Here is a 56,211-nt window from a genome sequence, read left to right as displayed (position 1 = left end):
GAGCTGGCGGCCATCCTGAATGCCAACGACCTAAAGCAGACGCTATCTCAAGGGAGGTTCCCCGGAGGGTTCGCCTGACTGAAGTCGGAACAAAGTCAGTGAACAACCGCCCTTGTCAGCGGCCGCTTTAGAGATCGGGTTGCAGAGGAGGGTACACAGGCTTTTCCCCTTATCCTTTTTTCTCCCGGCGGCGCCACTGTCTATTATCGGCGGCGAGGCCGCTATCGCCTTCTGAGCGGGCTAGCGATGGAGTGCCTTCGACGGTGAAGACGATTCCGGCATCCTCAAACGCTTTGCGGATGGCGGCGAGGTTGTGGGGACGCGGTTTCCTGAATTCGTTCTCAAGATCGCTGATCACCATTTCGCTAAGATTGGCCTTTGCGGCAAGTCGCACACGCGACCAGTTCAGTAGGGCTCGTGCTGCTCTGGATTGATCTGCGGAGGGTACGGTTCGGCTGTCCATAGACAGTCGAACATTCAGTATCGCTAAAATGTTCCTCCTGACCTTCTGCGATTTCTCTAACGGCGTGAGGCCGGCTTCTCGGATAACGCGGCGGGGTTTTCCAATAACTTTGCGGAACGCTGATCTGCACGCCGCAATGTCTTCTTTTTCGGCTTGGTCTTCTCAACCAGATCTGGCCTTTTCGCTATCAGGTAGTCAGCCTTGTTCGTTCGATAGTCTTCTTTGTGGATGGACATTGCTACGATCTCCATTGTAGAAATCAACGCGGCTGGAAGCCGACACGTTCCCATAAATCGCTTGTTCAAGGCCGAGCCGAACGGCACACGGATGCCAAAAACACGAAAAGGGCGCGGTTTGTGACCGCGCCCTTATTTGACTAGGTTCAACTGTCCTGCCTACGAGTCTTGTCGACCATACCAGTCGTCGACGTCTCGCCGCACGCGATCCTTCTCAATGCCGTAGCGCTCCTGGATCGTACCTTCGAGCTGATCGCGGTTGCCGGCTATGCGGTCGAGATCATCATCAGTGAGCTTGCCCCACTGCTCCTTGACCTTGCCTTTGAATTGCTTCCAATTTCCTTCGACGCGGTTCCAGTCCATGATGGCGATCTCCTTTCGTTGTCCTTTCGAACAACGGTCGTAGTGGCCATCAGGTTCCGCTGCAGGTAAGCGCGCTTGCTGGTGATCTAGCAATGGAAACTTCGCCTCTGTCCGGGAGCAGTTAGAGCAGAACAATGCAGCAGGGGCGTCTGCGCAGGTCATCGCCCTTAACGCCTTCTGACTGACTGCTTGAGAAGCGCGAGCAATCAAGGCGCTACCACCGTGCCACCGACCGTCTGTATTTTCTTTAGATCTCGGATAGGTTTTGCCGGTATTTGTCGGGAAAAGGAGCCGAAGTGATGACCGACATCTGGCATTCACTCCTCGCCAACCTTGCCTTGGTCTCCATTCTCGTGGTCGCCTGGGACCTTGTGGCGGATTTCACCGGGCGCTTCTCGCAGCGGATGCAGTCGCTGCTTCTCGGCTTGGTCATGTGCGTTGGCGCGGTCATCTCCATGGCGACGGCCCTGTCCGTCTCCGGCTTCGTCGTCGATCTGCGCGCCGCCTTCATTGCTGCGGCCGCGTTCTTCGGCGGATGGCCGGCAATGCTCATCGCCACGGCCGGCTCCATTGCCTATCGCGCCCATCTGGGCGGGCAGGGTGCAGGTGCTGGTGTCATGGGTATCCTCATTACCGCAATTGTCGGCATCGCGTGGCACCACTTCGTCGCGGCCCGATCGCGCACCATGTACGACATATTCGGTCTTAGCGTAACGGTCGCTCTCGCCGGGCTTATCACGCTCCTGGTCATCCCAGCGCAAGCCCTTACCGGTCTTGTGCAGCAGAGCACGTTCCCGTCCCTCGTATTCCGCTTCCTAAGCACAATCATCATCGGCGTCCTGCTCGACCGGCAGCAGCGCCGGCGGGAGCTCTTGATGTCCAACATGACCTACCGGGCCATGGTTCGAGAACTGCCGGATTGCCTGAACATAAAGGATGTCGACGGCCGTTTCATCGCCGCCAACCCCGCCACCGCCGAAATGGTTCGCGCCGCTTCGGTCGACGATCTGATCGGCAAGACGGATTTCGATTTCTACCCCAGGGATGTAGCCGAGCGCTTCCGGCAAGATGAGATGGGCGCACTGGAGGCCGGGCAGACGTTGCGGATCGACCAGCCGGCGCTTTTCCCGGACGGCCGGCAAGGTTGGCTTTACACGCTCAAGGCCCCCTTCCGCGACGAGTCGGGCAACATCGTTGGCGTCATCACCTACAATCGCGACATCACCGAGCAGAAGCGCACCGCCCAGCTCAAGAACGATTTCATTTCCACGGTCAGCCACGAATTGCGCACCCCGTTGACCTCCATCCGCGGCTCGCTTGGCCTGATCGCGGCCGGTGTTGCCGGCGAACTGCCGCCGAAGGCCGCCAATCTCGTCAACATCGCCCACACCAATAGCGAAAGGCTGGTTCTCCTCATCAACGACATTCTGGATATCGAGAAGATCGAATCGGGCGTGATCACCTTCAAGATCAAGCAGATGCCTGTCCGTCAGGTGCTAGAGCAGGCCATTGCCGCCAGCTCCAACTACATGGCTGACAGCCGGATCAAGATCGTTCTGATCGACGATGCCCCGCGCGCTGAGGCCAACATCGATCCGGATCGCCTGCATCAGGTGATGGCGAACCTTCTGTCGAACGCGATCAAGTTCTCGCATGCTGATGGCACCGTCACGGTGAAATTCCAGCGTCGTGACGGCGACATGCTGCGTATTTCCGTCATGGACCAGGGCACTGGCATCCCGGAGGCTTTCCGCGGCCGTATATTCGGAAAATTCGAGCAGGCGGACGCTTCCAGCACGCGTAAGATAGGCGGCACCGGCCTGGGGTTGAGCATCGTCAAGGCCATTACCGAAAAACTTGGCGGAGCCATTTCCTTCGAAACCGAGGAAGGCAAGGGAACCTCGTTCCACCTCGACCTTGCAGAAGCACGCAGGCACCACCCAAGGCCGTATCCGCCACCGCACCTGACGCGGAAGCCCGATGGCCGCCTACGGGTTCTGATCTGTGAAGACGAATCCGACGTCGCCGCCGTGATTGCGGCACTCTTGGATGCGGAGGGCTTTTCCAGCGACATCGCACCCGATATCGCCACGGCAACGGCGCTTCTGAGGTCCCGCGAATACGTGGCCTTGACCCTCGACATCAAGCTGGCGGGGGAATCCGGTGTCAAGCTCTTCCACGACATTAGGGCATCGCCGGTCAATTCCGACATTGCGGTCATCGTCATCTCCGCCGTTGCCGATGAGGCCAGGGGGTCGCTGAACGGCAGCGCCGTCGGTATTGTCGACTGGCTGGAGAAGCCGGTGGATTCAAAGCGGCTTCACGCCGCCCTTGCCAAGATCCTTGCTGGCAGGACCGAGCAGAGGCCGAAGATTCTGCATCTCGAGGACGACGAGGGCGTGCTTGCGGTGATGTCGGAGGGGTTGGGTTCGGGGGTCTCGATCACTTCTGCGAAGACCCTCAAGGACGCCCGGGAGGCGATCGGCCGGCATCGCTTCGATCTGGTGATCCTGGATATTGCACTCCCCGACGGATCGGGGTTGGACCTGCTGGCCGATCTGCCGCTCGAGACTGGGGTCATCGTGTTTTCGGCGGCGGAGCTAGACCAGAAACTAGGTGATCGCGTGCAGGCCATCCTGACCAAGACCAGGGCGTCGGAAATCGATGTGGCAAAGCTGGTCAGGAGCATGTTGGTTTCGTCCCGCACCCAACCTGCCGCGCACGCCAAGGAGTGACGCTCATGCCCGCAAGGATTCTCTATGTGGATGACGAGGACGATATCCGCGAAATCGCCCAGATGTCGCTGGAACTCGAGCCGGAGTTCGAGGTGCTGTCCTGCCCGTCCGGCTTGCAGGCGCTCGCCGATGCCGCCGAATGGCGACCCGACCTTATTCTGCTCGACGTAATGATGCCGGACATGGACGGACCAGAGACGCTGCGGCGCCTGGCCGGGTCTGGGGCGACGGCTTCGATACCCGTGGTGTTCATCACCGCGCGCACCCAGACCCATGAGGTCGAACGCTATCTGGCGATGGGGGCGGTAGGGGTCATCGCGAAGCCGTTCGACCCGCTTGCGCTTGCCGGTGAAGTCAAAAGATTGCTTCGACGGCGCGCCTGAGTCGACGTTTGGCTTGAGCACCGAGCGCAGTCTGGCTGCAGACTGAGCGACGTCGTTCACGGCTCCTATACCATGTCTCCTTATTCATCTACTGATTGTGCCGAGATGCAGGCGTAGCGAATCAGGTGGTCTATAATTGCCTAGGATCGGCGGATGTCGATGAGAGTTGAGAACAATGTTTCTCTGCATGAGCCGCGTTGGCGGATGTGGTTCATGGATTGATCACTCCGGGGGGCGACGGAACCGGAGCAAGGCTGTTGAACGGAGCGAAGGCAAGAGTTCTGATTTGCGATGACGATCCCCTTTTGATCGAACTGATGGAATTCAGGCTCATGGCAAAGGGATACGAGGTCATCAAAGCAGTAGACGGGGCGGAAGCGCTCTTGAAGGCGGAGCATGAGGCGCCCGATATCATCGTGCTCGACGCGATGATGCCCAAGGCCGACGGCCTAGAGGTTCTTGCCCGCATAAAGAGCGAACCGGCTTTGTCGGAAATCCCGGTGGTCATGCTGACCGCCCGCAAGGGCGAAAAAGACATCGTCTCCGCTCTTGAGAAGGGGGCCGACGACTACCTTGTGAAACCCTTCATTCCCGAGGAACTCCTGGCCCGGCTTGCGCGTCTCTTGGCGCGGAAGAGCGGGAAGCGCTGATGAGGCGCGGCCGGTGCGCCACGGTTGCAGCATGCGTCTTCCTGGCGGTTGCGGCAGTGCCCGCCGCGACGCTGGCCCAGACGGTCGAGGAACTGTACGCCTCCGGCGTGAAGGCCAGGCAGGCCCAGCATTTCGACGAGGCGGCGCAGCTGCTTAGGCGTGCGCTGGCGCTCAAGCCGGACAATGCCGACGCCGTGGTGCAACTTGGCTTCACCGAACTTGGCCGCAACAATCTGCCGGCGGCGCGTGAAGCGTTTTCCAAGGCGCTTGCGATTGCGCCGGAATATCTGGATGCCAGCTTCGGCATGGCTCAGGTCGAGTTCCGGTCGGGCAATCTGGACACTGCCCTGCCGCTGGCCGAAAAAGTCTCGCGTGCCCAGCCCGACAATGCCGATGCGAGTACGCTTGTCGCCAGCATCCACAAGGCCCAGCAAGCCGGCAGCAGCAAAGCGAAGCCTGCGACCGTGAGAAAGAGGCTGCGTCCGCCGCGGCCGGATCCCGTCGCCGGCCTGATGGAGAAGGGCCAGAGATTGCGGGCGGCGGGACAATTGCCCGAGGCGCAGAACGCCTACCGCCGAGCGCTGCGGCTGGCGCCGAAAAACACCGACATCCTGGTCGCCATGGGTCTCGTGGCTGGATCCCAACAGAAATTTGACGAAGCCGGGAATTTTTTCGACCGGGCGCTGGCCATCAGGCCCGGACTTCTCGACGCCCGTTTAGGCAAGGTCCGTCTGGCGATCTGGCAGAACGACGTGCCGCGAGCCCGCACAATGATCGGTGATGTGCTTGGCGCTGAACGTGACAATACCGAACTGATCGCTCTCGATGCGCGGATTTCCATGCTGGAGCAGGATGACACGCGGGCCGAGCAATCGTTTCTGCGGGTGTTGGCGGTCGATCCGCGCAACGCTGAGGCGCTTGCGGGGATCGGCGATCTGCGCCGAGCGCGTGGCGACGATGCTGGCGCGCGAGCCGCCTACCGCCAGGCGCTTGCCCTCGAACCCGGCTCGCGCGATGTCGAGCAGAGGCTCGCCGCGCCGCCGCCACGCAAATGGCGGCTCGATCTGGGCAGCGAAGTGAGCGATCTCACCGAGGGGCTTGGTGGCTGGACCGACAGTTCGGCTGGCCTAGCATATCGGCTCAGCGCGCAAACGACAATTTCGGGCCGCACCCGGGTGGCGACCCGCTTCGGCCACACCGACTTCCAGATCGAGGGCCGCATCGACCAGGCTTTCTCGCCCACTGTTTCAGCGCATGCGCTGGTGGCTGCGACGCCGGATGCCGATTTCCTCGCGCGCTACTCGATCGGAGCCGGCGCTTCATGGCAGATCCTCGCGCCCGCCAAAGCGTTTGGCCCGTTCTCGCTTAACGTCGATACCCGTTATGACCATTTTGCCAACACCGAGATCACCACCATCTCGCCCTGGGTGCAGGCCTATGTCCTGGATGGCCGGCTCGGGCTTTCGGCACGTTGGGTCCACGCAGCCGACGACATTGGCACGCGCGCCGATGGTTATGTCCTGCGAGTCGATCTTGCAGTTACCCCTAGCGTCAATGTTTTTGGTGGTTTTGGGGATGCCCCCGAGATCTCCGACGGCACGCTGGTGCCTACGCGTACCGTCTTTGGGGGCATCTCCTGGGACGTTTCCGACCCGCTGACGCTGCGCAGTAGCCTCGCCCATGAGCAGCGCCCGACATTCGACCTAACCACATTCGGGCTCGGCCTGACTGCGCGGTTCTGATCATGTTGTACGTCTGGTACCTGTCCATCCTGCTCAGTGCCCTTTCCCTGGTGATCATGCTTCTGCTGATCGGGCGCCGGGTGCTGCACGAGCGCCGGGGGACGGAGGGCGCCGATCAGCGGCGCCTTCTTCTAACGGCGCTGATCGCCTTCACCGAAAATCGCGATCGCGAGGCATTGAAGACAGCGCTGCTTGCGGTGCCGGCAAGGGTGGCGATCGATGCCGGCTTCGAGTTTATCTCGCTGCTGCGCGGCGAGGAGCACGACGAGCTGCTTTCAGCCTTCAACGAATGTGGCCTGCCGACCCTTGTGGGCACCCAGCTTGAAAAAGGCAACGGCGCCGAACGCATCCACGCGGCCGAGATGCTGGCCGCGCTGCGTTCGGAGGACGCGGTGGCAAACCTGCTTTCGGCGCTCGATCGCGACCGGTCGCGCGAGGTCAGGATCGCCGTCGCGATTGCGCTGTGCGATATCGGCGCCCTGCCGCCGCTGGTCATAACGCTACGCAAGATCGGCGTGGCGGGGCAGCGCTCACGGCGCGTGATCGAGCTTTTCAGGCGCTTTCCGTCAAAGCGGTTCGACGAGCTTGAGGATTACGGCAGCCGTGAGGACGCGGTGCCTTTTATCAGGGCGGCGGCAATCGATGCGCTTGCTCGCAACGGCGGCTTCCGGTTTGGTGAGTTCTTTGCTCGCGCGGCTGGCGATCCGTCACCGGAGGTCGCCGCAGCCGCATTGCGGGCACTCGGCCTGACGGGACATGCCAATGCGCCGGCCATCCTGGCCAAGGCGATGGAAAATGGCGGCTGGGATGTGCGTGCCGACGCTGCCGATGCAGCGGGCCGCCTCGGCCTGTTTGAACTCGCCGCGCCGCTCGCTCAGCTGATGGACGACGAGGCATGGACCGTGCGTTATGCCGCCGCTAACGCATTGCGCTCGCTCGGCCAGCAGGGAGAACAGGTGCTGCGCGAGATCGCCGCCAGCGAGGTCTCGCGCCGCCAGCGCACGGCCTCACTGATCCTTGCCGAGGGGCCGGCCGCGTGATGTTCGACTGGAGCCAAGAGATCATCCTGGGTGCCTCCATCCTGTCTTGGTTCATCATTGGGGCAGGGCTGGCGCAGACGGCGGTATACCTCCTGCAACTCATCATTGCCGCCTACGCGCTGTCCAAGCGCCCGCCAGTCGCGCGATCGGCGCTGCTGTGGCACCGTTATGGCGACGTCGCGCCGCCGATCGCGCTGCTGGTGCCCGCCTACAATGAGGAAGTTAACGTAGTCGAGAGCGTGCACTCGATGCTGGCGCTCGAATATCCGAATTTCGAGGTGCTCGTCATCAATGACGGCTCGAAGGATCAGACTCTGCAGCGCCTTATCGAAGGCTTCAAGCTGGTGAAATTCCACCGGCCTTATGAGGACGCCCTGGCGCACAAGCCGATTCGCGGGCTCTATTCCTCGTTGATTACCGAACGGCTGTTCGTGGTCGACAAGGAAAATGGCGGCAAGGCAGATGCCCAGAATGCCGGTATCAACGTCTGCCGCGCGCCGCTGTTTTGCGTGATCGACGGCGATTCCATCCTCGAGCCCGATGCGCTGATGCGTGCCGCGCAGCCCTTCATCGACGATCCAGAGCGCACCATTGCCGTGGGCGGCACGATTCGGATTGCCAACGGCTCCAGGATCGAAGGTGGCAGGGTGCGCGAGGTCCGGCTGCCGCGCCGGCTATTGCCGCTGCTGCAGGTGGTCGAATATTTGCGGGCCTTTCTCATGGCGCGGCTTGCATGGAGCCGCATCAACTCGCTGATGCTGGTGTCCGGCGCCTTTGGTCTGTTTCGCCGCACGGAAGTTGTGGCAGTTGGCGGCTTCACCAGTGGGTCGATGGGTGAAGATTTGGACCTCGTGATCAAGCTGCATCGCCACATGATGGACACCAAGCGAAGATACAGCATCCAGTTCATTCCTGAGCCGGTGTGCTGGACCGAAGCGCCGGAGTCACTTCGCGTTCTGGCAAGGCAGCGTACGCGCTGGCAGCGCGGTGCGCTCGAATGCTTCTTCCGTTACCGCTCCATGCTCTTCAACCCCCGCTATGGGCGCGTTGGCTTCCTCGGGTTTGGCCACATACTGATTGTCGATGTGCTAGGGCCGATATCGGAGGTGCTGGGCTATGTGCTGATCCCGACCTTCTGGCTGCTCGGCATCCTTTCGACCGAATATCTCTTGGCATTCACGTCGCTGGTTTTCACCTACGGGGTTTGCGTGAGCGTGTGTTCGCTGGTCCTCGAAGAGGCCGAGCTTCAACGTTTTCCGCGCGCGCGGGATCTCGCCTTGCTCACGGCCGTGGCTGTGATCGAGAATTTCGGTTACCGCCAGCTCAACAATCTCTGGCGCGTGAAGGGATGGTGGCAATATCTGCGCGCCGACCAAAGCTGGGGCGAGATGACCAGGACCGGCCTGACTGGCCCCAAGAAGTGAGTCCAGCCAGTTGAATCACCGCAGCGTCCGCTCGATTTCAGTTATAAGCGCATCGATCGCGGCATGCACGGCTCCGTCATCCGCCTGCTCGATCAGCGATGTTTCCAGTGCCGATGCCTGCAGGCTGACCTCCGCAAACCCGAAGGTTCCCGCGGCTCCAGCGAGCGAGTGCGCCGTCCCAATCAGCGGGTCGTTGGAGCCCTTCAAAAGGACTGTGTGACGCGCCGCCTTCAACTCCGCTAGTTGAGCGGCGCACCGGGCCAGGAAACGTTGCCGTAGGGGGGCGAAGGGATCTTCCAAAATGGGAGGCGCTCCACGGCCAGGCTTCAGAGGTATTCAAGCAGAAAATTCGGTGGAGTGAAACGAGCTGCTTGGCACGTCAGAGCGGACTAGAGTGGGCCGTGCCCCAACAAACGGCAGCTTCGCGCCGCGTGCCGGACATTCCGAACCGACGTTCGATTTCCTAAAAAGCGGACGTTGCCATGAGATCTCTGGCGTCGATCACCGAATGTCCCCTTGCGACGAGAGCCTGGAATTCGCCCCACATACGGATATGACGGCCTGGGTCCCTGCGAAGTGCCTTCGGTACCTCATTCCCATGACGGAATGCTGCCCGGGTGGCGCCGCCATCTGCATTGCGCCACTCAAGATGAGGGTCAGGAATGAACTCAAACCTGTTCGGCGCAGGCACTAACTGAGGCGTCAGACAGATCCATTGATTTTCAATAATGGCGACCGAGTGGAGGATCAGGTCTTCACCATGAGGCAACCATCCAGTGACCTGCCTGCTTTTGCCATCCGGGTCATTGGCAGCTTGCTCACCGCAATTTCGGTGACAGTCATAAGGCACGAAGCCAGTCGCCAAAAGCTCTTCCGCGGGCGGCCGAGAAACAACTACGCGCGGCAGCGCGCTCACCTCCTCATAGGTGGCCGCCTCTATTTTCGATGGCGGGAAGGCCATAGACTCCACGTTTCGTCGGATCAGATTCGCAAGTTCGATGCTCTCGGCGGTTCCCGCTGCCACAGTAGTTGCTTCCTGTTTCATAAAGGGGACCCAATTCGGCTTCGGGCGACAGACTTGATCGTTCGACGCCCCTACCTGCTGCTGCTAATTCAAGAATGGTACCAGATGTTGATGACCGGAGTTAAAAGCAGTCGTCACACAGTCGCAAAAAAGGCACCTCAGGTTGCTGTTAGTCCGCTTTTGAGCGCAGAACTCAGGATGCGGACTTAGGAATCGATCTTGAAGCCTCTCCAATCCGGCTAACAATCATAGCAGAAAGCCGTAATTGCCGAGCAGAAGCCGAATGTATTCGGGGGCTATTTCATAAACCTGCCTTGAAATGAGCGCGCCGTCAGGATGCGCTTGGATGTGCTCACCGCTTTCGACGTCGTAATAGTTGAGAGCGATTTCTGCGGGCCATGGGAATTCTGGCTCAAACGGTACCTCTGCAAACGGATTGAAATAGACCTGAAACCCATCGAGATGGGTTTCACGATGAAACGATGAGTGCTGAATAAGCACATCTGAACCGCCGATCTGATGCTGGCTCTCTCGTCGTTGCGTGAGGAGGTAGTTCAGCGCGGCGAGCTGAGACCGGTGCGTCCCGACTTGCCAGAGCTCCGAACCGGGCGCAAGCCTGTCCTTGTCGATCACCCTGTAACGGGTCGACCGGATGAGCCTATCAATCTTACTTTCAACGACCGCCTTTCCAAAGGTACCGACCGTAGAAAAGAAAACGGCGCTGATCTCTTTGAACGAATCGTTCGTGAAAATTCCCATCTCAACTCGCGCACCCGAAGGCTTCAGGAGAGAGGTTATCTTGTCTTGCTTTCCTAGGTCTGGCCCTTCGAGCAAAGGCGGCGCCAAGCCAAAAAGGACCATGTTGATGAGTTCGTTGTTTTGGGTGAGTGAGAGGTCGCTATCGAAGGGGGCGATTGCAATGACAAAAGGCCGACTGCGCACGTGGCTCATCGAGGAATACGGGTGCTTCTTTCCATTGCTTCCGCGGTAAAGATCCAGCTTGTCCCTGATCTTCCCAGCAAGTTTCAGTGCACCACGGGTTTTGAAATCTTGCTCGTTGAAGGTCTTCTTCTGCTTCTCGGTCGGAGGCTGGTCAGAGACGACAGCCTCTATGTTGAACTCGTGGTTTCCGGGTCCTCGGACGAAGAAATCCGGCGCTGACTTTGAAAAGTCGACACCGCACCCCAAATCGGTCAGCGCTCTGTTCAGATAGAGTTCCCACATCGAGGAATTGAATGTCGTTTGAAATTCGTTGATGAATTTCTGGCTCTCTCCCCTTCGATCCAGCAGGCCTGTCGCCCAGTTTTGAATGATAGGCTGGACCTTTGCGTAGTGAGGGTCGGCCGAGATGCGACGAAAGTAATTGTGGAGCTTTTCTTCCCGGAATCGCGGTGTAAACAAGTCCAACATTCCTGTCCCGTTCGTGTGTTTCGGTCGCGTATCGCGCTGGTCATGCGCCACTATGGGAGCCTTGCTCTGACGATGTTCCTTCTGCAGCTGGAAAGGCAAGAAACCCCCTCTTGGAATCGCTTAGTGCCTATAGAAGCAAAGGTACACTAAACTGCAATGGTAGGCCCGAAGGACTGCCATTGGATCGGGATGGGGAAGGGCATCCTGCATCTTTGTTCTAAATAGCTCCCCATGTCCGCTAAGGGTCGGCTGAAGAACGGCAGCTTCTCGCAACGTACTACCGAAACCGGACGGTTTGGAAACGGCCCAAAATCTGCCGGTCAGCAATGCGCCCCATTTCCGGATGTCGTGGTTGCGCCAGAGGGCGAACATACAGCCAAAGGCCGCCCGTAGAAACAGCCGCAGATGCACGCTCGCATCGGCACCGACGGATTCCCAGCCACAGTAAACGGGGCGCTCATCCTAGGATGAACTGAACGAGTTGCATGCCGAAGATGAGCAGTGCCATCAGCCCCAGGTGAAGCGAAGGGCCCGGCCCGGGATGCTACTCCGTTTCGGTTTCTTTTCGGCTCAATTCAGCGCTTTGGCCTGTTTTTCAATTTTGGCCATTCGCACTCTTTGCGCCTCTACCTCAGCTTGAACTACCTCGGACTCCTTGATCGCGGTATCACAAGCTGTGCGAACTAGCTTTGCCGTCTTAAGGACGGAGGCCTTCGTGGTTTTTTGCATCTCAAGGACTCTAACGACATTTCCCAAATTCAGGTGTAGGCGGGCGTTTTTGGCATCTTTGACCTTCTTTTGCGCCGCATTCACCAGGCCGACGATTTTATCCAATTGGCTTCGAGCCCGTTCATTTCGGCGAAAGGTCGCCAGAGCCAAGGCCCGCTCAATATTTTGAAGCTTCAGCAGGTCGGGCTCGTAATCGTCGATTGAGAATTGATAGCGGTAGTACCATCGCAGGAGTTCGGGTTTCGCAATGGTGGCGTAGAGCGCTGCTGCATTCGCCTCGTCCACATCGCGTTTGTCGCTCGTCTCGATGATCTTACCGACTTGCTCGTGGCGCAAGACAAGACAGTTGTCGGCAGTTCCGCAGAGGTTGGCGAGTGAAACCCAAAGCAGCCCTGATGTGCCGCCACGGTTGGACATCTGGGTCGTCAACCCCTCAATTGCCGGCTGGAAACCGATCTTGGTCTTGCATTGCACCAGGCTTAGATCATGCAAATAGTCGGCTGTGGCGATGGCGATCTGCCTAGCCTTCCTGTCGTACGTGATACCGGCCCGCATCGTGTTCCACTCCTCCTCCAATTTCTCGAAGGTCTTGGGCTGATCTGTCGAGCCAAAGGGGTTCAAGGATGAGAGGAACGAGTCGACCGAGTCTTTGGTGGTTTCGCGCAGACCCTCGGCTTGACACCGCGCTTCATCTATGGTGTTCCGCAGGGCGGTCTCAACGCCTTCCGTAGCCTTGGCGATGCTGTCGTCGATCAGCGGCTTCGCTTGTTTGATCAATTCCAGAATTTGAATTCTGATTGCCTCGGGCATCGTTGCGATGAGCTCGCGAGTGGGTCCGTCAAGCCCGGCCACTGCCCGAGCCTCAAAGGAAAGCCCCGCCCTAGGTTCAAAGGGAAGAATTGCCGATGTAGCGTGGCAGACTGAACTAAGAAAAGCGACTGACAAGCCAATATTGATCCAAAAAAGCTTGCGCATGATGACGTCCCCCCGACGAGCTTTATCTAATACGAATACACCAAGAGCCCCAAGTTGGACAGGGAAGCGGACGTGATCGAAATCTCTTTCGAGAACAGTATCCGTGAGTGGTCTGCCGATCTGACTCGAGTTCAGTAGCGCAACCGACGATTTGCGACTACTTTTGCCCCGACCAACAATGCGCCGGGATCAAGGGGCAGCACTGCCGGCTGCTGCCTAAGCGGCTTTGCATTGAACGGCTTGATGTACCGACCGGAAGACTAACGAGCAGGTCGCCAGCGTCGGACGGGTTGAAAGGCTTGTCGTGCTCACCCCGGCTGTCTGTTCCTCCAATGGGGTTGCTTCGAATGGCAGTTTGCCGGTTTAAGCAGCACGAACGGACTGTCGCTCCCTGCCAAAGCTGCCGGACCGGAATGCGCCTCATATACGCCACTGAAAACGGTATTGGCTTTTCCGTAAAGCAGACATTTCCCGCGACCAAACCTGGGTCGCGACTTGTGCCGTGATTCGCTTGGTCGCAGCGACTAATCGTGGTGACCGACACTCAGCAGCCGTTGGCTCGCAGTCGGCTCATCAACGTACCGCTCGCCGCACGAAACGATTGTACCGTGCACTATCATTCTCGTCGGGGTGCTGGCCTCCGCCTTTCCATTCATCCGACACAAGCCACTCTTCGAAATAGAAGAGCCACGTCGCTGCCCAGGGCACGAACGTCTGATCGATTCGCATCGTACCGGCCCACTCCTGTGTTCCTGGCAGGATCAGGCAAATGCGCAAGGGGCTATGATAGACATGCGGCAGAGGCCGGCCGTCGGCGAGTTTTAAAAGATCGGGCTCAATGACGAACACGTCGGGGACCTCGCCGCGATCGAAGGTGATGCGCACCAGAAATTCCCGGCTGAGCGGCGTCGGCCTCACCTGATATTCCCAGATCAATCCTGTAGCGCGCAGCCGCCCGGTCCCAGCACAAACGGGGTTTGCACGAAGGAATATGAACTGCTGCGCCGGTGTCAGATCAGGGCGGTGGCCGGGTCGCACGCCTAGTCTCCGAAAAACGTGTTCGGCCGCACCTGCGTTGCGTTCGCTGGCGTCGACAGCGTCAGCCCAACCGTCGGCGCCACATAGAGTTTGCTGCCAGCCCGTGCCTGAGACACCGCCTGCGTCCTTGCGTCCATCACCTTTCCGACAACGGAATCGCCCAGGCTTTTGCCGAGGCTCCTTGCAATGAGATCGACGCCTTCCAGATCCCGCAGCCCCTCGAAGTCGGCCAGCGCCTTCCCGTGCCAGGCATAAAATGCCGTCACCCGTGCCGGCTCCGTATTCCAGCGTTCCGCGAAGTTCTCGCCGATCGTGGTCTCGTTGGCGACAACATAAAGCCGGCGGCCATTCACAAACGGCCGCTCAATGAAGTGCGGCATCATCCGGACGGTTTCGATCAGCACATCCAGTTCGGACTCGAACGGGAAGTTCGTGACACAATATTCGTACGCCTGCGCCGCCAGGGTCGTAATGACAATCGAGATCGGCGCGACTTCCTCGGTCACCTCAAGAAAATGGATGTCGCGGTGACGCTTCAAAAGCTGGACAATACGGCGCAGGATACCTTTGGCGATGCCATGGACGGGGAAAGGCTCGACGCCAGCTGCCCGGTCCTGGGCTGCGAGCGCCTTATTCACGCGCAGCACCGGGCGCAGGCTTGCCCGCCGCTCGAAAAGCGCCTTGTAGCCCTTCGGATTGGTCGGCTTGAATTCACGGAGCTTCTTGTCCGGCACGAGTTCACCGCCGTTTATGCACCCGGCATTGATGATGGTCGGCGAGATATCCAGGTGATATTCGCGAGCGTAATTGAGGCGCCAGCAGCGCTTCTTCTCCTCGAGCATCGAGGCGTTCCGGGCATTCTCCTTGAGCCGGTCGCCGACAATGCGCTTGAGTTCGGCCGGTGGGCGATCGGCGGTGAACCGCAACACCTTGCAGATCAGATCGACATCGAAATCCTCGCGAGCGATCGGGCGGACCGTCGTACCAAGACCGGTCGACCCGTGCGCATACACTTCGATCAGCTGGAGAAGCGGATTGTCCGATGCTGACAGCCATTCGGCAACAGCCTCATAGCTGGTCCGTGCCGCCTCGAACTGGGCGGCCGTCAATTCGAGCGTCTGACAAATTTCGTCAAGGAGCGAATAAATCTCCGCCTTGCGCAGCGGATAATATGCTGTAGACGACGCGAGGTGCATCTGGTTCATGGCGCGGTACCTTTCAGCTTGTAGAGGGGTTCGAAGGGTTCTGCCGGCTCCAAGAAAAACACGGGTTCAAGCCGCGAACGTTCCTTGCGTGCCGATGAGGCGCCCAGCCCCTTCAGCTGTGTGATCTTCCGGGTGTCGTCGAGCTTGAAGAAGCCCTTCGGCACATCCGGGCAGCAGCGAAAAATGGCCTCTCGCTCGTACTGATGCCCGGTAATCAGCTTGGCCATGCCAAGCGCGCCGTGCGACTGCCCGTCCATGAACAGCCGCGTGACGTCGAACGCGAGCCCACTCAAACCCGGCGCCTCGCCGAGCATGTAGACCTCGTTCACACAGCCGAGGCTCAATACGCGCAGGCTGCTCGCCGACCAGCCAAGCAATGTCGTCGCCTCCACCACCGCGAGCGCGATCGGGTTATTCGCCCAAACGCCACCATCGAGCAGACCGACATCATCAGCTGTGCGATGGCGCCGGTAATAGGTAGGCGCGGCGGCCGTCGCCATGGCTGCATCCACGGCCTGCCGCTTGAAATCTGTCTTGAGACGCGGGTGGTGCGCAGTCTTATAGATGTAGACGCCGCGATGATCGGCATCCCACGCCGGAACAAGCAGCCGTCTCTTGGCATCGCCGATCCGCCGGTCGCCGAGAACGGTGACCAATTCCTTCCGCAGCAGTTCGGCCTTGTGCTTAGGCGCGACGACATGCTTCAGTCGCCGCCACAGACCGCCCGCAAGGTTCTCCAGCATCCCGCCGGACTGACCGAAAATATGCGGACCGCGCCGGGCGTAGAGGTCGAGCAGCTCCCGTGCAGGGATGCCCATCGCAAGTCCTATGGCGAGGATGCCGCCCGTCGACGTGCCGGCAATCAGGTCGAAATATTCGCCGATCGGGTGATCGAGGTCTTCCTCCAGTGCCGCAAGAAACGACGCCGGCTGCGTCCCCATGATTCCGCCGCCGTCAATCGAGAGAATCCGACGGATCGGCGGGATTTCGGCGGGAGTGCCAGCCAGCGTCATGCGCTCACCCTTCCGGCGGGGACGGGTCGTTCCCGTACGAGTTCTTATCCCGAATCCGTCCGTCCGGGCGATGGATGACAACCTCGCTGCGCTGGTTGATCGCGATCTCGCGCGCCGCGCGCTCGGCATCGGCCTGCGTCTGATGGATCGAGGTCACCTTTCCGTTTCCTGCGCCGCGCACGGCCCAATCGTCGCCGTGCGGAACGACATGCTGGTTTTTACCTGTCATGATCTGCTCCTGATTCTTGACCATTCGTGCGTATCGTCATACAGTCGTTGACGTTCTGTCATAGGCAGGCGCCAAAAAAAGGCCCCTCGGGGGCTGACGATTTAACAAAGGATACTATACGCTTTCGTCATGACCCAGTCAAGCATGCCCACCAGCTTCGCCGACCGTCTCCGCGAGGTTCGAGACAACCGGAAAATGAGCCAATCCGAACTGGCACGGGAAGCTGGAATGCAACCCAGTGCCATTGCCCACTTCGAGGCCGGGCGACGCAAACCATCTTTCGATAATGTGCGCGCACTCGCCAAAGCGCTCCATATATCGGCTGACTACCTGCTCGGTACAACGACTGCGACCACCGCTTTCCGCGACGAACAAAAGCTCAGCACAAGGGATCGAGACTTTATCCAGAATCTAATCGACACCATGATCAAGGACAAAAAGTAGGGCGCCTATGGCCGGCTTTCAGCTCAGGATGGCTACCCAGCGTGGCGAGAAGATCGCGGAGGAATCCGGGTATACGCAGTTTCCGGTCAAGCCCCACGACATCGCCAAGGCAAGAGACATCGCCCTGGTCGCCAAGCCGTCCGATGTCAAAGGTGTCTCGGGCGCGATTATCTTTGCCGGCGGTAACGCCACGATCATCTACTCGACTGAATACGATAACGAGGGTTTCGAGAACTTCTCCATCTGCCATGAGCTGGGGCACTGGTTTTTACCGGGTCACCCTGAGGAAATCATGGGTGCCGGCGGCACGCACTTCTCGCGCGCCAACTTCACGCAGAATGCGTCGATTGAACTTGAGGCGGATCATTTTGCAAGCGGGCTGCTTTTGCCCTCGAAGCTGACGCGGCGCTTCTTGTCGGATAACCAGATCGGTCTCGACGGCATCCTCAGGCTCGCCGAAGAAGCCCACTGCTCGGTTACCGCCGCCGCAATCCGCGCTGCGGAATGCGGCGCCTATCCCATGGCTATCATCGTCAGCAAAGGCGACCAGATCGCCTATGCCTTCACATCCGATACCTTCAAGAATCTCGGCAAGCTTGCTTTTTTGCGCAAGGGTGCTCCGCTCCCGATAAGCGCGACACGCCGCTTCAATTCTGATCCCAACAACGTCCTCCGCGCCGAGCGTACGGTCGACGAAACTGACCTCGCCACCTGGTTCGATGAGTCCGGCAGTGTTGTCCTTGACGAAGAGATCATCGGTCTTGGCAGCTATGGCTACACGCTGACGGTGCTGACCGGCGAGCATCTTCTAGAAGATCCGCTTGAAGAAGAAGACGAGGAAGCCGAGCTGGAAAAAAGCTGGACGCCCCGTTTCGCGTACAACCGCTGAATCGCGAATCTGACCTTAACTCGCGATTTTCGTCGAAACGAAGGCTCTTGCGCGGGACGGGTGAAAGTTGGAGGGATAGCTCGTGAGGCGAGGGTCGGCGTCTGCCAATTTTCTCGCCAGTCAAACGTGCGTCAGAAGACATTCGCGACTGAAGCCGCAAAGCTGCGGGTCATGTGAGAGTGATATACCGTTGCCACAGCCAGAAAAGCGCCCTGGACCCAACGAGCCTTGTTGGTGTGGGAGTCGTCGCAAGTATAAGCAATGCCACCGGCCCATCGACGATGTCCCGCCAGAGCGGAAGTACGCAGAATCGCAGCGAGTGTACGCGTCAAACTGGCGGGTCACTTCTGAGTTACAGTATAAGCGTGGAGACTACCGCTGGATGGCTCAGCAATTAAAGTCATACAACGTTCATCGCGTTCTGGACGTTGGATGCGGTAGCGGCCACGGAGTTCTCTCGATGATCGAGGAACTCGGCTCAGATCTGCGTGTCGTGGCGATCGACGAGAACCCGTATTGTCTTACGACCGCGCGCGAAACGCTCCGAGCCGCAAAGGTCGGAGATGCCGAAGTGATGCGACGGGTAAATACCGTCGCGAACCACAACGGGTTCCATTCGGCTGCTGAGCCGTTCAAAGAGCCGCTGCCTAAGCCAATCGCGCTCGTTGAGGCCGACATCTGCTCAGATTCGTACCTACGCTCCGCCCTGAACCAAGACGGTCCATTCGACGCGGTTACCGTATGGCTGAGCGGAGTTCATATGTATCGCCAGTTCAACGAGATCGTTGTTGGCGCTGGTGTGAACAGCGACACAATGCATCGACTCTTTGTCCAAAATTCAGTCTACGAGTTGGCCGATCAGGTTCTCAGGCTGGGCGGGGTGCTGCAAGTCGTTGATCGCGGCGAGACTCCTGCAACCGCTCTGCTGCAGTCGGACATTCTCAGATCACATCGCGAACAGGCCGGCCCGACCACCCTCGACGTGCGCACCTTGGCACACGCTCCGTGGACGCCACCCGAAACTAGGCGAGTTCCAATGGTGTTAACGCCGGGCACCACCGGACGTCTTCCCGGGAAGGATACGGCCATGTTTTCGGTCATCTCGGTCAAGACTTGAGGTTTGCCGTCGATTTTGAGAAGCGAAAGGCATATCCGACTCAGAAGCCGCTGCTCAGAAATTTGCGCTGGAAAATCGCTCTTCGTCGAGCGACGGCTAACGTGCGTTACAGGTGCTCAGCTTGGATAGCCCTCCTTGGATTGAGGCATGCGTGGGTCAATTATGGAAAAGTCGACATCAAAAATAGGGCTCTGGACGGCCTGCATCGATGGTAGTTTCAAAGATGGGTAGCTTCGACGACCTACCCGGGCGCGGCAGCAATCACGCGATCGAGGAGAAGGCGGAAGCCGCCTTTAAGGCGCTGCTATCGAAAAGCGAGCACTTCATCCTGCAGCAAGCCGACCGCAAGGACTATGGTACCGATTGCCAGATCGAGGTTCTGAACCGGGGCAACCCGTCCAATGTCCGTCTTTATGTCCAACTCAAGGGCAGTGAACGCGCGCTTAACGCCGATGGGTCGCTCAGCATCTCGGTCCAGCGCACCAATCTCAACTATCTGATTGCCCAAGGCTACAGTCTGTTCGTCGCTTATCACGTTCCGACGGACACCTTGCGGGTGGCTTCGGTGGAGGGTGTGCTTAGTCAATATGACCATCAGCGAATCAACTGGACCGAGCAAGAAACGCTGACAGTCAGGTTCAGCGAGGCGCTGACGCTCGACCGGCTCAAAGCGCTGGCCGGTCTTGCAAGCTCCGACGCGCGTGCATCGCGTGACCGCCGCATCGCACAAGTGACGGCCGCAGCCGGAGATCTGCCCGCCTTGTTGAGGAGGGGCGAGCCCGCGATTCATGTGCCTGATGATCAGGCGCTAGCCTTAGGCAAACTGGAACAACTGTATCACAGCGGAGCAGACTCGGCGATTAGCGAGGCCTTCGATCAGTTCGCCGCGATCCTTGACGTGGATAGTGACGCGATGGGGTTCTGCTACATGGCAGAGATCAACGTCGGCATGGCTGGGCGTAGTCGTTACCCCGAGCGGATCAAAGCGGGCATCGCGCACTTTGAACAACAGATCGGAAGCGGGCGCTTCCAAGCAGGTAGCCTTCATTATACGATCGGCAATGCGCATTCCGCCCTTGGCGACGAAGTTGAGGCAAAGGGGTCCTATCAGGCGGCGGTGGCCGACACTGCCTACATGGCGGACTCTATGTTGGCCGCGCAGTGCCTCAAGAATCTAGGCACAAGTTTCGAGCGGCTCGGCGACGAGGATATAGGTGCCGAACTCTATCGAGGCGCCCTGGCAATGAATCCGCAACTGCGAATCTCGCGTTGGGTCGATACTTTCATCGAAAGGGTCTCTTCGAAGAGGCGCTGACCCACTATGACGCGGTCGTCTTTACTGAGCGCGAACTCGGCAAAAACGCGACGGTCACTGGCTGGCGGTTGAACGCTTTGTTCAACCTTGGCGAGATCAGAGCGGCGTTTCGCGCAATCAATCAGCTTTTGGCTGACGCCGATCGCGAGACTTGGATCTGGCCTTGGTGCGCTCGGCAGGTCGCCGCCTTTGGCCGGACTTCGGTTGAGGCGGCGCGCGGCGCGCTTGGCTTTTGGCAGCGATACGTACAGGCGCATCGCGAGGTTGAGTCTGCGCGAGTCAACCTACTCCTAACGCAATTCTACCTGCGGCAGGAAGGCGCGGATATCGGCAAAGACTACGCCGCCTTCCGGGTGGAGTTCGACGATAATGTTGCCTACGTTGAGCCAGAACAGGCGGCCTTGGTCTGGGACAGGCTCGGTCACTGGGCGCAAGACGAGGACAATTGGACAGAGGCCGAACGATGCTTCCGAATAGCCTATGAGACCGACGGCGGCCACTATGGCTATTGCCTCGGCGCCGCCCTCAATTTCCTCGGACGATATGAGGAGGCCTTGCCCTTAGTATTGGCGCAGGCCCAGGGCATCCAGCCCGACGCGATGAGCTGGTTTCAGGTGGCGGTGGCCAATGAACATCTCGGCCGAACGAAAGCGGCTGTTGACGCGTATCGCTTGGCACTCGTCCTTAACCCAGACTATTCCCTGGCGATGTTCAACATGGCTGGGACTTTGTGGAACAGTGGTGACCGTGAACACGCCGCAATTGTCTTCCTAACGGCGGCTCGCCAGTTTCCCGACCACGACCTGACGGCACAGCTTCGTGGCGACTTCCCCGAACTGTTCTAGAGATTGCATAAGAAAACCGGTGCGTCAGCGTGGCGGGTATATCGCTTGTGTATCGGAAACATGCCGGCCCACTAGCCGCCCAATTTCGGGCCAAACACGACTTCAGGATTGACCCGCAAAGGGCGCTCTTGGCGTTTATCGGACCCTGCTGATGGCGATCATGGCGCGCGTTCAATTAGCCATAATGTTAGCATAGCACGCCCACCAGATTCTGAGGGGACTCCTTCTGCCTGGCCGGCAGCAATGCGCCTGACTCCGGCCGTTCGTGGCGAAACTGCGATCTCCTGAAAGCTGACGGTCCGATAAAGTAGTGGATCGTTTGACGGTAGAGTTCTCTGTTCATGAGATTGCTGGCATACGAGTATCCCTCAAGATTTCATAGGATCCGACATATTGACCGCAAAAGCTCACTACGCATCACTGATCGAATCTATCTTCGGCCCGGGCACTGCAAACTTCGATACGTCGGACCCCGCCTCGAACAACGTCATAGGCGCGCTGGCCCATCAGCAGTTCCAGAACTTTCGGGACAATTTCGCGGCAAGGCTGCATCGACTCCATGCGGCAGTGCAGACCAATCCCAGCCTGAGTGTCGAAATCCTGTCTGCGGTAAACCGGATCGCGACGAGTGAATGGGACGGCGCCTATGCCGAGTTGAGTGCGCTCGACTACTTTCTGGCGGCACAAGCTACCGGATTAGGAAATGTCGAACTCGACCGCACCATCCCCGCGGCGGAGACGCTGGCATCGGATATGGGGATGCAGAACGCAAACCACGATCTAGCTTTCAACAAGCTCGGAGTGTCGATGGACACCAAGCTGCTGTCCGACAAGATAGGGGACATCCTTGAGGGGATTTTCAAAGAATTCAAATCGAGTAAGGGGATCGCCCGCCTAGTGATCATCCCGTCGTATGAGATGGGCAGCGATTTCACCGAGTACGCCATCAATCGCAAGAAACTGCTCGCCGAATTGACCGCTGGCGTGGACATCACCGTTCGACCAAAAGTCTTCTACAGCAAGGTCATTCCTGGGCTGAGCTATACGTTCGCGTGGAACGCCGGAGTCCATTTTGGGGAGAGCACATATTCGCCCATCAACCACGCCAAGTCGCATCATCCACTGTTGTTTGGCCATGCCAAGAAATTTTCACGGGTGGAGCCGACCATCATCACGTTCGTGGTTTTCCCTTGGTCGGGCGAGAAAGCACTTAGCTTACCCGGCCGCGAGCCAGAGTTTTTCTTCAGGAGATTTGCCGACCATTTTTTCAACGACTATGTCGGCTCACCCGATCTCGCATCGAAGTACAATCCGAAATTCAAGACCTCAATTTCGGCCGGCGACGCAACCACGCACCTGTCTGGCATTATCTTTCTCCGGGACAATCTGATCTTGTCCACTGTCCCCGCGCAGATCAATATCGAAGCCACTTTCGCGTGGAATCCCAACGCTCTTCACCCCTTGGCGGGACATCCTTTCGATACCGCGTTGAGAGCACAGGGAGCCCGCGATCTCAATCAAGAACCTGTACAATCGCCGAACTCTGGCGCTGCAGATCGAGGCCGTTCCTGACGAGCCTAAATTCCCCCTGGCGCGGGGTGAGGTAGCAATGGCCGGGATGATTATTCTTCCATGCGCGCCGAATAACCCGTTAATCTTCGTCGTCTGGAAAGCTGTTCCACGACAGAAAGAATTCTTGCTCACTAACGGATACCAGGGGGCCAGTGACCTCGAGCTGATGTTCTGCCAATAGGGGGGCCGGGATTTCATTGGCAAGGATGCGGACCTGTATGGAATACACTCCTGGTCCTGACGGCAAGATGGCGATGTCATCCTCGGCTCTCACCGTCTGGCCCGGGCGTATCGTGCCGAGCGCGACGTGAGCCACCGGCATTTTCCCCCTGTCGTCGATCGTCACCGTTTGACCCGCGTGCTCCAGGTGAGCATTGGCTAATGGGAAATACGTGCTGCTTGGTACGTCCGGCATCTCGTCAGCTCGACGCATGGACGCCGTCTCTCCCTCCGGGCACCGGACGACGACCTCGAGATGCGCATCACCAAGCGAAAATTCCGACTGGTTCGTCAGCAGCAACCTGGCCTGGAAAACCCTGTTCCAACTCGAGTGGTATACGGCCCCCTCCCTGTAGTAGTCCGCGTTGACCAGGAAAGTGGTGGTCAAAAACACGTTTCGGTCGCGTTCCAGGCTTGGGAGACGTGCAGGAAAATTAATGAACCGGCGCTCGAACGCGTTGGGAAGCGGGTCGTTGTCTGGAGTTTGAAAGTCCAGCACGGTCTTCACCACGCCTCTGGTGGTGCCCATCCTCGCAATTTCGTCTGGGGAAGCGATGCCGGTGGAACTGCCCCTGCGCACATACACCGTGTCTCTGGTAAGCTTCCCGTAGTCTGTGGTCAGGTAGAACGGCCTACGCTGCTTTGGGATTGAAATGACAGCTATATGCCGGTCACCAAGCAAGCCTTCTTCGTAGCGGAACTCGAGCTTTGCGTTCAATTTCGAATTGACGAACTGCTGCACGCGGGAGTCATCGATCGCTCCACCGGGAGTCAAACCGGTGACTTCGGCAGGATGCGGCGCGTTTTCCTTGAACCCCAGAAGGATGTAAGCCGGGCCCTCCCTATAGGCATTGGCAAAGGCCAGTATGTCCTTGAGCATCGCCGACTTGTCGTCATCGCTTGCCTGGGTAAACCGGTACCGCTCGGACTTGTAGTCCAGGTCGGAGCCTTCTCCCTTGAAACGTAGTCCTCAAGCAATGCTTCCGGTAGCATCGGCTTCCCTTTTTAGCCCTTAGGATCGCCTTAGCATAACAGCCGCGTTGTCATGGCCTATTGATTTCAGGCACTGCGAAGCCCTGGCAGAAGCGCGCGGAAAGAGGGGCGCAAAAGTTTTTTAGCATGCAAATGATTGAAATCTAGGAGGTATTGGAGTGGTAGAGCTGAGCCGCACGTGCACCTTAATACTCACTAGGTCAAGAAATTAGTTCCAGCGGGAACTTTGGTGCCAACTGCACTACAAACGTCTTCCGGGCGACAGCTTTCTGCCGGGAGCTTCCAAAACCTGCCGGTCCGCCACCGGGCAAACGGTGCCCGTCGGCTACGCGTCCTCATTCCGGCCGCTCAGGCAGCCGCGACAAGTTCCCAAAAGCTGCCGATCGAATTGGCTATGCCGAACGGCCAAAACGGGGTGGTTTGGGGATGGGCAGCTTTCGACAAGCAACACGGCTTAGCAGATGCCCACCGCGTTCATGTCTGCGCTGCGTTTGGCCATCGGCTGATCAGTGTGGCCATTGGCCCAGACTGCAACGCGGTCGATCAGACCTACTTCGGTTTGACTTTGAGGGTGAAGTTGATCGCCGTACAGTCGCAACGCAAGGCATCCGGTGCGGTTCTCGGCGTCACGTAGAGCCACGTCCCGCAGTCCGAACATCGCAGGGTTCCGAGCAGGTCTTTGAACGCCGAAACGACGGGGAGGAAGTCCTTCTTCCCGAAGTTCGCCCACGCATTGAAATGCACGGCAGGGTTCACCGCCCATTGCTCGACGTTGCTTGCCTGACTCGCCTGAGCAAGAGCTGCCTTTCGTTCTCCGACAGAAGCTTTGGCGGCCTCGTTCGCCCATGACTGGGCAGCATCGGCAGCCTTGCCGTACAGCTCCTTGCTGCGCGTCAGCACGGCTGGCATCAGTTCGCCCAACTCAAACTTTCCGTCCGCGTGGAACACGGTACGTGCACCCAGGTCGTCGGCCAGCACCCATGCCACATACTCCAGGTAACGTCTCAACGCTGCCGCAGCAACGTCCGCCCTGCCTTTCGCGAGCGCGGCCTCGATTTCCTCCCAGACATCCGTGCTGCTCTCGGCGAGCGGTCCCGTGTCGACGCTCCAGCCATACAGGACGAGCGAAGTCTTGGCGCTGACCAAGCCATCCGATCGCATCTGCTGCGCCCACAGCCGGTCGTGCGTCGTGATGACGAACTGGGTGTCGGGGAAGTGGGTCTTGAGCAATTTGCAGAACTGGCGACGGTGATCCGAGTCGACCGACATGACCACGTCGTCCAACAAGGCGACGGTGAAGTCCTTGCCGAACAGCCGCTTCATCAACGCGAGGTACATGCACACACCCATGCCGTCCTGGTGGCCCTCACTGTGGTAGGCGCCCGGCGGATAGAGCCCGCGATCGTAGAAATTTACGTTCAGATCGACGCGGCTCTCGCTTGGCTTAAGCTCGGCGGTAAAATTAGCCTCATCGCCTTCGTTCAGCATTCGGTAGAAGCTGCTGAAGTCGGCCTGGATGTCGGCGTACAGCGCGTTTAGCTCGTCCTCCATCGCGGTGCAGTATTCTTCGTAGGCGATCTTGGCCACCACGCTGGCACGCTTGGCGGCGGCCTCAGCGCGCATGCTCGCCCGGTAGTCCTCCAGACGCAATTGGGCAGTCGTCAGGAAGGTCTGAGCCTCGACTGCAGCGGTCTGGTCAGGCTTGGCCTCGATCGTCCGGCGCAGTGACGCGAGACGATCGACGACATTGGATGGAACACTATGCCACTCTTCGGTCAAACTTGCCTTCAGTCCGATCAAGCCGTCAAAGTTACCTAGGTCGGATTTCAGGCTGCCGAGTTCCTTGCCCCAGTTGTTGATCGCTTCCAGGGCTGCAATGTCGTCCTCGCCCTTGGCAAGGCGATGGGCCTGTCGCAGAAGTGCCAAGAGTGCCTCTACTTGGCTCCCAACGGCAGCGCCGTGGCGCAAAAGGGTGTGCTGCAGCGCGCCAGCATCGTCCGACTTCGTGAACTTGGCCCGCAGATGCCCTAGGAGGTGTTCTTCATCGGGCCACGGATGGTCGCAGAGCGGGCACTCAGGGCCATCAACCAACGACAGGCCCTTCTCAATGAGGACTCGCCGCTGGAGCGACGACAATAGAGATGGATCTCGCTCGAGGCGCTCGATACCCGAGAGAATGGCGGTGCTATCGCCAACTACCAGATCCGAGACGCCGATGCTTGCCTCCTGCAGCGCGTCTAGGTCGCGCAATGCGGAGGACTTGTTGAAGGCCATGACCTTGTCGGGGTCGGCGATGCCATCGTCCACCTTGGTCTCGGGCGTGAGGTCGACAATAGAAGGGAGCCCCAGCACGGTACGGCGTTGGTTGACCGACTGGAGCAGTTCCGCGATAGCATTGTTCTCGCTGCCGAGGTGACGCTGCAGGATCGACCGACTGGACGCGACCTGACCACTTGCCGACTTGAGAGCATTCGCAAGCTTGTTCTGAGCGCTGTTGAGCGCGGCCCGCGTCTGCCCGATTTCCTCGAGCTTCAAGATCGTCTGGATCTCCTCTGAGCGCTTGCTCGGCTCGACGAGGATGAAGCGAAGGATGTCGCGCCTGGCCAACGTGATCTCAGGGTGTTCGGCGAGCTCGTCGAACACGGCCCTGATCTCGGGCTCGTCGGGAACGATCTTGGGTTTGTGTGGAGCGGACACCTTCCTGGTGACGGTGGCGCGCTTGTTCAACGAGGGGATGAAGACCTTGAGCTCGACGAAGGCTGCGTCCGGGAAGCGCACCATGTCGACGTGGGGTCCATGCTCGGAAATGCTCAAGCCCCTCGTTCCCCTTCCCGCCAGTCGCCCTATCTCGCCCGTTAGTCCGAACTCTATTGCATCGATAACCCCGCTCTTCCCGGACCCGTTCGGGCCGGAGATCGCATAGGTGGATCGGTCCAGATTCACGTCAAGGCGACGGATGCCTCGAACTTCTTCGATATGAGCGGCCTCGACCTTGATCATTTGATTTCGCCACCCGGCGGTGCGGTGAAGACCCGGATGAACTCGTCCGCCTTCGACTTCTTGCCACGGCTTAGAAGCTGCTGCAGTTCCGCGACTTTATCCGCATCGACTTCATCGCGCTGAGCGAGCGCGGCCAGAAATTTGTGAGCGATCTGCTGTTGAAGGCTTGCCATTTCGAAACCAGTTTTATTTCTCAGCGCAAGTTGTATCCTGCCGCGCGGGAGCTACCAACCAAGTATTTACGTCAGCTAAGGCAGGCACATCATCTGGATTTGGCTCTGGGTCGCGTGGGCCCGCAACAGTGCGTGGCGCTTTGGGTCAGCGGCCGGCAAGCCGAAATCCGCACTGCCCAGTGTTAGTCTTACCGGCGTTTGGACAGCGAGTCGTGAGGAGCCGGAATGAAGCTGAAGCGACTAGAGAAGATGCGAGTCGGTGGAACGCGCACCAAGATGCAACTGAGCTTACCCATGCCCAAGACGCCGGACGGGCGCTTCTATCGCTATTCCCCCAACGCCGACGCCCATCCCAGACATTTCGTGATGGGAGATCCTGTGCCTGAATTCGTTCCTGACCCGTCCAGGCAGGCGCGAATGAGATATGTCCCTGGCACGCCCGGGACTGTGTGTCCCTACAGCGGGATACGCGCCGACGATGCGGAATTCATGCACCCCGATGACCGCAAAGCCGCCCTCAAGGTGGTCGAGCACGCCGCGCTCCAAGACATGCAAGACGCGTTTTCCGACATACTGGCCGGCGTCGCCAAGGGCAGCAAGTCGCTCACCTACAAGCCGGGGCCTAGGCGAAATCGCCCACGCCCCAGGTTCGGGCGACGCGATCTTATGCGCTTGCTCGTCTGCGATTGCTGCGGGCGCGACTACGGCGTCTTCGCCATCGCGCTCTTCTGCCCGGACTGCGGGGCGCCGAACCTGGCGCTGCATTTTTCCCGAGAGGTGGAACTCGTCGATCAGCAGGTCGAGCTTGCAGAGGCCTCGGGACAGGATCGACAGGAACTAGCGTACCGACTTCTCGGGAACGCTCATGAGGACGTACTCACGGCATTCGAGGCCACCATGAAGGTCGCCTATGCCTACATGATCCAGAGCCGACCCGCAGGCTCCGCGGCGGTTAAACCGGTAGGCAACGACTTCCAGAACATCGAGCGAGGTCGAAAGCGCTTCGAGGAATTCTCGTTCGATCCGTTCGCGGAACTCGATGCCGCCGAGTTGTCCACGCTATCGCTCAACATCCAGAAGCGCCACCTCATCGGGCACAATCTGGGGGTGGTGGATGCGAAGTTCGCCGAGCAGGCGCAGGAGGCGAAGCTGGGCGAGACGGTAGGCCTGGTGGCGACGGACATCCGGACCTACGCCGCAACATGCCGTCGGGTCGTCGGCCGCCTCGACGACTTTTTGGCCGCCCAGGCGCTCTCGCCTGCGTCCGAGCAGACCCAGATCGTCCCGGCAACCGCTCCCGCAATCGCGATTGGCGATCTCACTCTCGAAGGCAGCGCCGTCGGAAAATGGATCTGTGCCAATTCCACGACGGGCCTGCCGGAGCTTGTGGACGAGCAGGCGTTGATCAAGGCATTCTCATCCATGTCGGAGGACCAATTGGCAGAGGCCGTGGCCGACCTCGCCGAGGATGGCTATGTCACGCTGACCCACCTGATCTCGGCACGGCTTCCGCGGGTGTATGTCGCGGAAGATCTGTTCCTCACATTCGATCAACATTGCCTTGGGCACGACCCTGCCGCCGATGCGCTCGCATTGATCCCGTTGGTCCTGTCGAAGCAGAGCGTGTCCTTGCCCGACCTTCACTCGGAGAGCGGACTCGCCCTTCGGAGGTTCAATCCAGCGATCGGACTACTAATCGCCGAAGTAGGTGAAGGGCGAGTGTCACGCTCTTGGCTCGAAGGGTATCAGACACCATCGTTCCTCCTCGCCGACGAGGATCGTGTTGCCATCAAGCGGCTGAGACGCCGCTTGGCGGAATAAAAGACGGCATTTTCTGGCAGATGCAGCCATGGCCGAAAAGGCCGTTGCGCGGCTGTCTTTTCTTTGTTTCCTACCATAAGTTGTCAGTCCGCGGCAGGCCGCTACGAGTGGCCCATGCACTCGCACTGCAATGGCTGCTTCCAATAGATCGGCGCCAAAAGCCGCCATTCCGCATACGGCCCAAAAGCCGCCAGTCTGCAACGCGCCTCTTCTAAGCCACTCGCGAGCGCACTCCTCAAAACAAGCCATTCGTTCATCCGACCTAGCACAAGGATACCTAGCCAGATGGAACTCCCTGCGCAGTGCACCAGAGGTACAGCGCGACGCTGGGTTTCTCTTCCCGTTGCATTGCGTCTTCGGCAAGCATTTGTGACGGCGGTGATGACAAACCGCCTCAATTGATGGCCAGTATCATTGTGCGACGCCCAGCCGTTGTGATGCGGGGCAACGTTCGCAACGTGGAACAATCCGACAGCCGGCGAGTTTCTAAGATGAAGGGCGATCTGTTTCGGAGGAAGACAGGATGAAACGCGTCCTTGCCCAAAATGGGGTGCGACTGATGTTGGGGGGCGTGGCCGCCTTTCTGCTCACCGTCGCCGAGATTCCCAACCCGATTACCCCGTTGTCGCTTGTGGCCAACGCGAGGGCTGCCACCCAGGTTTCGATCAGCATATTCTACGAAGAATTGTCTTCCCATGGTGATTGGGTTTCGTACCACGGCGCGTCCGTTTTCGTGCCAGTTGATGTACCTGACGATTGGCGTCCATATACCGTTGGACACTGGGCCTATACCGAGCAGTATGGCTGGCTGTGGGTATCCGACGAACCATTCGGCTGGGCGACCTACCATTACGGCCGGTGGGGCTATGCCGACGACATCGGCTGGTACTGGGTTCCGGGCACCCGTTGGGCGCCAGCATGGGTGAGTTGGCGTCGTGACAGGGAGCACATGATTTGGGCTCCGCTGCCGCCGCGCCGCGATCCGGATTTGATTTCAATTGAGGTGACTTTCGACACGACGCCTGATTATTACTGGGTTGTGGTCCCCACCCGCGAATTCCTTGCTGCCGACATTTCTACCGTCGTTGTCCGTGATGAGCCGGAGTTTGTGCGCATCGTGGAGGCGGCCGAGCCGGCCGGCGAAGTGACGTTCCAGAACAACGTGGTTATCAACAAAATCATTGATGTCGATGTGATCGAAAAAGAGACGAGCCAGAAGGTGACTACCGTCAAGGTCAGCAAGACCGACGCGCTAGAGCAGTCCGGCAAACTGGAAAACAATACGGTCGCTGTCTTTGAGGGGGAGGTGAAAGCCGACACCAAGGCCAAACCCGCCAAGCTCAAAGACATCGACGAGGTGAAGCAGGTTCAGGCTGGCCGGAAATCCAAGCCGACCGAAGGCGCTTCAACGACCGAGCAGGCTAAGCCCGAAGAAACGACTAAGCCTGAGGAGCCGAAGGTCAGTGAGCAGCCCGCCGCCGAGCAGCAGCAGGCCGAGCCGGAGCAAGCGGCCAAGCCTCAGAAGCCGAAGGCCAAGGAGCAACCCGCGGCCGAGCAGCAGCAGGCCGAGCCGGAACAGGCGGCCAAGCCTCAGAAGCCGAAGGCCAAGGAGCAGCCCGCGGCCGAGCAGCAGCAGGCCGAGCCGGAACAGGCGGCCAAGCCTCAGAAGCCGAAGGCCAAGGAGCAGCCCGCCGCCGAGCAGCAGCAGGCCGAGCCGGAGCAAGCGGCCAAGCCTCAGAAGCCGAAGGCCAAGGAGCAGCCCGCAGCCAAGCAGCAGCAAGCCGAGCCCGAGCAGGCGGCAAAGCCTCAGAAGCCTAAGGCCAAGGAGCAGCCCGCGGCCGAGCAGCAGCAGGCCGAGCCGGAACAGGCGGCCAAGCCTCAGAAGCCTAAGGCCAAGGAGCAGCCCGCGGCCGAGCAGCATCAGGCCGAGCCGGAACAGGCGGCCAAGCCTCAGAAGCCGAAGGCCAAGGAGCAGCCCGCCGCCGAGCAGCAGCAGGCCGAGCCGGAGCAAGCGGCCAAGCCTCAGAAGCCGAAGGCCAAGGAGCAGCCCGCGGCCAAGCAGCAGCAAGCCGAGCCCGAGCAAGCGGCCAAGCCTCAGAAGCCGAAGGCCAAGGAGCAGCCCGCCGCCGAGCAGCAGCAAGCCGAGCCCGAGCAGGCGGCCAAGCCCAAGCCACAGAAGCAAAAAAACAAGGCGTGCGATCCGCAGAGTGACGCGAACTGCTAGCTGTGCGCGGCACCGCAATTATTCCATCGCGGTGCCGCTGAACGGGAATGCGCGGCAAGCTGCGAACCCTCGCCACTTTCCTTCGCTGCCGCCTGCTCTGCTCTAGACCGGCTGGAAGCGCAGAACCCCGTCAACGAACACAGGGTGGACATGCAACCTGAAGAGGGTGAGACATCACCTCGCCCGAGACTATTTCGAAAGGCCTGACATCTGCCGAGACAAACCTAGGATGGGTACAGAGGTCGTTATCCAGAAACCACCATGAGCAGCCGCGGTGCCGACTTTATATACAAATGGATTTCCGAACATATGCCGGAAGGACCAACCGACGACCCGGGCCGGCTTGTGACCGATATGGCAGACCAGGCCCTGCGGGCCGCCGCCGTCGAAGGCATCCCAATTCAGGAGATCGATGAAGAGATCGGTAGCGTTTATGAAGCGATCATCCACGCCGTTGAACATCGCGACGGCGGTCTCGCGGATTAAAGATGTTGTGGGTGCCGAAGGCGGTTCGCGGTCGCGACAGGGCTGCAGATATGGACTATTGAGTTTTGGGCAGGCGCCGGCAACGCGCCTGTCTTTCCAACCGATTCGCCAGTGTCTGAAATTTCTAAATTAGCTGCGCCTTATGGAACTTTGGTGCGGGCTTTTCATTTTCATCCGCATGCGAGCCTCTGTGATCCAAAGCGTCGGGACGGGAGTGAACGCGTCGCCGCGCTACTCGCTGGTCCTGCCGATATATAATGAAGAACAAGTGCTGCCGCGACTGATCGAACGGATCAGATCACTGATCAGTCGGCTGGACGGAGAGACCGAGGCGATTTTCGTCGATGACGGTAGTCATGACGGCAGCGTCAAATACCTTCGGCGGGTGGTCACCGCCGAACCTCGCTTCCGGCTTATCGAGCTTTCCCGTAATTTCGGACACCAGATTGCGATCACGGCAGGCATGGATGCTGCTGCGGGGGATGCCGTCATCGTCATGGATGCCGACCTGCAAGATCCACCGGAGGTCGTTCTTGATCTCGTGGCAAAGTGGAAGGAAGGTTTCGAGATCGTGTACGCCCGCCGTGTTAAGCGCGAAGGCGAATCGTGGTTCAAGCGGCTTAGCGCCGATCTTTTCTACCGTCTCCTGGAGAAGATGACGGCGGTCAACATCCCGCGCAACGTCGGGGACTTCCGCCTGGTCGGCCGCCATGCGCTGGACGTCTTCAGACACATGCCTGAACATGATCGCTTCGTCAGAGGCATGTTCGGCTGGATGGGATTCAAGCAAGCGGCGGTGCCATTCGAACGCCCTCCGAGGACCATCGGCCAGACCAAATACCCTTTCTGGAAGATGATGCACCTTGCCGTTCACGCGGTTGTCAGCTTCTCGGAAAAGCCGCTCCACTTTGCGCTTTGGGGCGGATCGGCGATTTCCGCACTTGCCCTGACCTTTGGCGCTTACGCCGTGTTCGCCTGGATTTTTGAGACCGGCGTCATTGCCGGCTGGACGTCCACCGTGGTGATCGTATCGTTTCTGTGTGGCATCAATCTTTTCATGACCGGCGTGGTCGGCCTCTATGTCGGTAGTATCCACGCCGAGGTGAAACGCCGCCCTCTTTACGTGATCAATCGGCTTACCGGCTTCGACGAGCCGGTGCCTGCCATCGCTGGTGGGCGCCGGAGATCATTTCGCAAGCCCAACAACGGAGTCGCTCCCGGTGGCCGAACTCTTCGACAGCTATAGATCCAGTTATGCAGAGACGATCGATGGGTCGATCAGCTTTTCCGGACTCAAGCACGATTTCTTTTTGGCTGCAAAGGCCGACCTGCTGCGGCGCCTAGTCTCCGAGCGAGGACTTCGTCGCCGGGGAGCCATGGTGCGGGCGCTTGATGTGGGTTGCGGTGTCGGTTCGCTCCATCCTTATCTAGACGGCGCTTTCGATCGCCTGGATGGCTGCGACGTCTCGCAAGGGTCGATCCAGCGCGCCAGCGAGGACAATGCGGGCGTCGTCTATAGGACATGCACCACGACGGGCCTGCCTTATGACGACTGCGTGTTCGACTTGGCCTTTGCCAGTTGTGTTGTTCATCATGTTTCGCCCGCATCCTGGCTCGATTTTTTTCGCGAGATGCGACGGGTCGTGCGGCAAGGCGGCGTCGCCTGCATCATCGAGCACAATCCCTATAATCCGCTGACGCGTCTGGCGGTGCTCCGGTGTCCGTTCGACCAAGACGCGGTCCTGCTCAACGCGGTCAGAGCAGTGGCCCTCTTTCGACAAGCAGGCTTTAGGGAGGTTCGATCCGAGCACTTCCTGCTGCTCCCGTCGACCGGCGGGTTCGCCAGACAGGTTGAGCGTGCCCTGGCGCTGCTGCCGCTTGGAGCCCAGTATGCGTGTAGTGGGCGTGTCTGAGCATCGATCTGCCGGCGGCGGCACCCTAAAGCTTCTGGCCCGCTTCGGCCTGGTCGGCATCGCCGCCACAATCCTGTATGCCGCCTTGGCAACCGCCTTTGTCAAATCGGAACGGTTCGGCTTCAGCCCCGTCCGAGCGTCCCTTGCAGCTTACGCAGCCGCGGCGTTGTTTTCCTATCTCGCGCACAGGTCAGTAACCTTCATGTCGGGCGGGTCGCACAGATCAGAGGCTCCGCGTTTTCTCTTGCTGGCGGCGATCGGCTTGGCGATCGCCTATGGCGCGCCGGCGCTTTTGACGGCGAAGCTGGGCCTGCCCCTCATCTTTCCCATCATGATTACCTGCTTGCTTGTACCCGGGATCAATTTCGTCGTGCTCGACCGATGGGTCTTTGCGGAACACATTCCCGATCAGACCGGCGATGGCTGATACGCAATCCGCCAGAACGATTCGTTCTAAAAACACCGTTTCACGGTAACGTGAACTGCTCCAAAGCCGCTTGCTGAATCACGGCCAACGCAAGAAACGATCTCATGCAGATAATTTTGACCAGGACGACGTGACGATCAGTGATGTGCCCTCTACGCAGGGTGGTGATCACCGAATGGTTTGTCGCCGCAGACAAGCCCTAATTTCATTAATCTTCCGTTCCGAAGGGAGCCCTGCGTCCCGTACCGATCAGCCGTTCGAGGCGAACGACGCGCAAAAGAAAACGTGACCCCGGCGGACGCTGCGCAGTGCCGCAATCCAGGCGACCAATGATCTCGAGCCCGCCGCGCTCTACCCTATCGCGATTGGCTGCCGGCCAGCGGCGAGGAGGCACGCGACGGCTCTCCTCCATCCGGGAGGTGCAGGCACATGGATGATCACGGAACTGTTGTGCTGCTGAAATAGGGCAACTCCAGAAAGTCGTGAAACGGTGTTCCTTCCGGAATTGCGTTAAATAAAGACTTAGAGCACTTCACCGTTTGCACAAAACGGTGAAGTGCTCTCTAGCCGGCGTCGAGCCGAAACGATACCAATTTAATAGCGCGTTTGTAGATCTTGCTGGCGGCTGGGCTTGGCGGAATCCCGTCGCGATAATCGAAAGTCACTTCGAGTACCTTTGCGCTAGCAAACGCTGCGTGCGGGATCGCGAACGAGATCGTCGTCGGGTCTTTGCTCGACAGTGTTACCTCGTGTACGCGAACTCCGTTCACCGAGATGATTACCCTTTGGGTGGTCTGTGGTGGACGAATGACGGCGGACATTTGTAGCGTTGCCGTAAGCTCGTCGCGAAGCTGAGGTATTTCCAGTCTCAACCGAGAGGTCTCGCCCAGCGAATGGGTTCCGTCGGCTACCGGGCCCGACCAACCGCAGACCATCATGCCGGCTGCTTGTTTGGCGCCGTCGGATCGAAACGATACCGTCTGGCCAGGAGTGTAGCTGCCAACCGCATCGCGATTGAGGCACGTTGTCGTGCGATCGATGTAATAGGCCCGATAATCGGCGTTGACATCTGGATTGAGAGCGAGTGCGAGGATGATGATCTCGGACACGGCCAGAACCAACGCCAGCGCGTAGCCGCGAGTCGAGCCAGCACGGCCATAGAGTGACAGGCTGTCAGACCAGGGCAAGATAGCCTCCAATCCACGCCAAAGTCATGAAATAAGATGCGCTCAGGAAAAGAGCCAAAATCACCAGATAGGTCAGCTTCGATACCGACAGCAGCTCGGCAATCAACATCAGCAGCGGCGCAAGCCCAATGACGTATCTAACCATGGAAGCCAGGTTGGTGATCAACGGCAGGATGATGCTGCTCGCACAGAAGAGCGCAGCGCCATATCGCCTGCGGGCCGCCAGAACGACCGATAGGGTCAGCCCTATAATCGCTGCGAGCGCGCTCCATTGCGGCGCCGTGGGCAGCCAGCCTTTTGTCGGAACAGCAGCGAGACCGTCCCATAGAAAAAGGAGCGGATCGCCAGCAACCCGCCCAAACGCGCGCTGGACGTGCAAGAACGCAAACCCATCCCCGACAGTGAGATACAAAAAGAGCATGTAAGCAAACAAGCCGGCGGGCGAGATGAAGATAGCTACGAGCATATCCGGACGACCAAGCACCCATCGCGGGAAAGATACCGCCGACCCGCCCTGCTGGCGGTGCTGCTCGAACATTTGGATGACCATTGCAAACACAGCAAGGACCCCGACCAGCCTCGTTGCCGACAACAAAGCGCATGTAACGCCAGCCGCCAGGTAGTTGGAGCGCTTGAGTGCCAAAAAGACGCACGACGTCAGGAGCACGAAAAGCGGTTCGGTAAGGAACGTGGTGAAGTGGAAGGAGAACGGGCCGCTAAGCAGAAAAGCGCAATACAGTATGTAAGCGCGCACGTTCTTCTCCAGAAGTGGCCATGCCACAAGGCAGGCGGCGTAGCTGCATGCCATCGAGGTGATCGTCGCGATCAGAATCGTGGAAAAAGGGAAAGCAAACCGAAGGGTCGTCACGAGCATGGGATACAATGGAAAGAAGCCCCAGCGTCCGACGTTGCTTTGGCCTGGAATAGGAAAACGCTCGTAGCCGTGTTCGGAAATGTCCACATACCACGCGCAGTCCCACCTGCAGAGCCCACGCGCATAAGCTTCGAAGCCTGGTACTGCCGAGACTGAATGGAATGCAGCATACCGAATGACAAGCCCGCTGATCATGAACAGGAGCGGAACCGAAGCGGCGATGACCCAAAGGCGACCGCCAGTGTTTGCGTGGGCCAAGTCTCCAAGCGCCAGTTCTGTCTCCACAGGTGAGGCGGCCACACTCTGCGATGGCGAGCCTGGGTTCGCCTGCTCGATGGCGCTGATGCCAGCCATAAAACCGGTCCCTCGAAAGCATCAAGATCATCAACCAGACTTGAAGCCCCGTCTGCGACTGAACTTAAGGATCAACGATGCCGCGCCGCTTCGGTTCCTTCTGCAGGAGGTCGTTGGGTCAGGTCGATCGATCACACCAGCCGAGGAAGGGAGCGATATTCGCGCTTCGACGGCACCGTTTCCTTGCAACGGGCGGCCTTCTTCATCGACATGCATGGCTCAGTGGGCGGCCGGGCCGCGCTGGGCACCCCTCCGGTAACGGGCGCCTTGAAGGCGATCTCGCCATCCGCCAAGCCTTTGAGTGTCAGATCCGCTTCTTGGCAGTCGCACGAGATTGTAGGCGGCGGCGCTGAATATGAAGGCCCATCCGACGCGGTCGCGGCCGCGAGACCTGGTTTTGTGCTGGCCGGCCACGGCCGACTTCTAGGGCCGACGTTAGGCGGAAAGCTGCCGCTCACGTGGCGGACGCGGGTTCGCGCCCAACGTCGGCCTTGAGCAGACCATAGCCGCTACCAGGGCCTAGGTCAAATCGCGCCATTGACACTCAGGCACACCGTTGTTTGAAGTAGGAGCCTGTGCCATCAAGACCCCGTTCGGGTAAGGCGCTAACGTTCTCGATGGCGGTAGGGCTGGCGACGTTAGATTGTGCTTGATGCCTTTGGCTTCCCGCACGAGGGCGGACCAACTTGCTCCTAGCAGCCCTATTAACTCCAGGCTTGCGGCTCCGTGGTGTCGGTTTCTTCGATAAGCCTTTGGACAAGGCGACGCTCGGGCTCAGACATCATGCTGCCTAGGATCCTTCCCAACCGCTCGCAGACCCCTTCCTAACTATAACATTTGATATAAGTTCCCACCTAAGTGGCTGTTTTTGTGAGGGGCCATTGCGTTCGAAGCCGCAGACTCCGGATCACAGCCTGCTATCCCCAGAATAACATATGTTATTATGCGAGGAACATTCGAGGCCTGCGGCCGTTGAATTACTGAGCAATTACTCACGGGGCAGGGCTTTCAATGCCGTCGGGTTCCGTCCTGATCGTAGAGGATGAGAGCATGATCCTCTTAGACATCGAGAACTCCCTCCGCGAGGCCGGGTTCGAGGTGATCGCCGTCTTAAAGGGCCTTGAAGCCATTGCGACTTTTGATCGTGAGCCTGAGCGAGTTGCGGCTCTGCTGACAGATATCAGACTTGGAGACGGCCCTACCGGGTGGGATGTGGCCCGGCACCTCCGAGCCGCCAATCCTACCATGCCAGTGATATACATGAGTGGCGATGGCGCGGACGACTGGCCGTCGCTTGGCGTACCCAACAGCCTGATGATCACCAAGCCGTTTGTTATGCCGCAGATCATTACCGGGCTGGCAACTCTCCTCAATCAACAAGGAGTGGACCAACTCCCAGCCTCAGAATAGCTGCGGCTGGTAGCTAGCTGTTTGATCCCGAGCTCGAAGGAGAGGTGCTCAATGTCAGGCCGCGGTGAAGGGACCTTTCGCGACGGCGAGGGCCTGATTTGCGGCGCCCCACCGACTCTAAGGCAGTATCTTCGGCTGCTCGGCAAATAAGACATCTCGAGCGCGCTACCCCTTGCCTGAAAACCGGAACGGCCGGTTACCGAATGGCTAGTTATCCAGAACCAATCTGACTTTCTGGGCGAGAGCTTGGAGGGTAGCGGGTTTCTGCAGGAGTTGAACGTTTGGATCGATGATCCCATTGCGAACTATGGCATCACGTGCGTAACCGGACGTAAAGAGCACCCTCAAGTCAGGCCGCAATTCAACGGCAGCATCCGCAAATTCCCGACCGTTCATTCCGGGCATGACAACATCCGTCAGCAGCAAGGAAACGTCTCCTCGATCCTCAAGAATGCGCAGGCCTTCCACCCCATTCTCAGCAGAAATCACCGAATAGTCGAGATCCTCGAGCATTTGCATTGTCAGTTGTCTTACACTCGCCTCGTCCTCGACGACGAGGATCAATTCCTCTGGCTTGCCATTGGCAACGTCTTGGCTGTTCGCCCGCCGTGCTCCATCGGCGGGACCATTGTGCCTTGGCAACCAGATGCTGATGGTAGTCCCCACCCCCAGTTTTGAATCGATGTTGACATAGCCACCGGACTGCTTGACGAAGCCAAACACCTGACTCAGCCCAAGGCCGGTTCCCTTGCCGACACCTTTGGTGGTAAAAAACGGCTCGAAGGCTCTTTCCAGAACCTCCGCGCTCATACCCGAGCCCGTGTCCCTCACCGCAATAAGGACGTAGGGGCCGGGGGAAATGCCATGATCTGCAGCAACCGACTGGTCGACCAGGAGTGCAGAGGTTTCGATGGTCAGGGTTCCGCCCTGCGGCATGGCATCGCGAGCGTTGACCGCCAGATTGACGAGGACATTTTCGAGTTGACTGGGATCAGCGAGCACTGCACCGTCATCGGATTGCACGACCGTATTAAGTGTTACGTGCTCGCCCAGCGTCCGGCGCAAAAGCTCCGACATATCCTGCACCATCCGGCCGACGTCGAGGGATTCAGGGGAAAGCGGCTGCTGCCGGGAAAAAGCCAGTAGCCTTTGCGTCAGCATGGCAGCTTTGTGGGCACCCTCGGTCGCGGCTGCGATCAGTTGGTGCACGCCAGACTCGCCGCGGTCGACGCGCCGCTGGATCAAGTTGAGTCCTGAGATGACAACTCCCAGCATGTTGTTGAAGTCGTGCGCGATACCGCCCGTGAGTTGCCCCACCGCCTCCATTTTCTGGCTTTGGCGCAGCTGATCCTCCAAATTCCTGCGGACGTTGATGTCGCGCCCGGCGGCGTAATATTGGTTGTTTCGCGGCATAAATTGCCAACTGTACCAGATGAACCTGCCATCATTGGCACGCATGCGTAAGTCGAGGTCGCGAACCACAACCCGGCTATCCGATAGTGAGAGCCGTGTCACAGCCGCAACATCTTCAGGATGAACGAAATCCTCGAAAGCCTTACCCTCGACCTCGCTTTCGTCCAAGCCGAGATGCTCGGTCCAGGCCGGATTCACACTTTGGCACTTGAGGCCGAAATCCGTTACGACGAAAAGATCCTGGCTGACGCGCCAGATCATATCGCGCTCACCGGTTGCGTCAGCTACCCGTTGCTCCAATGTCTCATTCAGGGTCTTCAGCTTCAGTTGTGAGGACAGGCGATCTGTTACATCGCGCAAAAAGGCGGTGGTGAATTGCTTGGCGCCACCTGACCAACGGCTAATCGAAGCTTCGAGATGGCGCGTCGACCCGTTGCGCCGCTTCACGGAAACTTCTCGATGAACTATTTGCTGCCCTGAGCGACTGGCGTCGTGCAATTGCGACCACCGGTCGCCTTCCACGAACAGACGGGCGCTCGGCTGACCGGCAAGCGATGCCTTGTCGATTTCGAAGAGCACCTCGGCCGCCGAATTGGCTCCCTGGATTGCCCCGGTGTCATCCAGGGTAAGAATGGCTTCCGCGGCGCTTTCCATGACCGCATCATAACGGGCATTCTGCCGTTGGCGCAGCACCGCTTCCCGCCGCATCGCCCCCGTCACATCCGAAATCTGAATAAGGCATTCATACGCACCTATCGCCCCGATTGGTCGGATGGAAATGCTATGGATCAGCGGCTGGCCCGCTCGCGTCCGCAACCCTAGCAGGGCTGGGTGGAGTGTAGGGGTCAGCAGGCTGGAGGCCCCGGCTTCCAAAGCCTCGTTTACCGCGACGAGGATTGGGCCGAGCGGCCGGCCGGGAAAAAGCTCCTCCATTGATTTTCCGGTCGCCTCGGTCGTCCGTATATTGCTGGCTGCGGCGATCCAGGCATTCCAGGCGGTCACTTGCCTTTGATAACCGAGCACGATTATACCGCAATCGAGTGCATCTAATATCGGCGTCGAATTATCGTGAGAAGTGTTCAACATGGCACTATTTATCGGTCCCACCGATCCGCTCAATAAACTCGCACAAGAGGCCCTTCAAAACCGCTAGGGAAGGCATGTCCATCAGCATAGCAATGTAGCCCGTGATGTCATTGTCCTTGACGGTGAAGTTTATGTAGAGAAACAGCACGACCTCGCCGGGTAGGGGCGGCGGCGCCAGATTGAAGAAGTCGGTTCCAGTGCCTCGAATGACCTCAGGCAAGGAGACGCGAAGACTACGGCGCAACAGGTTGGCGATGGTGGCAAGGCAACTGTTGAGAATGATGTTGCCCGTCTCTGCGAGTGCTTCCTGTTCAAGGTCGATGATGTCTTCCAATGAATGGTCCGGACCGGCTACAGCACGCACAAGTTCGAGACTTCGCTCCTCCGGGAAAATAAGCAGCGCGCGACCAGTGATATCACCTTCGAAAACCTGGTGAACGGCAACCAGACGGTCCATCTCGCGTTCGTCCAAGATATCGATGGCTTGCTGCCTGCCGACGAGGTTGATTCTTGGGACCGACAGGAACACCTGTCGTCCAACCATCTCGCGGAGATTCTTGGCGGCTCGGCTGACGGCGATGTTCACCAGTTCAGTGAGGGCATCCCTCTCCAGTTCCTCCAAGACAAGGTCGGCCGGAGTTATCATTGATCGTCCTGATCAACGGGAGTGTCTGGTTTGCCGAGAAACGCAACCAGGTCCGGGCCATTCACTGGCTTGGTCAGGAAGGAAGCGCCCAGCGCCTTTGCACCTTCGACGATTTCGTGCTGCTGATTAGCGGAAATCAGTGCCAATCGCATTGACGGATCCTGGGCACGAAAGTCCGCCGCCAAGGCAAGCCCATCGCGGCCGGGCATATTGTAATCCATCAACACGATATCAGCCGCGAACTCACTCGCCAGTTGAAGCGCCTCATCAGCGTTGCCGGCCTCTTTGCGCACCCATGTCGGATAGTTCTTGGCGAGAATCTTGACCAAGGCCATTCTCGCAAGCTTGCTGTCGTCGACGATCAAAACGTTCATTACGACCTTCATTTCAGCTGGGGTTAGGGATATCGCATAAAAGGCAATAATTGTGAACTAGCGGCCATGCACTGCCGTGAAGCCCCGATGAAAAAAGCTTTCGAGAAATGGCGAGCCCGCCGGCCCAATGACCCTCACGCGGGCCGCCATCAGGACTTGCAGAACGGCAGCATGGATCTTGGTGCACTTCCGCCAGTCAACCAAGGTGTTGCCTGACTCAACCAGCATTGCCAGCAGGGTTTCGCTGTCTTCTAAAGTGCAGTCACCCTCAAGCCGGATCGATCCGTCGCTGGGGTCGGAAATGACGGTCATTTCAGCAAAGCCTCCACATCGAGAACAAGCATGACGCGGCCATCACCCAAAATTGTGACGCCTGCAACGCCTTCTACACCCGCGAGCACCCCCTCGATGGGCCTCATCAGTATATCCATTGTCTCCCCGACATCATCGACCTCTATCCCGCACATGTCGTTCCCGACCAGGACGACTAGGACTTGGAAATCGTCGGCGATCGTTTCCGACGGCGTTTCGCCAAGCGTCGCCGCAAGACTAACGAGCGGGATGGTATGGCCGCGATGCCCGAACACGCGCGCGGCGCCAACCATCGAGACATCACCGCGCGAAAGTCGACGGGTTTCGATGACTTTCTCAAGCGGAACGCCAAAAGCTTGTTTGACCACTTCCACGGTGACGAGGGGCGTCATCAGGATGGAGTAGGGCAGGGTGAATTTTGCGATCGTCCCGCTTCCGGGCTTCGTCTCAATGCCAACCGATCCGCCGAGCGCCTCTATCGCCGATCGCACCGCGTCCATCCCAACACCACGGCCGGAGACCGTGTTGACAGTTGCGGCTGTCGAGAACCCCGGATTGAACAGCAATTCCAACGCATCGTCATCGGAAAGCGAGGCGAACCCGGTCGTCAGGCCGCGTTCTGCGGCAACCCTTCGAACTCTCGCGAAATCCACACCTCGACCATCGTCTTCCACCTCAACGACAATGCTGTCGCCGACTTTCGCTGCACGCAGGCAGATCGTGGCATGCGGTGGCTTCCCCGTCCTGATGCGCTCGTCCGCCGGTTCCACACCATGGTCGATTGCATTGCGAACAACATGCATAATCGGCTCTCCAAGAGCCTCGACGATGGTCTTGTCGGCTTCGGTGTTCTCCCCTTCTGTCACGAGAACCACTGACTTACCTGTTTCGGTCGCAAGGTCTCGCACTAAGCGCTGAAACCTCTGGAACACCTGTCGCATGGGCAAGACACGGATGCTCAAGACAGAACGCTGCAACTCACCGACCAACCTCTCCAGTCGGGATTGTTGTTCCTCCAACACGGCCGCCAAATCCGCCGAAGGAGTTCCACTCCGGGCTAGGGTTGCGGCATGCGTTATGGCATTCTTGGCAACCGACAGTTCGCCGGCCAAATTCACTAAGGCATCAATGCGTTCGACGCTCACCCGCAGTGAACGGGCCGCATTTGAGTTCGGGATGGCGAGGCGGGAATCCCGGTTCACGGAGAATTCGAGGACTTGGGCATCGTCTCCCAAAACCCGGTCGATCAGGAGGACGAGAGCTTGTCGTCCCTCTGGATCGTCCGCGTCCGGCACACTACTATCGTAGCGTTCCAGCGCATCCTTGTGCCGGACGCTGCGAGCCAGGATGTTCATCACCACGCGCCGCGCGGCGCCTACGCGGCCGGCCAGACCTGTGGTCGCGACCTGGGAAAGGAGTTGGGACTGCGCTTCGAGCACCAGCCGCGCCATCCGGCTAAGTCCTGCGCGCTGATCGGGGACGGCAGAAGAAAGCTCGCGGATCTCGAGGAGGCTCGAAGAGTCCGAGCTTATCGCTTGGGTATGGCGCAGCAAAGCGTCCTTCGGGGCAGAGGACAACGCTGTGAAGAGCAGGTTGCACTCGAAGGGATCACCTTCCCTCAACGAAGGCCAGACATGAACCTGTTCCACATGAAGAGCTAACAGGCCAGGCAGGCCGGCAACCAACGCAAGGGGATCTTCGCCGCGAAAGAAGCACTGTGGATCGGGCTGGAACAACAACCCGGTTGAGGCTCGGGCTGCGACATCATGGTTGGCGTTCAAAAGAGATGTCAGCCACCCCGTCGCCAATAAAGCGGCCGGGCTCTTCCCCGGAGGTTCTTCACATAGTGCCGCTTGCAAGCGGCGGACCATCTCATCCGCGGTCGACCCTGCATCCTCCGGGACAATTCCCTTTACCTCAATGCCATCGAGCCAGCCGGTGACTTGATCCAATGCCCAGAGACAGTTGCCGATATCCGCAGTGCTTAACGTCCTCGTACCGGTCCGGGCGGAAGCGAGCAGTTCCTCAGCCGCGTGCAGACCCCTCGCCATATCTGGAAAATCGACGATGCCGGCCCCGCCCTTGAGGGTGTGAAACGACCGAAAAGCACTGTCCAGCCTAGTGTGATCGCCTGATTCACCTTCGAGCGCCAGAAGATCCAGTGTAGCCTGCTGCACAGACTCGCGGCACTCCACCAGGAACTGCTCAAGAAGTTCAGTCATGGGTTGATCCGGCAAGCAAGGCAACGAGCTCCAACAGGTCCTGCCCAGCGACGGGCTTGGCGGCGTAGAAGTTCGCTCCGGCAATTTGGGCAGCTCGCAGGTCATGGAGCCCGGCTTCCGTACTGATGATGAGCACGGGGGTGGACGCAAACGGTTCGCCGCGTTGCCGAAGCACCCTTACAAAGCTGAGGCCATCCATGACCGGCATGTTGATGTCCACGATCAGAAGGTCGACGATCTCGAACCCAAGCAGCTGCTCCAAGGCTTCCACCCCGTTCAAAGCCTCGAACACCTCATAGCCCGCTGGCTCCAGCACGCTTCGATAATACAGGCGCACGAGAGCTGCGTCATCGACCACCAGGACGCGATGGAGGGTAGGTTTGCTCACCGCCCGACCTCTGGTTTCTGATAGACAATACCATCTTCGAACCGACGGATTTCGAACAGCGGAGAGATACGGCTCATCGACTCCGTGTGGCCAAGGCAAATGTAGCCGCCGGGCAAAAGGCTTTCATAGAGGTTGTCTGCAGCAATGCGACGCGAAGCGTCGTCGAAGTAGATGAGGACGTTTCGGCAAAAAATGACATCGAATTGGCCGTGGTGCCTGGTCTCGTTAGATTCTATTAGATTGACACTGGAAAATTGCACCGACTCTCTCAACTCGTCGACAAGCCGCCACCGATCGTCGGCTTCTTGGTGAAAGTAACGGTCGATGACTTGGGCCGGCAAGCGCATCAGTGCGCGCTTGCCATAAAAGCCGCGCTTGGCAGCGGCAAGCGCTTCGGTATCGATATCTGAGCCGCAAATCTCGATGCTGTAGGCGTCGACCAGCGGCCACTTGTCCAAAAGCCACATCGCAATCGAATAGGGTTCTTCCCCAGTCGCGCAAGGTACCGACCACAAACGCAACTGGTCCTTCCCATAGCCGGCTGCGATTCTTTCACGCAGCAAATCCTTCGTGAGACACCGAAATTGGTGATCTTCCCGGTTGAAATAAGTCTCATTGACGGTAAAGGCGTTGACGAACTTCTCGATCTCACCCTCGGCATCAATACGAAGTTTGGCGAAATACCTTTCGAAAGAAGGAGAGGCGGTTGCGTTTGCACGATCAGCAATCCGGCGCTCTATGTAATAGCGCTTGGATACCGAATAGACCATGCCGGTGCGTCGATAGAGGAAGTCTCCCAGTCGACGGATCTCTTCGTCCGTGATCTCGATCACTGAGGGGCGTTCCGCGCCCCGATCCGGAGGGCCGCGGTTTTGGCGGCGAAATCCAAAAAGGGATCCGAGGGAAAACGCGCGGCGCAGTGGAGCAACAAGGCAACGTGGTCAGGCGCCGCCACCTCCGCCATGACGTCGATCGCGGCACCGCAAACGCTGCCATTGCAATCATTAGCCAGGAGGGGAACCAGCAAATCAATGACCGTTGAAGGCTGCTGCGCGCGAACGAGTTCGCAGGCGAGGATGCGAACGTCGGGCTCCGGGTCACTGAGCAGTCCGGTCAACCGCGGCAGGAGCTGATCTTGCAATGCGCGCAAGGCGTCTAGTGCCCCGGTGCGCAAGCGGGCATCGTCGGATCGTAGGTATTGCAGAGCAACGTCGACGCTTGCCGCATTGGCTGATCGCATAAGGGCTGTAAACAAAGCCTGCAGCACGCCATCAACCGCTTCACTCTGAATCGCGCTGGAGATCACAGCGGCGTTGTCAGAGGTGACAATAAACTCGCGAGCCGCCGCTCGCCTTTCCTCACTGTTCCGACTCAGCAACGAAGAAAATGCATCCGTGGGCGATGCGTCGCGGATCCCGGCTTGGTTGGGAAGCTCTTTGCGGATCAGAGGCAAGGCACAACCTTCATCAATTGCCTGGCTATCTCGGGTAGCGGCAGAATCCAATCTGCACCACCGCCCTTGACCAATTCCCCGGGCATCCCCCAAACCACTGCGGTTTCTTCCGCTTCGGCGATCGTCGTTCCGCCTCGCTCGTGCAGGAGTTTCATAGCACTGGCGCCGTCATTGCCCATTCCGGTCATGAGAATACCGATAAGGTCGCTGGGAGGTATTTGTTCCATGGCACTTCGAACAAGCCGGTCGGCGCTTGGATGCCAGGGATAGTCGACCTGGGACGGGACATTCATGGCAAAGACGACGCCTCCTCGGCGCGATACAATCATGTCCGCCCCACCCCGCGCAATGTAAGCGACACCAGGCACGACTTCCGTCGGGCGGGTAACCTCCACGATCTCGATGGCGCTCAGGCTGTTCAAACGTTTGGCCAGTGCGCCCGTGAAGGATTCTGGCATGTGCTGAGCAACCAAAATTGGCCAGGAGAACGATGCTGGCAGCGCTCCGACAACAGCCTCCAGTGCTGGCGGCCCTCCGGTCGAAACGCCGATGAGCACCAGCCCATTTACCCCAGTTTTTACAATGGGTTCTTTTGACGCTATTGGGGCGGGATGGGGACTTGTCGGCAGCGTCTGCCCTATACGGTGGCGTATACGTTCCTGCAATCGCAGCGTGGGTTTGATGCCGGTGACGGCGGCGGTTCGAATCTTGTCGAGCAGATCGTCTTTCATCTGATCAACGCGTAAGGACAATGTTCCCGAGGGCTTAGCAACGAAATCGAATGCGCCGAGGCGAAGCGCTTGCAGGGTCTCATCGGCGCTCTGTGATGTCACCGACGATACCATGATGACCGGGGTCGGCCTTTCCAGCATGATACGATCAAGGCACATAAAGCCGTTCATCTGCGGCATGTGGACATCGAGCGTGACCACATTGGGGCGGAAGGCGTGCAGGCGCTCCAGTCCTTCGGCGCCATTTCGAGCGGTTTCAACTTGGAATTCGGATGCGTCCGACAGCATTCCGGCAAGCAGCTTTCGAACGAGGGCAGAGTCGTCGATGATCAGAACCTTGATCAAGTCTGCAGCTTGGTTTGAAAAGAGTCCAAAAAGGTGCGCTCGGCACGCGTGAGCAGTTCGGTTGGATCAAGCAGCATGAGGATGCGAACGCCTTCATCCAGGCTGACGATCGACTGGATCAGGCGCGTAGTTTCTCCCGCCAGATCCGGCGCCCGAGCGAGCGCTGATGCATCGACGCCCAAGACTTCCGAGACGCTGTCGACGATGATGCCGGCGCGGTGGGAACCGGATTTGACCACAATCAGACGCGTCCGGCCACGATTCTCAAGCGGAGGCATGTCGAAGCGCTTCCGCTGATCGATGACAGGCAGCACCTCGCCGCGCAGATTGATGACCCCTTCAAGAAATTTGGGTGTCTTTGGAACCCGCGTCACACTCTCCGGCACCAGTGCAACTTCCTCGACGGCCTCAATGGGCAAGGCGAATTCGCCGGCGCCAAGTTGGAAGGCGAGCAGCTTGATCTCGTCGCGCTTTGAACCTTCTGTCGATGCGGAGCCGTCTCGCGCCGGAGCTTGCACATGACCCAGACCACGCATGGTTTCCTCGCTGAGCAACAAATCCGGGTGCAAGACCGAAAGCAGCCGGCTATCCGCCTCGCTCCGATAGATTGCCTTGACCTTGGCCTCGCCGCCAATTCTGGCTGCCATAATCGGCGGCACGGGTTCCAGCCTCAGAGGATCGATGGCGATGCTCTGCTTGACAGCGTCGACAACGACGCCGACCGCGGTGCCGCGGACATACGCGACGATGACCTTCTCATTTCCCTGAATCTCGTTAGCGAGGCCAAACAGTGCTCTTAGGGACAAAATTGGCAGCAGTCCGTCACGGAAAGATATCAAACCAGGGACCTGCGCATCCGCGCCCGGCAGAGAAGTCAGGCCTCGGGGGATATTGAAGACCTCCTGCACCACGGCAAATGGAAATGCGTAATCCTGCCCATCCACTACGAACGTTGCGAGCATTTCTCGACCTACAGCGCCTATGGCGCTCATATCAGGAACCAACGTACGGCTGCGGCCGGTTACACGGTCCCGGGCTTGGGGGGTAAACGCCCCTTCGAGCAGGGTATCAACGTTGAGAATCCGCACCGCCTCGCCATCATTTGAGAAGACACTGTCATCGCCGCTGCTCACCGCGGCGCCCTTGAGTGAATGACGCTGCTCGATGCGGCTTGCCTGTACGTTGACGATCCCTTCGACCGTGTTGACAAGCAGCGCATACGGCGCGGGTGCGTCGATGACCACGGCTCGCGCCGAATCCGACAGAGGTTCAGAAGCAAGTCGCAGCAACCGGCTCAAGTCCGCAATTGGCACAATTGACCCACGCAAGTTCGCTAACCCGCACAAAGCCGCTGGGGCTTGCGGCACCTTTGCCATTTCGGGTACCCTGACGATCTCGGCTACCCGATCGACCGGAACCGCGTAAGTATGCTCGGAGCAGCGAACCGCCAGGAAGCGTTTGGATAGCGCCGCTGGCGCGCCTTGCTCAGACATTTTGTGACTTGAGCTCTTCAGCGAGGGAGGCAATCTCCTCAATCGCCGCAGCCAGGTCCTCAGCTCCTCGCGCTTGCTCTTGGGAAGCGGTCGATGCCTCTCTAGACGCTGCGCCGGCTTCCTCTGCGGCTGTTGCAATCTGCTTCGCGCCAGCTGAAGCCTGGCTCGCCGCAGCGAGTATGTCGGTAGCGCCAGAATTGATCGCTTTGCTCGCCTCGACGAGCTGCGTCAGCTCTTCTTTGGTCTTCTCAAATACCGCTAAGGTGGCGCGACTATTCTGAATCTCGACTTCCGACAGGCCGCAGATCCGCTCGAGATCGCCACGCAGCGAAGATATCTGCTCGATAATTCCGCGAACCGTATCCTTCACTTTATCCAAGGATTGCGATGCTTCGCGCGCCAGCCCGCGAATGTCTTTGGACACCAAGGAGAAGCCGCTGCCATAGTCGCCCGCCCTGGCTGCTTCGACCGCTCCACTGACGGCAAGCATGCTGGTCTGAACCGCGACTAACGTGATCGCATCGACGATCTTCTCGATCTTGCGGCCAGTTACCTCCAAACTTAGCAACGCAGATACGCTCGCTGTCGTGTCCTGGAGGGAACCCGTCAATCCGTTAATAAGGCTTTCGACCGCCGCGTAAGTTTCCCTCAGCGACTGTTCCATCGCTGCAACACGCTCCTCGGCTGCAACTGCATTTTCTTTTGCAAGGGCAGCACTTTGCTCGATCTGGCTCAGCGAGGCCGAACTTTCGTGGGTGGCCGCCGCCTGTTGCTGGGCGCCACGGTTGATCTGCTCGACCGCAGCCAGAATCTGACCGGCGGCCCCCGAGAGCTCCTGAATATTCGCCGACAGCTGTTCGGCTGCCGAGGACGCCTGCTCGGCGGCTTTTCCCGCGTCTCCGCCGCGCAATAGATTAGCCAAGCGTGCCAGCGCGTGCGCTGCCGTTTGGCCTTCAACAAGCGCCTGCGTCTGCTGTTGGATCGCTGCCTGCGATTCCGCAGCTGCAGCCGACTGCTGCTCCGCGGCACTGGCAACTTGCTCGGCACCTTTTTGCGCCTCGGTGGCAGCTTTTTCGGCTTCAACCGAAGCCAGCGAGATGGCGCGGCTGCCGAGCGCGATCTCGCCCGCGATTTCCCTCATGGCGCGAACGTTTCGCAGCACGACGTTTGAGGCCTTTGCTTCAGATGCCGCAGCGTGAGCGGCTGCAGCGACTCCAGCCGCAACCGCGCTGACCTCTTTTTGGATGCTGGTGGACAGCGCCTGAACTTCACGTGCGCTGGTGTCGGATATCTGCGCCAGCGACCTTACTTCTTCAGCGACTACGGCAAATCCGCGGCCATGATCGCCGGCGCGAGCGGCTTCGATGGCGGCGTTGAGGGCAAACAGATTCGTCTGGTCCGAGATGCGGCTGACCGTGCGGCCTATAGCGCCGACTTCTTCAGCGCGTTTTTCGATAACGGCAATCAATTGTGCCGAGCTTTCCTGGCGAGCGGCATTTCGTTCAATCGCAGTGACCGCATTCATCAGCTGATTCGTCACATCGGCAAGCAAGCCCTGCACCGATTCCGATCGCCTTTGCGAATCCTCGGCTAAGCGTCGTCCCACGGCTAGCGTTTGCGTGGAGTCGCTGATTGTGCGCAGTTGTTCTTCAGCCGCGCCTGATGCTTCCTCCGCACCCGCGGCGATCTGGTCCATCGATCGCCGTAATTCTTCAGCGGCGGCCGATGCCTCGGTGATGCCGCTGGCCAGTTCCTCAGTGGCGGCGGCAAACCGTTCGGCAATTTGTCCGTGAGGTAGGTCTGATTTGATGCTTTGGCGTGATCTGGCCGGCAAATCTGCTTTTTCGGGATGCAAACCCTTGTCTGGCCCAGTGCGTTTCGCGATCCTTGACGTCTTAACGAGCGACATATTGGACTGAAATCCTATTTCGCGGGTAGGGGCGTTTGCCTGATTTCTATCTCATCGCCGGTAAGCGCGCCACCGCAGATAGCTTGGCCACGTGCTCAGACTTCAAGTTGGTGCGGCAATCCTGGTGGATTGCGGTCGGCCACTATCGCGAGGCAGGTGTCGCTTAGCCGCGTTATAAGCGGTCCGCTATTCGATGAACGATGCCATTGCGGTAGGTTCGCTTTCTCCCAAAACGAGAGATCATCGAGGGAAGGGCCACGGCGCAGCTGAGGTAAAAACCGGGACCAGTTTGTCTTGGCCGCAGTTGCGGCAACTCGGGAATTTAATCGAAACGGAACCCCTACCCATACCCGGACGCCACCCATTTGGAAACCGAAGGCACCGACCTTGCAAACCTGGAAGCCGCTGAACATGAGGTTGAAGGGCGCCGCTTCTAGGCGACACTGTGACTTCTCAACGTCCGATAGCGGATCATCCGCGTTCGTGGCGTGAGATGAGACACAGTCCTCTTCATTCTTCGATCTGATATCCTGGCATGTTCGTTCTGCTACCTGTTTCCAAGAGCCTTAGCCTCACGCTCCAGCGTATCACGGTCATTGCCATGCTTCACGATGAGCTGGCGCACATCGGGGATGCTGAGACCGAATTTGCTGGCGAGATAGCCGACCTCATACTCTTCGTCACCAGACACCCGGCTGCGATCCCGATTATCTGTTTTACTCTTGTCGTCTGGCATGATGATTCAGCTCCGTTCCGATCACCCACAACGCGAAACACGCAGTTTTGTTGCCGCCATGCGGATTCCGGAGCAGTTCTCGCTTTTTAAGCCAGCTTGAGGGGGCATCCTGGCGGCAAGGAAGACCTCCCGGCATGCTTCGCTGCAGGATTTCCGTGAGGATGGAAATAATGCCCTACTTAGTATTTGACTCGCTACTGTCCGTCCGAAAGCGTACAAGGGCCAGGTCGTCAGCTGAACAGTAATGGGCGCTGACGCTTGGGAGCGACCATCGCACTCTTGCCCTGAAGCGAGAGCAAACGCGATGACAGAAGAACGTCGCCCCGGCCTTAAACCCGAGATCGTCAGCGCGCTTGCGCTGGAAGCCGGGGCCACCGAGCAGCAGATCACCGAGATAATTTCGTTGGTCGGCTTCGATCGTTCCTCGATATTGCGGGAAGCTCGCCTGCTTAAGAAGACGTAAGTGAGCACGTAATTGTCGGTTTTGTACCAAGGCGGACAGGCTCTGCTGCCGACGCTATTCCAGCTGAATCGTCTGCAAATTGCCTTGGGCGCCGACGACTGAGGGACGCGTGCTCTCGCCCGAGAGGAGCGAGCGCTATGGACCTGCATCTTGATACAAACAAAAATGCGCTTCTGCGGCGCTTCGATCCTGCCGATCTGGATCACCTCAAGCCGCATCTGCGCAACACCTTCCTCGATCTACGCACGCCGCTCGAAAACGCCGGGCAAAAAATCGAATATGTTTATTTCCCTTGCAGCGGCCTTGCCTCCGTGGTGGCCAGGAAGAACAGGGGAGCCGACGCAGAAGTCGGCATCATCGGGTTCGAAGGCATGACCGGCTCGGCTCTTGTGATGGGCGACGACCAGGCCACGCATGATTGCTTTATTCAGATGACCGGCGAGGTGTTGGTGATCGACGCCTCGCAGTTCAAAGCGGCTTTAAAGGCGAGCAACACACTTCGGCCGTTTCTGATGCGCTACGTCCACGCTTTTCATATACAATCCACCTACACCGCTCTGATCAATGCGCGATGCAAAATCGAGGATCGTTTGGCTCGATGGCTTCTGATGTGTGACGACCGTGTTGTTGGCAATAGACTTTTCATCACCCATGAATACCTGTCCGTGATGCTCGGTGTGAGGCGCCCTGGAGTCACGGTCGCACTGCAGATGATTGAGGGGCGCGGGCTCATACAATCCCGGCGTGGTGAAGTGGTCATTCGCGACCGAAAAGGTCTGATCGATCTCGCAAACGGTAGCTATGGGGAACCGGAAGCGGAATACAGGCGGCTCGTCGGCGAAATCGAGATCCAGCCGCAGATTGTCCCTTGACGGGAACCGACGTTGACCCAGGTTTGGGCAAATGGCCCTCTATTATTTCGACCTCGATGACAATGGCTTAATCTACCATGACGACCAGGGCACCCATTGTTCGGCCTTCGATCAAGTCAAGGAGGAAGCCGTTCGCACTCTCGTTGAAATGATCAAGGAGAGCCTGCCAGATGGCGATCACCACAGGTTGACGATCAAGGTCCGCGATGACGGAGGCGGCGTGGTCTTGCAGGTCTCGCTGAACTTTGAGGTTGAGGCAGAGGGCCGTTACGGCGGTGGCAGTTCTCCCGATTCTCACGTCTGACAGCGTCCACGCAAATCAAGCGCCGCCAGAAACGCGCGCGCCGCGGCATGGCACGCATTATGCGATGGGCCATTGGAAACGAGAGTCCATGCTTGTCGGCAAAGATCGCCACTGCATATGGATCGCCAATCTGAACCCGGATCGAGCACTCTTTGCGCCTTAAGCATTACCGCCCCTCAAACCTGTTCAAAATGGCCCGACGTGAACCCGCGCCGCTGCGGCTATGTGATATCCGCTCAGCCGACAAGCGCCGGTGACAAAGCCGACAACCGCGCGGCTAACCTTGGTAAAAAACGTACATCAAAAGTTCTCCATCGGCCTATGGTTGCAAGGGAGCTAGGTGATTTATGCGCTGCTGGCGTTTGAGAGTTCGCCAGCTCTTGCTCATCCTCGGGAGGTTTACCATCATGGGCAAGGACCGTGAATGCGGTTAGATTTCGGCCTTCGATTTCGCCATGGTGCGCCAGGCCTTTCGGCAGTCGGCAAGCGAACAAGGGATCGCAGAGGGTCGATGGCCCGATCATGCGAAGCGGCTCTTCCAACAGCTAACCGATGAAGACCCCAACGATGACATGATCGGCTACATCATCGCGCCTTAGTACTGCTCGCGCTATCGCCGCACTGGGCCGATCCCTCGATAGTCATAGACCGCAGGTGGACCTTTGTTGCGTCCCTTCGGGACGTCTACGAAGGTCCCTCTGAGCCATTTGGCTTGGCTATTTCGCAAAGTCACCACTCGGTTAACCGCCCTTGCGGCGGCTTCGAACGGCGTCAACGCTCAACTTGGTGGGTCGCCTGCAACACGTCGTCTTCGATCTCTTCCACCCGATATGAGCTCATAGCCACCCCGGCCGAAATTCTACGCAGTGATGGACGATACCCTGCGATGGCGGGACCGCGCACTTGTATGAAAGTGCTATACGAGGAACTTAGCTGGCGGCATTCGCTTATGCATTCATGAGCACACGCGGCGTCAACTTCCTCGATCGCTGGATCGGCAACAATCTCCCCGAAACGGCTAAGGTCGACGCCGTCTCGATAAGTGAGTACACACACAAATTGTATGCCGACGCTAAAGCCTTGGGTATCAAACGCGAAGAGATCGACGAAGAAGTTGACGGCATATATCGGACGCTGGTCGATGCTGGGGTCCACTTTGATGCTGGCTTAACCGAATGAGCGTTCGCGGCCTTAAGTTTCTGGACAGGTGGGTGGCCGAGCAACTGCCCATTGTGGCGCGGGGCGATCCTATCGCCGCCAGCGACTTGGCGGATCCAATTAATAATGTTTAAGGTTTGATGGGTTGGATCGAGCCTGAATCGTTCGGGCTCTTTTGTCCAGATTTTGCAGATGTATTCAAAGGGCGTGAGGCCCTTGAGGGTCTTCAGTCGACGGCCGAAATTATAGGCTAAGACGAAATCGGCGAGATGCTGGCGCAGTTGGTCATGGCTCTCGTAGTAGAAGCGTTTGACGGTCGCATCCTTGATCGTGCGGTTCATGCGTTCGACCTGGCCGTTGGTCCATGGGCTGGGTTCGGCGCCGCGAGGATCGCGGCCAGCAATTCAGCCGACGCGTCCAGACCTGCCACTGCCTTGTGCAGCGCAGTGGTCGCGGCTGCTTGGTGATCTTCTGGCTTGCCGTTGTCGTTTGCGAGATCGGCCTTCACTGGCATCTTCATGGCGCGACTATGCGCCTTGCGGGAGCGGTCTACAACCGCACGACCTTATCGAGATGCCGGCGAATACGCTGGCCTTCCGCGAAGGCTACGGCGTAGGATTCCAGTTCGAATGATCGGTTGCTCTCTTTCCCCTCCTCAACCACGCGGCCTTGGACTAATGACCTGCCTCCTGCCGGTTTCAGCGTTCTCTTCGTGGTCGAACAGTGCTCGCCACAGCATGGCATCGGACGCTGCGGCTCCCAATGTCAGCAACGCAGTCCGCTTCGGTGGAAGGGCTGCATAGCTCCTGGCGGGTTTGCCGCTGCTTGTCCCGGCAAGGGACAAGATTACCGTCGAGCGACGGATTTCTTCGGGTTCACCTCTATCTTCATGCGACGGCCCCCGCTTCTGCGGCCGACCATCGGAAGGATACACCATCCACCCACATGCGGTGCATGACTACTGCTAGCTTTCGTGCGACGGCGATCTTTGCCTTCTTCAAGCCGCTGCGCTTGGCGATCCGGAGGCCCCAGGCTTTGAGCCCCGACCACTTCTCGACCCTCGTCAGGAGCGTGCCGGCGGCCTCAAATAAATAGGTACGGACAAGACTGTCTCCGCATTTTGAGATGCCCCTCTTGCGATCGATTTCACCCGACTGATAACATCGCGGTGTCAGGCCGAAGTACGCGCCAACGCTTCTGGATTTCGCAAACTTGGACGGATCATCGACCGCTGTCACGAACGCGAGGGCCGTGAGGACGCCCACGCCAGGAATGGCCATAAGCTGCCGGCACACAGCACTCCCTCGAGCACGGCTCATCAGTTGGCGGTCAAGCTGCCGAATCTGCTCCTTCAGGCAGGAATGGACGCACAGCATCGACCGGACGGTTTGATTGAGCATTGGGTCGCTATTGTCGCACGCCTCATCCACGAGCCGTTCGAACGGCTCGCCCGTTCGTCTTGACAGAATGACGCCAAAAGTTTTGAGAATGCCCCTGATCTGGTTGGTGACCTCTACCCGCATTCCGACGAGTTGAGCTCGTGCTCCAAGCATCGAGCGGACGGCGTGGCTGTCGAGACTCTTTACCCCGACCTCCCTATACCAGCCCGCCTTGACGATCTGAGCCAATCCATAGGCATCATTCTTGTCGGTCTTGTTTACCTGGCCACTCATGGTCGCCTGCGCATGGCGGGAATCAAGGCACAGCACCGGCAGCCCCATAGCCTTCAAGGCGTGCCAGTGCCAGGTCGACAAGGGACCGCTTTCGAGCCCTATGCGTACAACATCTGGTGCTTTGGATCTGATGTTTCCGGCTATGTCTTCTGGCGTCGATAGGCACTTTCCTTGCCAGACAAGCTTACCGTCATTGCCGATAACGCACAGGTGGGTCATCTCCTGCGAGACGTCTAACCCAACAAATTGGTCCATGTTGGCCTCCATGAGAATCACTGACGGCGAAGAATCTAGCATCGCCCGCAATTACCCCATGTCAGCATAGCGCCGGCCGCATGACGGGACGCGGGACCGACTGTCCCCGTCCGCGGGGTCCGCATCATGCATCAGGGATCGAACCCGCCCGCGGGACCGGATGCGGGCTGGGATTATGACAGCCCGGTCGCCGATCCTCTGCGATGCTCACCACCATCAGGTTCACTCAATCGAGTCCATCGTGGGGTCGCTCTGAAGCTCCGTCAACCGAAGGTTTTCCGAGAAGTGTTGTGGGAAGGTTCGACGAGGCGAGCGGCGGCTGCGCTCGGGACAAGCAAGCCAGCCGTCAGTCAACATGTGAAGCAGCTCGAGGTTGTGTGCGTCAAGTTCTGCAAAATGGGGCGGCCATGATGCTGGTCATGCGGCTTGGCGCAGAGCGAGCTTCTTGTGCTCGCG

Annotated in this window: 52 protein-coding genes and 2 pseudogenes; 23 read left to right on the top strand and 31 right to left on the bottom strand. The window is 58.8% G+C overall.

All coding sequences use genetic code 11. The features are described from left to right. Nucleotides 1–169: 169 nt before the first annotated feature. From NKJ75_RS30865 to NKJ75_RS30855, 3 genes are all read right to left on the bottom strand, one after another. Nucleotides 170–463: a helix-turn-helix domain-containing protein gene (locus tag NKJ75_RS30865; protein WP_031198824.1), complete on the bottom strand. Its 294-nt coding sequence runs from the start codon at nt 461–463 to the stop codon at nt 170–172. A 56-nt stretch (nt 464–519) separates the two neighbouring features. Beyond that, nucleotides 520–699, bottom strand: a complete 180-nt coding sequence (locus NKJ75_RS30860) for a hypothetical protein (RefSeq protein ID WP_023806874.1) — start codon at nt 697–699, stop codon at nt 520–522. A gap of 159 nt (nt 700–858) precedes the next feature. Further along, nucleotides 859–1,062, bottom strand: coding sequence for a CsbD family protein (locus NKJ75_RS30855; RefSeq protein ID WP_023673385.1), 204 nt, complete (start codon nt 1,060–1,062; stop codon nt 859–861). Between the two features lie 299 nt (nt 1,063–1,361). Between NKJ75_RS30855 and NKJ75_RS30850 the strand changes: the two genes are divergently transcribed. The 6 genes from NKJ75_RS30850 (at nt 1,362) to NKJ75_RS30825 (ending at nt 9,036) form a co-directional block, all read left to right on the top strand. After that, nucleotides 1,362–3,797, top strand: a complete 2,436-nt coding sequence (locus NKJ75_RS30850) for a hybrid sensor histidine kinase/response regulator (protein ID WP_352500603.1) — start codon at nt 1,362–1,364, stop codon at nt 3,795–3,797. A 5-nt stretch (nt 3,798–3,802) separates the two neighbouring features. Then, on the top strand, nt 3,803–4,180 hold the full coding sequence (locus tag NKJ75_RS30845) for a response regulator (protein ID WP_031198823.1): 378 nt from the start codon (nt 3,803–3,805) through the stop codon (nt 4,178–4,180). A gap of 257 nt (nt 4,181–4,437) precedes the next feature. Beyond that, nucleotides 4,438–4,830 carry a response regulator transcription factor gene (locus tag NKJ75_RS30840; protein ID WP_023822643.1) on the top strand — a complete coding sequence of 131 codons (393 nt, stop codon included), beginning with the start codon at nt 4,438–4,440 and terminating at the stop codon, nt 4,828–4,830. Then, entirely contained in the window at nt 4,830–6,572 is a 1,743-nt protein-coding gene (locus NKJ75_RS30835; protein WP_352500602.1) for a YaiO family outer membrane beta-barrel protein, read from the top strand. The genes NKJ75_RS30840 and NKJ75_RS30835 overlap by 1 nt, the downstream gene beginning before the upstream one ends. A 2-nt stretch (nt 6,573–6,574) precedes the next feature. Further along, nucleotides 6,575–7,612 (top strand): HEAT repeat domain-containing protein, encoded by a 1,038-nt coding sequence (locus tag NKJ75_RS30830; RefSeq protein ID WP_023817027.1) that lies wholly within the window; start codon nt 6,575–6,577, stop codon nt 7,610–7,612. Then, nucleotides 7,612–9,036, top strand: coding sequence for a glycosyltransferase family 2 protein (locus NKJ75_RS30825; protein WP_023817028.1), 1,425 nt, complete (start codon nt 7,612–7,614; stop codon nt 9,034–9,036). The genes NKJ75_RS30830 and NKJ75_RS30825 overlap by 1 nt, the downstream gene beginning before the upstream one ends. Nucleotides 9,037–9,051: 15 nt before the next feature. On the opposite strand, the gene NKJ75_RS30820 is transcribed toward NKJ75_RS30825, so the two are convergent. The 8 genes from NKJ75_RS30820 to NKJ75_RS30785 form a co-directional block, all read right to left on the bottom strand. Continuing rightward, nucleotides 9,052–9,336, bottom strand: a complete 285-nt coding sequence (locus tag NKJ75_RS30820; protein WP_023806859.1) for an Hpt domain-containing protein — start codon at nt 9,334–9,336, stop codon at nt 9,052–9,054. A gap of 163 nt (nt 9,337–9,499) precedes the next feature. Then, nucleotides 9,500–10,081 carry a hypothetical protein gene (locus tag NKJ75_RS30815; protein WP_352500601.1) on the bottom strand — a complete coding sequence of 194 codons (582 nt, stop codon included), beginning with the start codon at nt 10,079–10,081 and terminating at the stop codon, nt 9,500–9,502. A gap of 225 nt (nt 10,082–10,306) precedes the next feature. Beyond that, nucleotides 10,307–11,569: a hypothetical protein gene (locus NKJ75_RS30810; protein ID WP_023817031.1), complete on the bottom strand. Its 1,263-nt coding sequence runs from the start codon at nt 11,567–11,569 to the stop codon at nt 10,307–10,309. 471 nt (nt 11,570–12,040) lie between these two features. Then, complete coding sequence (locus tag NKJ75_RS30805) at nt 12,041–13,174, bottom strand: hypothetical protein (protein WP_031206334.1); 1,134 nt, start codon at nt 13,172–13,174, stop codon at nt 12,041–12,043. 573 nt (nt 13,175–13,747) lie between these two features. Continuing rightward, on the bottom strand, nt 13,748–14,212 hold the full coding sequence (locus tag NKJ75_RS30800) for a type II CBASS E2 protein (protein WP_352500600.1): 465 nt from the start codon (nt 14,210–14,212) through the stop codon (nt 13,748–13,750). Between the two features lie 2 nt (nt 14,213–14,214). Then, a complete protein-coding gene (locus NKJ75_RS30795) occupies nt 14,215–15,417 on the bottom strand; it encodes a nucleotidyltransferase domain-containing protein (protein ID WP_352500599.1) in 1,203 nt (400 codons plus the stop codon). Then, nucleotides 15,414–16,430, bottom strand: coding sequence for a CBASS cGAMP-activated phospholipase (locus NKJ75_RS30790; RefSeq protein ID WP_352500598.1), 1,017 nt, complete (start codon nt 16,428–16,430; stop codon nt 15,414–15,416). Before NKJ75_RS30790 ends, NKJ75_RS30795 begins: the two co-directional genes overlap by 4 nt. A gap of 4 nt (nt 16,431–16,434) precedes the next feature. Further along, entirely contained in the window at nt 16,435–16,659 is a 225-nt protein-coding gene (locus tag NKJ75_RS30785) for a DUF2188 domain-containing protein (protein ID WP_352500606.1), read from the bottom strand. Nucleotides 16,660–16,788: 129 nt separating this feature from the next. On the opposite strand from NKJ75_RS30785, the gene NKJ75_RS30780 reads away from it, so the two are divergent. The 6 genes and pseudogenes from NKJ75_RS30780 (at nt 16,789) to NKJ75_RS30755 (ending at nt 22,841) form a co-directional block, all read left to right on the top strand. Further along, nucleotides 16,789–17,103: a helix-turn-helix domain-containing protein gene (locus tag NKJ75_RS30780; protein WP_352500597.1), complete on the top strand. Its 315-nt coding sequence runs from the start codon at nt 16,789–16,791 to the stop codon at nt 17,101–17,103. A 7-nt stretch (nt 17,104–17,110) separates the two neighbouring features. Beyond that, complete coding sequence (locus NKJ75_RS30775; protein ID WP_352500596.1) at nt 17,111–17,992, top strand: ImmA/IrrE family metallo-endopeptidase; 882 nt, start codon at nt 17,111–17,113, stop codon at nt 17,990–17,992. An 82-nt stretch (nt 17,993–18,074) separates the two neighbouring features. Next, nucleotides 18,075–19,109: a methyltransferase domain-containing protein gene (locus NKJ75_RS30770; RefSeq protein ID WP_352500595.1), complete on the top strand. Its 1,035-nt coding sequence runs from the start codon at nt 18,075–18,077 to the stop codon at nt 19,107–19,109. A gap of 208 nt (nt 19,110–19,317) precedes the next feature. Further along, nucleotides 19,318–19,725: pseudogene (locus NKJ75_RS32915) on the top strand (DUF4365 domain-containing protein); the annotation flags it as partial. 545 nt (nt 19,726–20,270) lie between these two features. Then, complete coding sequence (locus NKJ75_RS30760; protein WP_502903945.1) at nt 20,271–21,269, top strand: tetratricopeptide repeat protein; 999 nt, start codon at nt 20,271–20,273, stop codon at nt 21,267–21,269. A 393-nt stretch (nt 21,270–21,662) separates the two neighbouring features. Next, on the top strand, nt 21,663–22,841 hold the full coding sequence (locus tag NKJ75_RS30755; RefSeq protein WP_352500592.1) for a hypothetical protein: 1,179 nt from the start codon (nt 21,663–21,665) through the stop codon (nt 22,839–22,841). 79 nt (nt 22,842–22,920) lie between these two features. On the opposite strand, the gene NKJ75_RS30750 is transcribed toward NKJ75_RS30755, so the two are convergent. The 3 genes from NKJ75_RS30750 to NKJ75_RS30740 all read right to left on the bottom strand — a co-directional run bounded on the left by NKJ75_RS30750 (nt 22,921) and on the right by NKJ75_RS30740 (nt 27,226). After that, the gene (locus NKJ75_RS30750; protein WP_352500605.1) at nt 22,921–24,000 is read right to left on the bottom strand and encodes an AlbA family DNA-binding domain-containing protein; all 1,080 of its coding nucleotides are present in this window, start codon (nt 23,998–24,000) and stop codon (nt 22,921–22,923) included. Nucleotides 24,001–24,602: 602 nt separating this feature from the next. After that, nucleotides 24,603–27,053 carry an AAA family ATPase gene (locus NKJ75_RS30745; protein WP_352500591.1) on the bottom strand — a complete coding sequence of 817 codons (2,451 nt, stop codon included), beginning with the start codon at nt 27,051–27,053 and terminating at the stop codon, nt 24,603–24,605. Then, entirely contained in the window at nt 27,050–27,226 is a 177-nt protein-coding gene (locus tag NKJ75_RS30740) for a hypothetical protein (RefSeq protein ID WP_352500590.1), read from the bottom strand. The genes NKJ75_RS30745 and NKJ75_RS30740 overlap by 4 nt, the downstream gene beginning before the upstream one ends. 225 nt (nt 27,227–27,451) lie before the next feature. On the opposite strand from NKJ75_RS30740, the gene NKJ75_RS30735 reads away from it, so the two are divergent. From NKJ75_RS30735 to NKJ75_RS30710, 6 genes are all read left to right on the top strand, one after another. Continuing rightward, complete coding sequence (locus NKJ75_RS30735; protein WP_352500589.1) at nt 27,452–29,047, top strand: hypothetical protein; 1,596 nt, start codon at nt 27,452–27,454, stop codon at nt 29,045–29,047. Nucleotides 29,048–29,570: 523 nt separating this feature from the next. Continuing rightward, nucleotides 29,571–31,271, top strand: a complete 1,701-nt coding sequence (locus NKJ75_RS30730) for a DUF6600 domain-containing protein (protein ID WP_352500588.1) — start codon at nt 29,571–29,573, stop codon at nt 31,269–31,271. Nucleotides 31,272–31,532: 261 nt separating this feature from the next. Further along, nucleotides 31,533–31,757: a DUF768 domain-containing protein gene (locus NKJ75_RS30725; protein ID WP_023806853.1), complete on the top strand. Its 225-nt coding sequence runs from the start codon at nt 31,533–31,535 to the stop codon at nt 31,755–31,757. A 178-nt stretch (nt 31,758–31,935) separates the two neighbouring features. Next, on the top strand, nt 31,936–33,003 hold the full coding sequence (locus NKJ75_RS30720; protein ID WP_352500604.1) for a glycosyltransferase family 2 protein: 1,068 nt from the start codon (nt 31,936–31,938) through the stop codon (nt 33,001–33,003). After that, nucleotides 32,978–33,670: a class I SAM-dependent methyltransferase gene (locus tag NKJ75_RS30715; RefSeq protein ID WP_352500587.1), complete on the top strand. Its 693-nt coding sequence runs from the start codon at nt 32,978–32,980 to the stop codon at nt 33,668–33,670. The genes NKJ75_RS30720 and NKJ75_RS30715 overlap by 26 nt, the downstream gene beginning before the upstream one ends. Next, complete coding sequence (locus NKJ75_RS30710) at nt 33,648–34,097, top strand: GtrA family protein (protein ID WP_352500586.1); 450 nt, start codon at nt 33,648–33,650, stop codon at nt 34,095–34,097. Before NKJ75_RS30715 ends, NKJ75_RS30710 begins: the two co-directional genes overlap by 23 nt. A 563-nt stretch (nt 34,098–34,660) precedes the next feature. On the opposite strand, the gene NKJ75_RS30705 is transcribed toward NKJ75_RS30710, so the two are convergent. Both NKJ75_RS30705 and NKJ75_RS30700 read right to left on the bottom strand, forming a co-directional pair. After that, the gene (locus tag NKJ75_RS30705; RefSeq protein ID WP_352500585.1) at nt 34,661–35,284 is read right to left on the bottom strand and encodes a hypothetical protein; all 624 of its coding nucleotides are present in this window, start codon (nt 35,282–35,284) and stop codon (nt 34,661–34,663) included. Beyond that, entirely contained in the window at nt 35,271–36,512 is a 1,242-nt protein-coding gene (locus tag NKJ75_RS30700) for a putative hexosyltransferase (RefSeq protein WP_352500584.1), read from the bottom strand. Before NKJ75_RS30700 ends, NKJ75_RS30705 begins: the two co-directional genes overlap by 14 nt. Nucleotides 36,513–37,523: 1,011 nt before the next feature. Between NKJ75_RS30700 and NKJ75_RS30695 the strand changes: the two genes are divergently transcribed. Further along, complete coding sequence (locus tag NKJ75_RS30695; protein ID WP_023806847.1) at nt 37,524–37,922, top strand: response regulator; 399 nt, start codon at nt 37,524–37,526, stop codon at nt 37,920–37,922. Nucleotides 37,923–38,129: 207 nt separating this feature from the next. On the opposite strand, the gene NKJ75_RS30690 is transcribed toward NKJ75_RS30695, so the two are convergent. The 12 genes from NKJ75_RS30690 to NKJ75_RS30635 form a co-directional block, all read right to left on the bottom strand. Beyond that, nucleotides 38,130–40,421 carry a PAS domain-containing hybrid sensor histidine kinase/response regulator family protein gene (locus tag NKJ75_RS30690; RefSeq protein ID WP_023822833.1) on the bottom strand — a complete coding sequence of 764 codons (2,292 nt, stop codon included), beginning with the start codon at nt 40,419–40,421 and terminating at the stop codon, nt 38,130–38,132. 4 nt (nt 40,422–40,425) lie between these two features. Beyond that, on the bottom strand, nt 40,426–41,067 hold the full coding sequence (locus NKJ75_RS30685) for a chemotaxis protein CheX (protein WP_023807121.1): 642 nt from the start codon (nt 41,065–41,067) through the stop codon (nt 40,426–40,428). Next, nucleotides 41,064–41,441 carry a response regulator transcription factor gene (locus NKJ75_RS30680; RefSeq protein WP_050588969.1) on the bottom strand — a complete coding sequence of 126 codons (378 nt, stop codon included), beginning with the start codon at nt 41,439–41,441 and terminating at the stop codon, nt 41,064–41,066. Before NKJ75_RS30680 ends, NKJ75_RS30685 begins: the two co-directional genes overlap by 4 nt. Before the next feature lie 57 nt (nt 41,442–41,498). Further along, the gene (locus NKJ75_RS30675) at nt 41,499–41,753 is read right to left on the bottom strand and encodes a hypothetical protein (protein WP_023807123.1); all 255 of its coding nucleotides are present in this window, start codon (nt 41,751–41,753) and stop codon (nt 41,499–41,501) included. Further along, entirely contained in the window at nt 41,750–43,975 is a 2,226-nt protein-coding gene (locus NKJ75_RS30670) for a chemotaxis protein CheA (RefSeq protein ID WP_023807124.1), read from the bottom strand. Before NKJ75_RS30670 ends, NKJ75_RS30675 begins: the two co-directional genes overlap by 4 nt. Beyond that, nucleotides 43,968–44,363, bottom strand: coding sequence for a response regulator (locus NKJ75_RS30665; RefSeq protein WP_023807125.1), 396 nt, complete (start codon nt 44,361–44,363; stop codon nt 43,968–43,970). Before NKJ75_RS30665 ends, NKJ75_RS30670 begins: the two co-directional genes overlap by 8 nt. Then, nucleotides 44,360–45,196 (bottom strand): CheR family methyltransferase, encoded by an 837-nt coding sequence (locus NKJ75_RS30660; RefSeq protein WP_352500583.1) that lies wholly within the window; start codon nt 45,194–45,196, stop codon nt 44,360–44,362. Before NKJ75_RS30660 ends, NKJ75_RS30665 begins: the two co-directional genes overlap by 4 nt. Further along, nucleotides 45,193–45,816 (bottom strand): HEAT repeat domain-containing protein, encoded by a 624-nt coding sequence (locus NKJ75_RS30655; RefSeq protein WP_352500582.1) that lies wholly within the window; start codon nt 45,814–45,816, stop codon nt 45,193–45,195. The genes NKJ75_RS30660 and NKJ75_RS30655 overlap by 4 nt, the downstream gene beginning before the upstream one ends. After that, nucleotides 45,807–46,892, bottom strand: coding sequence for a chemotaxis-specific protein-glutamate methyltransferase CheB (gene cheB, locus NKJ75_RS30650; protein ID WP_352500581.1), 1,086 nt, complete (start codon nt 46,890–46,892; stop codon nt 45,807–45,809). The genes NKJ75_RS30655 and cheB overlap by 10 nt, the downstream gene beginning before the upstream one ends. Beyond that, nucleotides 46,889–48,385 (bottom strand): chemotaxis protein CheW, encoded by a 1,497-nt coding sequence (locus NKJ75_RS30645; RefSeq protein WP_352500580.1) that lies wholly within the window; start codon nt 48,383–48,385, stop codon nt 46,889–46,891. Before NKJ75_RS30645 ends, cheB begins: the two co-directional genes overlap by 4 nt. Then, entirely contained in the window at nt 48,378–50,294 is a 1,917-nt protein-coding gene (locus NKJ75_RS30640) for a methyl-accepting chemotaxis protein (protein ID WP_352500579.1), read from the bottom strand. The genes NKJ75_RS30645 and NKJ75_RS30640 overlap by 8 nt, the downstream gene beginning before the upstream one ends. A 547-nt stretch (nt 50,295–50,841) precedes the next feature. Continuing rightward, entirely contained in the window at nt 50,842–51,030 is a 189-nt protein-coding gene (locus tag NKJ75_RS30635; protein WP_023807131.1) for a DUF3606 domain-containing protein, read from the bottom strand. Nucleotides 51,031–51,334: 304 nt separating this feature from the next. Here NKJ75_RS30635 and NKJ75_RS30630 point away from each other — a divergent pair, with 304 nt between their 5' ends. From NKJ75_RS30630 to NKJ75_RS30620, 3 genes are all read left to right on the top strand, one after another. Then, on the top strand, nt 51,335–51,493 hold the full coding sequence (locus NKJ75_RS30630) for a hypothetical protein (RefSeq protein ID WP_023807132.1): 159 nt from the start codon (nt 51,335–51,337) through the stop codon (nt 51,491–51,493). Between the two features lie 137 nt (nt 51,494–51,630). Further along, nucleotides 51,631–52,365, top strand: coding sequence for a Crp/Fnr family transcriptional regulator (locus tag NKJ75_RS30625; protein ID WP_023807133.1), 735 nt, complete (start codon nt 51,631–51,633; stop codon nt 52,363–52,365). Nucleotides 52,366–52,396: 31 nt separating this feature from the next. Beyond that, nucleotides 52,397–52,669, top strand: a complete 273-nt coding sequence (locus NKJ75_RS30620) for a DUF6894 family protein (protein WP_352500578.1) — start codon at nt 52,397–52,399, stop codon at nt 52,667–52,669. Nucleotides 52,670–53,964: 1,295 nt separating this feature from the next. Here NKJ75_RS30620 and NKJ75_RS30610 read toward each other — a convergent pair. The 3 genes and pseudogenes from NKJ75_RS30610 to NKJ75_RS30600 all read right to left on the bottom strand — a co-directional run. Further along, a pseudogene (locus NKJ75_RS30610) lies at nt 53,965–54,195 on the bottom strand (integrase core domain-containing protein); the annotation flags it as partial. Beyond that, entirely contained in the window at nt 54,165–54,347 is a 183-nt protein-coding gene (locus NKJ75_RS30605; RefSeq protein WP_023806370.1) for a hypothetical protein, read from the bottom strand. The gene NKJ75_RS30605 and the pseudogene NKJ75_RS30610, both read right to left, overlap by 31 nt. Before the next feature lie 367 nt (nt 54,348–54,714). Beyond that, complete coding sequence (locus NKJ75_RS30600) at nt 54,715–55,755, bottom strand: IS110 family RNA-guided transposase (protein ID WP_023806369.1); 1,041 nt, start codon at nt 55,753–55,755, stop codon at nt 54,715–54,717. 126 nt (nt 55,756–55,881) lie between these two features. Here NKJ75_RS30600 and NKJ75_RS30595 point away from each other — a divergent pair, with 126 nt between their 5' ends. Then, nucleotides 55,882–56,166 carry a helix-turn-helix domain-containing protein gene (locus tag NKJ75_RS30595; RefSeq protein WP_352500577.1) on the top strand — a complete coding sequence of 95 codons (285 nt, stop codon included), beginning with the start codon at nt 55,882–55,884 and terminating at the stop codon, nt 56,164–56,166. Nucleotides 56,167–56,211 lie beyond the last annotated feature (45 nt).

This window comes from Mesorhizobium sp. M0058 (assembly GCF_040323095.1).
Lineage (GTDB): Bacteria > Pseudomonadota > Alphaproteobacteria > Rhizobiales > Rhizobiaceae > Mesorhizobium.
The sequence above is the reverse complement of the archived record's forward strand: the minus strand, read 5'-3'. Positions and strand labels throughout refer to the sequence as shown.

Coding starts and splice junctions, on each gene's coding strand:
- NKJ75_RS30865 (WP_031198824.1), bottom strand. CDS start 463: ATGGACAGCCGAACCGTACCCTCCGCAGATCAATCCAGAGCAGCACGA.
- NKJ75_RS30860 (WP_023806874.1), bottom strand. CDS start 699: ATGTCCATCCACAAAGAAGACTATCGAACGAACAAGGCTGACTACCTG.
- NKJ75_RS30855 (WP_023673385.1), bottom strand. CDS start 1,062: ATGGACTGGAACCGCGTCGAAGGAAATTGGAAGCAATTCAAAGGCAAG.
- NKJ75_RS30850 (WP_352500603.1), top strand. CDS start 1,362: ATGACCGACATCTGGCATTCACTCCTCGCCAACCTTGCCTTGGTCTCC.
- NKJ75_RS30845 (WP_031198823.1), top strand. CDS start 3,803: ATGCCCGCAAGGATTCTCTATGTGGATGACGAGGACGATATCCGCGAA.
- NKJ75_RS30835 (WP_352500602.1), top strand. CDS start 4,830: ATGAGGCGCGGCCGGTGCGCCACGGTTGCAGCATGCGTCTTCCTGGCG.
- NKJ75_RS30830 (WP_023817027.1), top strand. CDS start 6,575: ATGTTGTACGTCTGGTACCTGTCCATCCTGCTCAGTGCCCTTTCCCTG.
- NKJ75_RS30825 (WP_023817028.1), top strand. CDS start 7,612: ATGTTCGACTGGAGCCAAGAGATCATCCTGGGTGCCTCCATCCTGTCT.
- NKJ75_RS30815 (WP_352500601.1), bottom strand. CDS start 10,081: ATGAAACAGGAAGCAACTACTGTGGCAGCGGGAACCGCCGAGAGCATC.
- NKJ75_RS30805 (WP_031206334.1), bottom strand. CDS start 13,174: ATGCGCAAGCTTTTTTGGATCAATATTGGCTTGTCAGTCGCTTTTCTT.
- NKJ75_RS30795 (WP_352500599.1), bottom strand. CDS start 15,417: ATGAACCAGATGCACCTCGCGTCGTCTACAGCATATTATCCGCTGCGC.
- NKJ75_RS30790 (WP_352500598.1), bottom strand. CDS start 16,430: ATGACGCTGGCTGGCACTCCCGCCGAAATCCCGCCGATCCGTCGGATT.
- NKJ75_RS30785 (WP_352500606.1), bottom strand. CDS start 16,659: ATGACAGGTAAAAACCAGCATGTCGTTCCGCACGGCGACGATTGGGCC.
- NKJ75_RS30780 (WP_352500597.1), top strand. CDS start 16,789: ATGACCCAGTCAAGCATGCCCACCAGCTTCGCCGACCGTCTCCGCGAG.
- NKJ75_RS30775 (WP_352500596.1), top strand. CDS start 17,111: ATGGCCGGCTTTCAGCTCAGGATGGCTACCCAGCGTGGCGAGAAGATC.
- NKJ75_RS30745 (WP_352500591.1), bottom strand. CDS start 27,053: ATGATCAAGGTCGAGGCCGCTCATATCGAAGAAGTTCGAGGCATCCGT.
- NKJ75_RS30740 (WP_352500590.1), bottom strand. CDS start 27,226: ATGGCAAGCCTTCAACAGCAGATCGCTCACAAATTTCTGGCCGCGCTC.
- NKJ75_RS30735 (WP_352500589.1), top strand. CDS start 27,452: ATGAAGCTGAAGCGACTAGAGAAGATGCGAGTCGGTGGAACGCGCACC.
- NKJ75_RS30730 (WP_352500588.1), top strand. CDS start 29,571: ATGAAACGCGTCCTTGCCCAAAATGGGGTGCGACTGATGTTGGGGGGC.
- NKJ75_RS30725 (WP_023806853.1), top strand. CDS start 31,533: ATGAGCAGCCGCGGTGCCGACTTTATATACAAATGGATTTCCGAACAT.
- NKJ75_RS30720 (WP_352500604.1), top strand. CDS start 31,936: ATGCGAGCCTCTGTGATCCAAAGCGTCGGGACGGGAGTGAACGCGTCG.
- NKJ75_RS30710 (WP_352500586.1), top strand. CDS start 33,648: ATGCGTGTAGTGGGCGTGTCTGAGCATCGATCTGCCGGCGGCGGCACC.
- NKJ75_RS30700 (WP_352500584.1), bottom strand. CDS start 36,512: ATGGCTGGCATCAGCGCCATCGAGCAGGCGAACCCAGGCTCGCCATCG.
- NKJ75_RS30695 (WP_023806847.1), top strand. CDS start 37,524: ATGCCGTCGGGTTCCGTCCTGATCGTAGAGGATGAGAGCATGATCCTC.
- NKJ75_RS30690 (WP_023822833.1), bottom strand. CDS start 40,421: ATGTTGAACACTTCTCACGATAATTCGACGCCGATATTAGATGCACTC.
- NKJ75_RS30685 (WP_023807121.1), bottom strand. CDS start 41,067: ATGATAACTCCGGCCGACCTTGTCTTGGAGGAACTGGAGAGGGATGCC.
- NKJ75_RS30680 (WP_050588969.1), bottom strand. CDS start 41,441: ATGAACGTTTTGATCGTCGACGACAGCAAGCTTGCGAGAATGGCCTTG.
- NKJ75_RS30675 (WP_023807123.1), bottom strand. CDS start 41,753: ATGACCGTCATTTCCGACCCCAGCGACGGATCGATCCGGCTTGAGGGT.
- NKJ75_RS30670 (WP_023807124.1), bottom strand. CDS start 43,975: ATGACTGAACTTCTTGAGCAGTTCCTGGTGGAGTGCCGCGAGTCTGTG.
- NKJ75_RS30645 (WP_352500580.1), bottom strand. CDS start 48,385: ATGTCTGAGCAAGGCGCGCCAGCGGCGCTATCCAAACGCTTCCTGGCG.
- NKJ75_RS30640 (WP_352500579.1), bottom strand. CDS start 50,294: ATGTCGCTCGTTAAGACGTCAAGGATCGCGAAACGCACTGGGCCAGAC.
- NKJ75_RS30635 (WP_023807131.1), bottom strand. CDS start 51,030: ATGCCAGACGACAAGAGTAAAACAGATAATCGGGATCGCAGCCGGGTG.
- NKJ75_RS30630 (WP_023807132.1), top strand. CDS start 51,335: ATGACAGAAGAACGTCGCCCCGGCCTTAAACCCGAGATCGTCAGCGCG.
- NKJ75_RS30625 (WP_023807133.1), top strand. CDS start 51,631: ATGGACCTGCATCTTGATACAAACAAAAATGCGCTTCTGCGGCGCTTC.
- NKJ75_RS30620 (WP_352500578.1), top strand. CDS start 52,397: ATGGCCCTCTATTATTTCGACCTCGATGACAATGGCTTAATCTACCAT.
- NKJ75_RS30605 (WP_023806370.1), bottom strand. CDS start 54,347: ATGAAGATGCCAGTGAAGGCCGATCTCGCAAACGACAACGGCAAGCCA.
- NKJ75_RS30600 (WP_023806369.1), bottom strand. CDS start 55,755: ATGGACCAATTTGTTGGGTTAGACGTCTCGCAGGAGATGACCCACCTG.
- NKJ75_RS30595 (WP_352500577.1), top strand. CDS start 55,882: ATGCATCAGGGATCGAACCCGCCCGCGGGACCGGATGCGGGCTGGGAT.